Consider the following 57,671-nt stretch of genomic DNA (forward strand, 5'->3'; position numbering starts at 1 on the left):
ACCGGGATGGACGCACCGCTGGTGTACCAGTTGTCTTGCCAAAGGCACCGCTGGGTAGCTATGTGCGGAAGGGATAAGTGCTGAAAGCATCTAAGCATGAAGCCCCCCTCAAGATGAGATTTCCCATAGCGTTAAGCTAGTAAGATCCCTGAAAGATGATCAGGTTGATAGGTCAGAGGTGGAAGCACGGTGACGTGTGGAGCTGACTGATACTAATCGATCGAGGACTTAACCAAATAAAAAAGTGATTGATTTCGCTTTTGGCGAGCTCGTTCTTCCCTACTTCTTCTGCATTATCTAGTTTTGAGGGAATGAACCTCAATTGAATAGGTCCGGTGGCAATGGCGAGAAGGTCACACCCGTTCCCATACCGAACACGGAAGTTAAGCTTCTCAGCGCCGATGGTAGTTGGGGCGAAAGCTCCTGTGAGAGTAGGACGCTGCCGGGCCAAGCCCCAATGGGGATTATAAATTTGCCAAAACTAATATTGGCCCCTTGGTCAAGTGGTTAAGACACCGCCCTTTCACGGCGGTAACACGGGTTCGAATCCCGTAGGGGTCACCATCTTTGGAGGATTAGCTCAGCTGGGAGAGCATCTGCCTTACAAGCAGAGGGTCGGCGGTTCGATCCCGTCATCCTCCACCATATTATGCATACCGACCGAGCTGCGGCTTGAAATAGCTTACTGAGGTCGGGATGACGAAAACAAAGTGCGTGTTGTAATTTAATTTTTTAATCGAATAAAAAATGCCGGCTTAGCTCAATTGGTAGAGCACGGCCGAATAAACATCTTGATGAAGCTTCAGCATACCGACCGAGCTGCGGCTTGAAATAGCTTACTGAGGTCGGGATGACGAAAACAAAGTGCGTGTTGTAATTTAGTTTTTTAAACGAATAAAAACGCCGGCTTAGCTCAATTGGTAGAGCACGGCCGAATAAACATCTTGATGAAGCTTCAGCATACCGACCGAGCTGCGGCTTGAAATAGCTTACTGAGGTCGGGATGACGAAACAAAGTGCGTGTTGTAATTTAATTTTTTAATCGAATAAAAAATGCCGGCTTAGCTCAATTGGTAGAGCAACTGACTTGTAATCAGTAGGTTGGGGGTTCAAGTCCTCTAGCCGGCACCATTAATTTTTTTTGCCTTTTTTGAGCCATTAGCTCAGTTGGTAGAGCACGATTGAATGAACATCTTGAATAAGCTTCAGCATACCGACCGAGTTGCAGCTTGAAATAGCTTACTGAGGTCGGGATGACGGAAACTTCTTTGGGTGACTTCGAGTTGTACACGCCGAGCTGCTTCTTGATTTAGCTTACTGAGGCGGGGACATCTGACAAACGGTTTTCAAAGATTAGGGGACTGTTTAAATATGAGCCATTAGCTCAGTTGGTAGAGCATCTGACTTTTAATCAGAGGGTCGAAGGTTCGAGTCCTTCATGGCTCACCATTGTAACTATTGCGGAAGTAGTTCAGTGGTAGAACACCACCTTGCCAAGGTGGGGGTCGCGGGTTCGAATCCCGTCTTCCGCTCCATTAAATAAATATGCGCCCGTAGCTCAATTGGATAGAGCGTCTGACTACGGATCAGAAGGTTATGGGTTCGACTCCTGTCGGGCGCGCCACTTAAATTTAACAGTTTCGGGAAGTAGCTCAGCTTGGTAGAGCACTTGGTTTGGGACCAAGGGGTCGCAGGTTCGAATCCTGTCTTCCCGACCAGTCGAAAGTATATTTTTACATAATGGCGGCGTAGCTCAGCTGGCTAGAGCGTACGGTTCATACCCGTAAGGTCGGGGGTTCGATCCCCTCCGCCGCTATAAAAAATCCAACCTATGGAGTGTACCTTCACTAAGCTAGTAATTCGATGAATAAGGCTTATTACTGCTGCCGCTGGTATGGTTTCTATAGGTTTTATTTATATGGAGGAATACCCAAGTCTGGCTGAAGGGGTCGGTCTTGAAAACCGAGAGGCGGTGAAAGCCGCGCGGGGGTTCGAATCCCTCTTCCTCCGCCATATACATATATGTTCATGGTCTGGTAGTTCAGTTGGTTAGAATGCCTGCCTGTCACGCAGGAGGTCGCGGGTTCGAGTCCCGTCCAGACCGTTCATTCATTTAATTAGATAGATTTCATGGAGGGGTAGCGAAGTGGCTAAACGCGGCGGACTGTAAATCCGCTCCCTCAGGGTTCGGCGGTTCGAATCCGTCCCCCTCCACCATTTTTCATTTGATACTCTATTTCTTTATTGTGGCGGTTGTGGCGAAGTGGTTAACGCACCAGATTGTGGCTCTGGCATTCGTGGGTTCGATTCCCATCAATCGCCCCATTATGATATAATTTCTTTGAAGTTTGATTATTGGGCTATAGCCAAGCGGTAAGGCAACGGACTTTGACTCCGTGATTCGCTGGTTCGAATCCAGCTAGCCCAGCCACTTTTGAATGGCAGCATAGCCAAGTGGTAAGGCAGAGGTCTGCAAAACCTTTATCCCCGGTTCGAATCCGGGTGCTGCCTCCAGAATCATGTAAAAAATAAATGAACAATTTTTGTTAATAAATGTTGAAAAAGTTTATAAATTGTATTATAATGGGCCTATAGCTCAGCTGGTTAGAGCGCACGCCTGATAAGCGTGAGGTCGATGGTTCAAGTCCATTTAGGCCCATCATTTTATATAATTATTCCGCAGTAGCTCAGTGGTAGAGACGAGCAATACTTCAAGATTTAACTGCGAGTTGTACACGCCTAGCCGCTTCTTGAATTTGCTTTCTGAGGCGGGGACACAAATTATGCAAAGAGTATGTTGAATCTTTATTATTCCGCAGTAGCTCAGTGGTAGAGCTATCGGCTGTTAACCGATCGGTCGCAGGTTCGAATCCTGCCTGCGGAGCCATTTATTTTAATAATAAGTTTAGATAATTTATACATATATGATTTAGCTCCCTTTATGAAAGGGAGCTTTTTTATTATTATAGAATGTATATAGTAATTCAAGAAGGATTCAATGGAGATTTTTTGTATAGATGAACGCGGATATATATTTGGCAGGGGGTGATACGGATGCTTTCTCAATATTTTGAAATAGCGAAGAAAAAAATTGAATTAGTGGAAAAGACAGAGAAAGGGAAAATGCAAAAAGTGGCGGAGAAGGTGGCGGAAGTGATTCAAAAAGGTGGAATTATCCAGCTTTTTGGCTGCGGCCATTCGCATCTGTTAACAGAAGAAGTATTTTATCGGGCAGGCGGTCTTGTACCGATTAAGCCCATTTTCGTCGAACCTTTAATGCTCCATGAAGGAGCGTTACGTTCGTCACAGTTGGAACGTCAAAATGATTATGCCGCAGAGTTTTTACATAAACAGGATATTCGTCCGGAAGATCTTGTATTTGTTTTATCTACCTCTGGACGCAATCCTGTACCAGTGGATGTGGCTTTGTTTGCAAAGGAAAAGGGGGCTTTTGTGGTAGGGATTACTTCGCTGGAATACTCGAAAAGCCAGCCTTCTCGCCATAAGAGTGGACGGCATTTATATAATTCCGTAGATGTTGTGATTGATAATCATTCCTCAAAAGGGGATGCTGCGTTATCGTATGAAAAAGTAATGGAACCATTTGGGGCAACTTCCACAGTGACAGGTGCGGTCATCTTAAATGCCGTATTAGCGGAAGCCATTAAGATTATGGCGGATAACGGTTTCCAGCCGCCAGTTTTCTTGAGCGGCAATATTGATGGGGCTGATGACCATAATCATCAATTAATAGAAAAATATCGCGGGAGAATTCCGTTACTATCAAATGCATAAAAAAGGCAGGGACTTACCCTGCCTATTAAATATATTCGTTTTATACTGGAACAGCTGATAGTTTTTTGGCTGCTTCCGCTACTTTTTCCAAACCTTCTTTAATAATGCGCTCTGCTTGGTCTGGGTTAGCATTGTGACCTTCAATAATGATCTCATCAATAATTTCCATTCCAAAGAAGTTAACGACATTCTTTATATAATTAACTGCCATTTCCATTGGTGCTGTTTCTGGTGTGGAGTAAATGCCACCACGTGCACTTAAAATTACTGCTTTTTTGTCTTTCATTAAGCCGACTAATTGGCCATTTTCATCATATTTGAAGGTAAAGCCACTTTGGAAGATATAATCAATGAAAGTCTGTAATTTAGCAGGGATCGTTAAATTCCAAAGAGGGAAGGCAAAGACAACAATATCTGCCGCAGAGAATGCATCCATCGCTTTTTGCTTTGCAGCTAAAATTCGTTGTTCGATGTCTGTCAATGCTTCACCGGATTGTGTTTTTGCAAAAGCATTAAATAGATCTTGTCCGAAATAAGGCATATCTTCGGCAAAGACATCGAAAGTTGTTACGTTCACCCCTTCTAAATTCTCGATGAATGTTTCATACATTTTACTAGAAACAGCTTCAGATGCTGGACGATTATTACCTTTAACTACTAAAATATTTTTCATTATCATTCTCCTTTTTGGTTTTCTTAGAAGTAAATTATTTCGAATTAATAATATATGAATTTGTAATATACGTCAAACGAAAAATACTGTTTTTATTTTGGTAAAATTAGTTTAATTTGGTTAGCGAGGCATGGCTCTTCTCTCGAATGCGGTTGCTTTTGGGCATGTGTTCCAACGGAAATAAATAAGCTCTCCGATCTTTTCTATCGAAGAGCCTATCCAGAAGCCTTTCTGTTTTGTTTGATAAATCTGTGAACCTGGTTCCTTATTGTGATAAAGTACTCGATGCTTGCTTTCCTTCTCTTTTTTGTTTTTGGGTCATGAAGAAGAAGACCCCTAAGAGAACAAGGACTCCTCCGGCAATCTGCCAGTTCGTTAGCTGTTCGCCAAGTATGAGGAAAGCTAGAATCGTGGACCCTACTGGTTCTCCTAAAATACTCATCGAAATAGTAGTGGCGTTGACATAATTTAATAACCAATTGTTAATGACATGGCTAATGGTCGGAACAATGGCTAGTAGTAGGAAAATTCCCCATTCTCTTGCTGGATAATTGGTAAAGGGCACATTGGTTACTAGATTGTAGATGACAAGAACAATAGAAGCACTTAAAAATACACAAAAACTATAAATCCAGTGGGATAATTGTTTGACGATTGTTTGTCCTATAAATAAGTAACCAACAACGGCGATTACGCTAAAGAAGGAGAGGATGTCTCCTTTGATGGCTGTTTGGCTTAGCCCGAAGTCCCCCCAGCAGATCATCATGGCTCCAGCAATGGCAATTCCCATCGTGGCTAATGCTGTCGCATTGGTTCGTTCTTTAAAAAGAAAGAACCCGCCTATTAACGATATAATCGGCTGCAAGGCAAGGATGATGGTGGAGCTTGCCACCGTAGTAAATTTTAAAGAGCCGAACCAGAGCACGAAATGAAAAGCTAAAAACACACCTGAAAAAAATAAAAAGGCGCCATTTTTGGGATTGATTTTTCTCCATTCGTGCCGGTTTAGCCAAACCATCGGTGTTAATAATAAACTAGCAAATATCATGCGATACATACTTAGTATTGATGCCGGAGCATCTGACCATTTGACAAAAATGGCTGAAAAGGAAATGGCAACGATCGAAATCATGAGCGGTAAACTGATGGATCTTGGTGCTTTCATGGTAACTTCCTTTCTGTACTTCCGTGGGAACGGTAGATAAAGGTTTCTAAATCATTTTATGAACATACTATATCATATTTATCACCCTTTATTTTGGATTTTTTAATAAGAAGTTCATAGAATTGTTGAATAATGGTGAGTGTTGCGAACGATCTCCATGTTCAATATAGTGTATTGAGAAAATATATGTTTTGCATTCTTTAAATGATGTTTCCAGCCGGTCTACAGTTCAAAGACGACTTGAATTACTAGTAGAGAAAGCTTGATATATAAAGGGGGAAAGTAACGGCAGTTTTTTGATTAATTCCTCCACTCTATTTCTTTTGAAGAGTGGATAAGAATAAAAATATGGAGGACCTTAACAAACAACATGCCATTGTCGCTAAATTCATTTCAATTCTTTGTGGAAGTCTCTGAGTAAATAACATCATAAACGCAAAGACGGGATAGCTTAATGACTATCCCTTTCATTATTTATCGACTAAATATAAATTGATTGTCTAATTTATTGAGTTTCTTCGTCACTTTGGTACTCCCAAATATCATCTGGCTACCCTCATATTCATATATTCATAACTGCCATATCCTCTACCTAGATCGTCAAATCATTTTCTGATTTTATGTTAATCGCTTCTTGTAGAAACCGTTGGAGAATAACAGCAAAAACGGCGATAACCAACGAAGCAAAAATGATGATGAGTCCTATTAATCCAATAGGAGGATCAACTTTCTTCCCTATAAAATATAAGAGTGGCAAACCTAATCCATACAAACCACTGATTGTCATCGCACAGTACTTTATGTTCTTTAATGCCTTTACAGATAATTCCGAGAACGCTGTCTTCTCGTCAATGTACCGTAAAAGGTTAAAAGCTTGATAGAGAGCAAAGTAAAAAGGCACAGCTGCTCCATACATCACGATGAAAACAAGATATTTCATATAAGCTTTATCTGGATACAATTCTCCAACAAAATTCCCAAACTTAGGCACTAAAATGAGGCACAATGCAAGAATCGCCATTCCAATAAGAATAATTGCTAATTTTAAAAACAAAATGGATGTATTTTTCATTTATCATTCCTCTTTTTTATCTAGGAAATCTTTGATTGGCTTTTGAAGTACGTCCATAATGGCTGCAATGATACTTGTTGCCAAAATACCCATTAAACTTAATGAAATGGGACCTGCCACATCCTCACCTGTCACTTTTACAAGCACCGCTAAGCTTACAATTCCTAACAAAATGAGGAAAATGACTGTAAAAGCACATTTTTTTATAACCTTTAAAGAATTAATGGATAACTCGGAGAATGCATGATTCCTTTCGATATAAGTTAATAGTTTAAATGCTTGGTATAACGCAATAGAAAAGGTAATACAAAATCCATATGCACATACTAAAAAAGGGATGAGAAAATAGGCTGTATCTGGATGTGTCTTTGCATCTTTAATGGCCATTTCAGGTAACCAATAAATACACAAAGCTAATATCGCCACTCCAATCAGAAAAATAATGACCTTTAAAAAAGTGGTTGAACCATGTTTAACACTCATTTAAAAGCACCTCACTGATTTCATGATAAAGTGACTATAACATATGTTTTATCGTTTTACAATAAATTATTATTGTATTTAATTATATTATTATTGTTATCCTTTTTATTCAAAGTAAATAATTTTGTTTAAATTCCATTCTTTATCAGTGATGCCTTATCGAAATACATTGTGGCAGATGCAGGTTATGGCTAATGAAAATTTTCATCTTAGAAATTATGGTAGGTTTTATCAATCTCCTAACTAATATTTATCTGAATTGTGTTAATATTTAAAGTATATCTGTGGACAGGGAGGGAAGTTTTGTGTTTGTTCTTGGTATTGATGGGGGAGGGACAAAAACCATTGGTGTCCTGTGTGATCATAATGGGCGGGTGTACTCTCGTGCCGTCGTTGGACCGACCAATCCAAATAGCTTAGGGTATGAACGTGTAGAAACCGAAATTCAAAAACTACTAGATAGTATTAGAGAACAGACACCAGATCGCTTTGCGAAGGTGACCAGCTTTTTTGCAGGAATGTCGGGCGGTGACAGGGAAGAGGATAAAAGGAGAATGAGCGGACTTTTTCAACCATACTTGCCCGAAGGTTGTCAGGTTCAGGTGGATCATGATGCGGTGAATGCACTATATTCTGGAACATTGGGAAAACCGGGTGTGGTTCATATTAGCGGAACGGGATCCATAACATTTGGTATCAGTGCACAAAACACCCGTACAAGAGTGGGAGGCTGGGGGTTTTTATTAGGGGATCCGGGTAGCGGATACTCCATTGGCAATCGGGCTGTAAAAGCCATTTTTGATGAATATGATGGATTAGGAGAAAAGACGATCCTAACCTCCCTTATCCTTCATCATTTTCACTTGGGCCATGTACCGGGGTTAATTCCTATCATTTATGATATGAAAAAAGCAAGGGAAATCTTGGCTTCATTAAGTCGATTCGTGTTTCTGGCTGCCGAACAAGGGGATCATGTTGCTAAACAAATTCTACATAAAGCTGGCCAGGAGATGGCTGAGTCCATTCGTGCCCTTATTTTAAAATTATATCAAGATGAACCGAACCATGAAACCATTCCAGTTGTTCTGGCAGGCGGGATTTTTAATAAGGCGGATTGGTTTGTCCCAGTCATTGAAGATAATCTGCAATTTGATTACCTGCAAACGAAGTTGATTTTACCAGAATTGCCTCCTGTGGCCGGTTCTGTAATAGCGGCCCTGCAGCAGGCTGGTGTGAAAATTACTGATTCCTTCATCCATTCCTTTAAACAAGAGGCATGATTATGAATCTGGAAAAAGATAGCCACCTAATCAAGGGAAATGGCGGTGAATGATTGGATGAAAACGAAGGTTCTTGATTTTTTGCAAAAGGAAGTGGACCTAAAGCATATTCCAGGTGCGGTCATTCATATTTCCTATCAAAAGCAAGTGGTATTGCAAGAGGCGATTGGGCATAGAAGGGTGTTCCCCGAGAAGGAACCGATGGAATTAGATACGGTGTTCGATCTTGCTTCATTGACCAAGGTAGTGGCGACATTGCCCGTGACATTAAAGCTACTGGAAAATGGAGACATTCGTTTGGATGATCCGGTTTCTTATTTTATCCCATCGTTTGGTCAAAATGGCAAGGAATCGATCACGATTAGACATTTGCTTACCCACACTTCTGGTCTCCCTGCACATAAGCGATATTATTTAGAGAATTTGAATGCGGAGCAGATTTTTACAAAAATTTGTCAACAGGAGTTAGAAGCGTCGATTGGTCAAAAAGTGATCTATTCGGACTTAGGGTTGATTACCCTTTATAGAGTAATAGAAACGATAACAGGCGAGAAATTTGATAAATATGTAAAACAGGAAATTTTTGAACCGCTTGGCATGGTGGATACCGGATTTAATTCTATTTTTCCCAAACATCGTTTTGCGGCAACGGAATATTGTGAGAAATTACAAGATTACAAGTGTGGGATTGTCCATGATGAAAATACGGAGAGCATGGGCGGAGTCAGTGGGCATGCTGGACTTTTTTCTACGGTATCCGATTTGGCGAAATTTGCTTCGATGATAGAAAATAACGGTGTTTATCAAGGGAAAAGAATTTTATCGGAGCAGGCTCTGCGACTAGCGAGACAAAACTTCACCCCATTTGATCAAGAATACCGCGGCTTAGGGTGGATCTTGAAGAGTCCAGCCTATTCATCCTGTGGGGACTTTTTTTCACCTTTCTCATACGGACACACCGGCTTTACGGGAACAAGTATCTGGTTTGACCCGGAAATCGATCTTCATGTAATCTTGTTAACCAATCGGGTTCATTTTGGACGTCAAGACCATATATTACGAATTCGGCCGAGGCTACATAATTTGATTCGTGCGCATCTTTAAAGGAGTAAACCAGCCCATGTCATATGCGGATGTGCCCCTTCATATCAATCTTTTCAATTGAAGTATTTCGGTTACCGTGATAATATTGGGTAAATGTGGAAGGGGTGAAGAGATTGAACACGAAGAGTTTTCTATTCGCATCGATCACAGTTATCATTTGGGCATCTTCTTTCCCTGCCATTCGGATGGTTCTTCATGAAGGCTATTCACCTGGACATCTCGTCCTAACTAGGTATTTCATTGCATCAGTCATCTTTGCGATTTATGCGATGTGGCCAGGTGTTAAATTTCGGCTTCCCGAAAAAAAGGATCTTCTTCCAATTGCCGTTCTTGGGTGGACAGGGATTAGTCTTTATCATATAGGAGTAACATTTGGTGAAGAAACAGTGTCAGCTGGTACGGCTGGAATGATTGTTGGTGCTGCACCAATTTTTACATCATTGATTGCCGTATTTTTTTTAAAAGAGAGGATTAGCTTGTTTGGCTGGCTAGGATTGGCTTTAGGATTTGCCGGAATTGCGATCATTACCATGGCTGACTCAGCGGGACCGGTTTTTCAGATGAATAAAGGGGTTCTCTTCATCTTAATGGCTGCTTGTGCGACTGCAGTCATGTTCGCTTATCAGAAACCACTGTTAAAACGCTATTCTTCCATTGAATTGACTGCTTATTTCACTTGGGTGGGAACGATCCCGTTTTTCTTTTTTTCTCCTGGAATGATAGAGGGTCTTCAACAAGCGACACTGGAGGCACATTTAGCGACGATTTATATAGGTATCTTTCCAACCGTGATAGGATATGTCACTTGGGGACTCGCGCTTTCTTCTGGAAAAGCAAGCTCCGTTACAAGCATGCTATATATTGAACCGGTATTCGTCATTGTTCTGGCATGGATTTGGTTGAACGAGTGGCCGAGTATGGTTTCCCTTATTGGCGGTGCTATTGCCATCTCTGGGGTCTTGGTCATTCATATGCTAGGCTCCAAACAGTTTCGCCGGAGAAAACAAAACAGGCCCCATACTGGCACGATTAAATGTTAAAGGACGATGTCAATAATTAGGAAATGTTAGCGGAATAATAAGAGGAGAATTCTTCCGAGATCAGGTGAGGTAAGATGAAAAAATATTTATTATTCTTGCTGGCATTTTTTTATTTTGGATGGGGGCTATCTGTTTCACCAGTAGCTGCCAAGCAGAAAGTGCCCATTTTAGTTTATCATTCGATTGCTGAATATACAGGGACGGGGGAGAAGGAGTTATATGTAACCCCTGAACAATTTGAAAAGCAGATGAAGTATTTGCGGGACCATGGCTTTACTTTCTTAACTTTTGAACAATGGGATGATTTGAAAACCGTAAAAAAACCGGTTTTTATCACCTTTGATGACGGATATAAAAATAATTTGAAAGCCTTTGAGATTTTTCAAAAACTAAAGACACCCTCCTTTCAGCCTGTTGGCACCATTTTTGTCATATCTGATTTTATCGGCTGGCCCAATCGATTATCAGCTGAGGATTTGAAAAAACTGGCTGAATCAGGCTTTTTCTCCATCCAGTCCCATACGGCTACCCATCCGGATTTAACGAAACTAACAAAATTTACCCATGAATTGAAGGAATCCAAAGAAAAGATTGAACGGATAACCGGTAAACCGGTGGTAGCGTTGAGTTACCCATACGGAAGCTTCAACGACAAAGTCGTGGAGGAAACAAAAAAGTATTACCAATTCGGTATAACCACCACACCTGAGCTTTATTCGGAAAAAGGGATAAAAAATGAACGATACTATATTCCACGCCTTTACGTTAAATATTCCACAGCTCTCGATGAATTCGCTAAGCTAGTTGGAAACTAAGGGATGAAAATGGGGATATGCTGAACATTTTGCATGATTAAATGAAGGATTGTGGAAAGACAAGGTACGGAGATATTTAGTGAATGAATTCAAACGATTGGAGAGCACAAGAACTCAAATTAGGGAAAAATAAAAAAGCGAAGGATTCTCTCATTCATGAGACCTGCGCTTTTTTATTAACTGAAGAAAAAAATCATTTCGATCTTAAAAAAGTCTAGCTCCAGTCCTCTAGCGGCGAGACGCCTTCGCTCTCCGCCCTACGATAAGTCAACATCGAATCGCCTGTCGTCTCTTCGTGTTTCCTATATCTCAGTTGGAGATCACCACAAGGAAGGCTACGACAGCATCCACATCGCACGACCGAAAGCGTTAAGCTTTTGGGAGGAAGCCATACGACGCTGAGCAGGGGGCTTTCGCTTTTCTATATTACAGGGTCACTAGTTTTTTGGATTTAATGAATCGTTGGATTCGCTTCATTGCTTCCTGTAGTTGTTGCATGGAGGTGGCGTAACTGCAGCGTATGTATCCTTCTCCGCTTTCACCGAAGACATTGCCTGGCACGACCGCCACCTTTTCTTGCATGAGCAGCTCCTCTGCGAACTGTTCGGAACTAAGTCCGGTTGACTTGATGGAAGGGAACACGTAAAATGCCCCGCCTGGCATATGACAGTCCAAACCCATTTCGTTTAGTGTCTGCACCATATAATTGCGTCGTCTGCGGTAGCTGGCGCGCATGGCTTCTACTTCATGGTAGCCGTTTCGAAGCGCCTCAATGGCCCCGTGCTGCATCATGTGAGGGGCACACATGGTTGTGTATTGGAATATTTTCAGCATAACCGACACTAGTTCACTTGGTGCGGCAAGGAAACCGAGACGCCAGCCAGTCATAGCAAATCCCTTGGAGAAACCGTTGATTAAAATCGTCCGCTCATACATGCCGTCCACCGCCGCGAAGCTGGTGTATGGCTCATCTTCATATACAAGCTCGGAATAAATTTCGTCAGAAAGGACGATGAGGTCATGTTTTTCAATTACTGCTGCAATGGCCTCAAGTTCGGACTTGTTCAGCATACTGCCAGTAGGATTATTTGGTGAGCACAGTAAGATTGCTTTTGTCCGTTCTGTGATGGCCGCCTCTAATTGCTCAGGAGTCACTTTAAAACCATTATCTGGAGAAGTGGAGATGGCAACCGGCTTACCACCCGCAATGGACACCAATGGTGCGTACGAAACGAAGGTTGGCTCGACAATGAGCACCTCATCTCCTTGGTTTAAAATAGCCCGAAAGGCAAGATCGAGCGCCTGGCTGGCACCAATTGTCACGATGATTTGGTTAGTTGGGTCATAGTGAACGCCAAATCGTGTGCTTAAATACTTAGAAATTTCCTCACGTAGTTCAAGCAGCCCAGCGTTGGCCGTATAGGAAGTGTAACCTTGCTCCAGTGAAAGGATGGCCGCTTCCCGAGTGCCCCATGGTGTAATAAAATCGGGCTCTCCCACTCCAAGTGAGATGACGCCTTCCATGCTGGCAGCCAGATCAAAAAATTTTCGGATGCCAGATGGTTTTAAGTCTTTTACTACTTCTGAAAAATAATACGAATACTCGTGTTTCATGGGGATACCACCATTCTGCGATCTTTCTCGTCTCCGCCTTCAAAAATCACTCCATCATGCTTATATTTTTTCAACATAAAATGGGTGGTCGTTGACACGACACTTTCGATTGGCGACAATTTTTCAGAGACAAATTTGGCAATTTGGTGCATGGTTCTTCCTTCTACGGTGATGGAAAGGTCGTAGGCGCCAGACATTAAATATAGAGAGGATACCTCTGGAAAACGGGCGATCCGTTCAGCAACCTCATCGAATCCAACCCCGCGTTTAGGCGTGACCTTGACATCGATCATCGCTACCACATTTTCTTGTCCATCTACCTTGCTCCAATCAATTAATGTTGGATAGCTCATGATAATTTTTTCATCTTCTAGTTTTTTAATCGTTTTTTTAACCGTTTCTTCGCTTACCATGGCCATTAAAGCAATCGTTTCCACGGGCAGACGATGGTTTTCTTCTATAATCCTTAAAATTTCTAATTCTTCCTGTGTAAGTTTCATTTTTGCAGCTCCTTAGCTTTTCATAATACTCTGATTTTAATCCCAACAGGGAGGTTCTGTCCAATGGAATTGTACCCTTTTATGCAAATTTTATTATTTTAGAAAAATATTTGTTTGATTTTTTTGAAAACTAGTATTAATTAGTATTTTAGTATTACGTGTTTTGCGGGAAGGCCTTTTATTTCATGCATATAGGGTCTCTTTACCTCGTACTTTTTCCCTTTGAACCCGCTCATAAGAGAAGCGAGTCGTATTTTTAGGAGTCTAACAAGCCATATGTAACCATCCATTTGTACCGAATCAACCATGACCTTTTGCATAGTTTATTAAAAAAATAAGGCCGCCATTTTCCATATGGCGGTAAGTGTTATGAAATGATAGGACCTTTATTACGTTAGGATGAAAACATCTTTGAACCCGGATTTTTTGAGATGAGCCATTCGTTGTTCCGCGTTTTCTCGGTTAGAAAAGACTCCCGCTTGGGCACGATACCAGATATCATCTGAAATATTTGCGGTTTCAACTAATGCTTTGAAACCTTTTGCTTGTAAGGCAGTGACACGATTCTTTGCATTGTCAAAAGATTGAAAGGACCCGGCAATGATTTTATACGATTTGCCAGGGATAGGAATGGTCAGCACAGGGGAGTAGTTTTTTTTCTTTTGTAGTTGAAAGGCGATGGCAAGGCCATTGGCATGACCTTGGGCAACGTTTTGCCGCCAAGAGGGTTGTTTCATGAGTACCGCATCTTGACTGTTGCTGATAAAGCCGTTTTCCGTTAAAAGGGCTGGCATGGTTGTCTCACGGAGCACATGAAAGTTTGCTTTTTTCAGGCCGCGGTCTTTTAGGCGATTCATTTTGATGACTTCATCATGGATAATCTTTTGATAGTTTGCTGCTTTCGATGAGTTTGATAGGCCGGAGTAAATGTAATCCTCATATCCGCAAGCCGAACGATCAGCTGCATTCATATGAATGGATAAATACAAATCTGCTCCCCATGCGTTGGCTTCACTCGAACGTGCACTTAAACTCTTCGTTACATCGCTTGTCCGACTCAACTTCACCTCAACCTTTTCATAATCATTCAAAAGAATATCCCGAAGTCTCATCGCAATATCCAACGTAATATCCTTTTCACGAAGTCCATTCCCCTCGGCACCAGGATCTTTGCCCCCATGCCCTGGATCCAAATAAAGTTTCATACGATCATCTCCCTTTTTATAATTTCATACAAATGGTGTCAGGGACAAACCACTGATATTTGTACGCGTACAGTAGACAAATTTTCCAAGAGTAATGTAATGTCCACGTGGAGTGGACAAATCGAGGTGTTGTCTTTTTAGGTGTCCTGACACCTTTTATATAGGAATTAGAAGGGTAGATGGACAGGGGGGAGGGGGGAATTTTTTTATTGGAGGGGGGGAGTGAAACTAATCAAACGTTTGATTGGGAAGGTTGGATGATTTTAATTGAGATTTTTGTAGATAGGATTTAACCAAACGTTTGATTAGTTTATTTACGATTATGAAGTCAACCATATCAGGAATTTATAACTGAATCTCTTTTTGAAGATTTTCAAGGTTTTGGGCTGAGAAGCGAAGCATTCGTTTGTACAGGTCTAATATTGATTGTCCATAGGTGGTGCCTGGTACTGCCCATTTTCCGTTTAAATCGGTCCATGTTGGAGCAGAACCTCTTTCCACTAAGTGAAAGCGCGGGTCTACTAATGGATATTGATTTGGTAATGGGGTTGCGGTGGCATAGGCAAATAGATGCTGCAAATGGGCGATGACACCTTCTTCTGGTGTTTGAAAAGTAGCTCCTGAACGATCTGGCCCTGTTGCACCAATACCAGCATAGTTATTTTGACTAGGCTGAACGATTCCTGTAAAACGGAAAAAGTCTGTTTCATGAAGGGCTTGGGCAAAGGCAATGTCCCCTCTTATTCCATAATATTCTCCAATGGTGAAATACAGATTTCCCAGTTCAGGAGCATTAGGATTGACGGTTTTTACAAAGTCGTTCATTTGTTTAGGAGACAAAATGGTCGGGCCGAGAATCGGAAACCCTTGGGTACTCGGTGGTTGTGGCGAGTTACCTGAATTTTCACCGTTATTTTCATTTTGTCCGTTGCCAGCTCCTCCGGTGGAACCGCTGTTCGAGCCTGTACCAGAACTACCTCCATTGTCGCGAGGTGGGCTGGCAGGCGATGAACCTTTACTGTTTCCACTGCTACCTCCATCATCAACTACAATGAATGAATCAGTAAATCCAGCTTTTTTAACAAGTGTTAAATGCTTGTCTGCATTTTCGCGACTTGAAAATGCACCTACCTGTACACGATACCAGGTGGTTCCAGAAATCGTTGTTGTCACTACAAAAGCATCAAATCCCTTGGCTCGCAGTTGGGTAACTTGTTCGTCTGCGTTTTTTCTTGCCTTAAAGGACCCAGCCATAACTTTATAAAGTGTCCCAGGCTTTGGAGCAGGTGTTGGTACGGGGGTGGTTACCGTCTTTCTTTTTAATCCAAAAGCAATGGCCAATGCATTTGCATGCCCCCGGGCTACCTTTTGCCGCCAGGACGACTGTTTCATTAGTGCCGCGTCATGCGCATTGCTAATAAAGCCATTTTCGGTTAAAACGGCAGGCATTTTTGTTTCCCTTAGTACATGAAAATTGGCCTGTTTTTTGCCACGGTCCCTCAGTTCATTCACTTTCATGACCTCAGCATGGATGATATCTCGAACTCTCTTGGATTCGGAAGAGGCACCAGGATAAATATAGTCTTCATAGCCTTGGGCTGAGCTACCAGCAGAATTGATGTGAATAGAAAGATAAAAGTCGGCCCCAAATGCATTGGCCTCCTGTGTTCTTTGGCTTAAACTCTTGGTGGTATCCCCGGTACGACTCATGCGTATTTCCACATTTTGATACTCATTCAACAAAATATCACGAAGCTTCAGCGCAATATCCAGCGTAATATCCTTCTCATTCAGTCCATGGCCTTGAGCACCCGGATCCGAGCCGCCGTGCCCTGGATCTAAATAAAGCTTCATTTTATTTCCTCCATTCTTTTTTCCTTTCTATTTTATGCGAAGAATAGCATACGGTTTGGGCTGTGTGCCAGTGCCACCTTTTTAGAAAAAGAAAAAATGGCTTGGAAACCCAAGCCATTTTTTAATGTGGTAAAAATGCCAGCTGGATAAAGAACAGAACCGCAAAAACATAAACGAGTGGGTGAACTTCACGCCATTTTCCTTTGAAAATTTTTAAGAGCGGATAGCTGATGAAGCCAATAGCAATTCCAGTAGCAATACTAGATGTCAGTGGCATAGCAAGAATCGTCATAAAAGCCGGGAATGCTTCGTCGAGATCATTCCAGCGAATTTTGGCGATGCTGCCCATCATCAGACTGCCGACAATAATAAGTGCTGGCGCAGTAATCGCGGATAGACCAGAAACGGCGCTGACAAGTGGTCCGAAAAAGGCTGACAGTAAAAACAGAACGGCTATCGTAAGGGAAGTTAGTCCCGTCCGACCGCCGGCAGCCACGCCTGATGAAGATTCGATATAGGCCGTAGTGGGGCTTGTACCAAACATGGCTCCAACTGCTGTTCCAATGGAATCGGAAAGCAATGCTTGACGGACACGCGGCATTTTTCCATTTTTCATAAGTCCTGCTTGATTCGCAACCCCGATCATCGTTCCGGTGGTGTCAAAAATAGTGACCAGAATGAATGAGAATACAACCGCGTAAAGGCTATGCTGGATGACGTCGCCAAATGCGGTAATAGGATTGGTGATCATTAGTCCCTCTGGAAGAGAAGGTATGGCGACCCATCCTTCTTTAAATGACAGTTGGCCAGTAAAATAGGCAATGACCCCAGTGATAATCATTCCGAAGAATAACGCTCCATTCACTCTAAGTACCATTAAGATTAATGTAACGGCAAGTCCGATCAGAGTTAGAACGGCAGAAGGAGCATGTAGATCGCCAAGGCCAACGAGATTGGTCGGGTGAGCGGTAATAATTTTTGTTAACCGTAGTCCGATAAAAGCAATGAAAAGGCCGATCCCAGCCGTTATTCCATGCTTAAGATTATCTGGAATGGCATCAATTAATTTTTCTCGAAAAGGTGTGAGAGACAAGATCACAAACAGAATACCGGCAACAAAAACAGCGGCAAATGCGGTTTCATAGCTAATATTTTGACCGCCTCCAACAACGGAGTAGGCAAAGTAGGCGTTTAACCCCATTCCGGGTGCGATAGCAATCGGGTAGTTTGCAAAAAGTGCCATCCATAGTGTACCTAATACCGTTGCAATGATGGTTGCCATGAACACTTGCTCGAAAGGAACGCCGGCATCAGATAGAATAACGGGATTCACGACGACGATATAAACCATTGTAAAAAACGTGGTGATCCCAGCCAGTAATTCCGTCTTTACACGGGTTTGATTCTCAGCTAATTTAAACATCGTAAAAAACTCCTTTAAAACACGAACAATAAATTAAATACTTTACTATATTATTCGCCCTTTCAAAAAATATCAATAGTTTATTTTACCATCCCCTATTTTTTCTTCTTTTAACAGGGTGTCAGGCACTGTTCGTGGGCATTGTCCACGTAGGGAGGCTAGATTGTATTCATTTACGACTATTTGGACGTGGCTCATCATATTCATTGGTAATAGGAGCTTAATCGATAAAGGAGACCGTGATGAAAAGAAAGCATGTTCCGTTAAAGGGCGTTTTTATTGGGATTATTTTGGTGATCCTCGTGTTTTTACTCGTTAGGTGTGTTTTTGACACATCTGAACAAGAGGCATTGGAGGTAGTGGACGAGTTTTACCGTTATGAGCAAAAAGGAGATTTTGCTCAATCATGGCAGTTGTTTCATTCTTCTATGAAACAAAGATTCTCTAAGGGACATTATATCCAGGACCGGGCCCATGTTTTCATGAATCATTTTGGAGTCGAAACCTTTACCTATACAATTGGTGAGCCAGAAAAACTGGAAGAATGGAAAATCTCCAAAGATCAACCTGCTTTAACTAATGTCTATAAATTCCTTGTCACTCAAACTTATAAAGGAAAATATGGTAACTTTGACATCCAACAAGAAGTCTTCGTGGTTCAAGAAAAAGAAAAATGGAAGATTATGTGGGATTACAACCATTAGGAATGCAGTTTAATAAAAATAGGTAAAAAGAAACTATTATTCTGATTATGAAAAAGATATTAAAAAATAGGGAACTAAAAACTCCGATCCTTATCGGGGTTTTTTTTTTTATGTATAGCTTTTGGAAGGGGCCAAGCTACCGATCATTGAACAACCATTCACATGATGGATGATATCCACATGAGTGCCTGTCACCAATCTTACTTGTATCCGTAACTTTTGTTTTATATAGTAGAAATGTGTAAGGAAGATATTGACATCATGTGTCGATATTTTATGTAGAATAAAGTTGCTCCTTTCTCATTAGAGAGATTTATTGGTGATTTTTCTGGTGTTGTTTTGGTTATTATGGTATTGATTTTTATAAAAAGATTTGGCTTTTGGATATTGGAAGCGGTTATTTTGTAATGGCGGTTGAAAGGGGTTTACGCATTTGAGAATTAGTCATTTTTCCATTAGAAGACCGGTTTTTACGCTGGTGACCATGTTTTTAGTTTTGATTCTTGGAGCGGTATCGCTCTTGAATATTCCGATGAAACTCATTCCTGAAATCAGTCCGCCGGTCGGTGTGGTGGTGGCGTCCTATCCGGGGGCCGGGCCCAATGAGGTTGTTGAGAAGGTAACGAAGCCGCTTGAAGCCAACCTCTCGACTCTGCCAGGTCTTAAAACGATGACTTCAATTTCGCAGGAAGGGGCCTCCCTGATTTTATTGCAATTTTCTTGGACGACAGACATAGATGAAATTCAGGATGAAGTCATCCAGAGGCTGGATATGACTCCCCTCTCGGATGATATTGAAAACCCACGGTTCTTGAAGTTTGACCCGGCACAATTTCCGGTTATTCAGCTTTCGCTTCGGGCTTCTGATATTCAGGGAGCAGACAGTGCTACGGAAAACAAGGAAGGCGAAGCCTCTCTCCGTGAACTTGCTGAGCAGTTGAAGCTTGAGCTTATGAAGGTAGATGGGGTAGCTGCCGTGAACCTCTCAGGCACTTCGGTTAAGGAGGTACGGGTTGAACTGGATCAAGCGAAGCTCCAGACCTACCAGCTGACCCAGTCAGATATTGTAGATCTGATTAAAGCTAACAATATTTCCCTTCCTGGTGATACGATTTTAACGGAAGGAAAAGAGCTGACAACCAGAGTCATTAGCACAATTGATTCGATCGAGACCCTTAAAGGGCTGACAGTTGGTATACATCCACTGGATGGTTCGCCGCTTAAGCTCTCCGATGTGAGCCGAATTACACTTGTCCCAGCCGATGACCGGACGATCACTCGGACTAATCAGTCACCATCCGTGCTGCTCAGTGTTTTGCAACAGTCGGATGCTAATACGGCCCAAGTTTCAAAAGAGTTCATAAAACGGTTGAATGAACTTCTGGAAAAAGAAAAATATAAGGGAATCGAGTCCGATATCCTTTTTGACCAAGGGGATTATATACGGATGGCCGTTGGCAATATTGCCAATTCCTTAATTGTTGGTGGCGCCTTGGCAATGCTGGTTTTGTTCCTATTTTTAAGAAATATCAAAAGCCCGCTGATTATCGGAATTGCGATTCCATATTCCGTCATCGTCACATTTGTGCTCATGTATTTCTCCCATTTTACCTTAAATATTATGACCCTTGGCGGTTTAGCACTTGGGATTGGGATGCTTGTTGATAACGCCATTGTTGTTATTGAAAACATTAACCGCCACCTGACCCTTGGAAAGAACCCGAAGGAGGCGGCTCTAGATGGAACGAAAGAGGTGGGCGCTGCCATCACCGCTTCGACGTTGACCACAGTGGCTGTATTTCTTCCGGTTGTTTTTCTATCCGGGATTATCGGCCAATTGTTTACGGAGTTTGCCTTGACGATTTCCTTTAGTTTGGCGGCTTCGCTGTTTGTTGCCTTGACGGTTGTACCGATGCTAGCAAGCCGATTTTTAAGAAAGCCGATAAAAATCCGTTATGACCGCCGGCATAAAAATAGCTGGCCGAAAATTTTGGAGCGTTCTGTCCGTTGGTCACTAAAACATCGGGGGACTGTTTTGATCTTTGCTTTCATTTTCTTTGTACTCGGCTGTTTTGGTTTGACGACAGTAGGTACACAATTTTTACCCAATACAGATGAAGGTTTTTTCAGCATAAAGGTTAAGCTTGAAAATGGTGCGGCATTGTCTGAAACCGAAAAGGTCATTGCGGCGATGGAAAAAGAACTGCAAGGGGAGAAAGATGTTGAAACCTATGTCAGTTTGATCGGAACGACCCAGGAACAATCTTTCCGAGGTACTACTCAAGGGAATGTGGCTGAGCTTTATGTGAAAATGAAAGACCTAAATAAGCGCGAACGATCCACTTTTCAGTTTGTGGATGATGTAAAGGCAGAAATGGAAAAAGCAGCACGTGGTTCGAACCCAACAGCAAAGCTTTCCTTTAATCTGCAATCCACTTCAGGTTCAAGCCCTAATACACTTACGTTTCAGGTGAAAGATACGAATGAGACTCGCTTGAAGAAGTCTGTTGATCAAATCTTTCAAGCTTTAAAAGACATGGATCAAGTGAATGAAGTGTCAACAGATGTGATGAAGCAAGTCGATGAGATACAAGTAACAGTAGATCGTGAAAAGGCACTAGCACATGGTTTTGTTCCTGCCCAACTTGCGAAGGTGGTGGGCGATATCACCCGTGGTGTTCAAGCGACACAAATGGTGACGAAAGATGGGGATGTTCAAGGTGTTTTTGTTGAATATGACCGGAACGTGACTAGTAACTTAGACCAATTAAAGGGTCTTCTTTTGAAAAAACCGGATGGTACCTATGTCACGCTTTCGGAAGTGACGACGATTGAACGAAAAAGCGGGCCGGTGGACATCCACCGGATCAACCAGCAGCCAGCCGTTCAATTTACGGTAAAGTATAAATCGACGACCAATTTGGGGGCGATTTCGAAGGAAGTAGATAAAGAAATTGCCAAGCTGAATCTGCCTGAGGAAACAGATGTTGTTTTCAGCGGGGAACGCGAGCTGCTTGAATCATCAATAGATGATTTGATTTTGGCGTTCGTCCTTGCCGTTGTATTCGTTTATCTCGTAATGGCTGCTCAGTTTGAATCATTGAAATACCCGTTTGTCATTATGTTTACGGTGCCATTAATGGTCATCGGTATGGCCGCTGCCCTAACGGTGACAAGAACACCGATTGGGCTGACTGCTATCATTGGAGCGATTGTTCTGGCCGGGATTGTCGTCAACAATGCCATCGTGATCGTTGACTTTATTAATCAGAAAAAAGCCGCTGGCATGGATAAAATGGAGGCCATCGTTGTATCGGTCAAAGAACGGGCCCGTCCTATTTTAATGACTGCCTTGACAACAATCCTCGGACTAATCCCTCTTGCCCTCGGGATTGGAGAAGGTACCGAAATTAACCAGCCAATGGGCATCACCGTCATAGGAGGACTTATCAGCAGCACCTTCCTCACCCTCTTTGTCATCCCTGTCGTCTACAGCCTCTTCGACAAGGAGAGAAAAAAAACTCAAGGGAGGAGAAAAAGGTAATGAAGGTGTCAGGTATCCATTTCTATTTTCTGAAATGGGTGTCTGACACCTATTTTTTTGGTGTAGAAGGTTTTATGGTAAAGGTCGTTTTGTATTTGGATAAGATAGAAAATGGCTAACATTGAGAACTCTAGGCAAGTACTCTAGCGGCGGGAAGCCTTCGATTTGACTTTCGTCTCATCTTGTTTCCTTTTTCTCAGTTGGATACCACACCAAGGGAGCTATCCAATTTGGAAGGAGGTTATACGCCACCTAACAGGGTGCAGACACTATTAACGGATGTCGTTGATGGAGAAGGGAGGAGGTCTTATGGTACAACTTCGTTTGCTTGAGACAACAGATTTGCATGTTCATCTGGCTAACTATGATTACTATCAAACAAAAGAAGACCACACGGTTGGTTTGGTGAAAACGGCCACGCTTATTCAACAAGCCCGTAGCCAGGTGAAAAATTCCTTGTTGTTTGATAACGGTGATTTTATCCAAGGCAACCCTCTTGGTGATTACCTCGCGAGGGTGAGGGGCATAAACGAAGGTGACATCCATCCGGTTATTCGCGCGTTTCATACACTTCAATATGATGCTATTACAATCGGAAACCATGAATTTAATTATGGTTTAGATTTTTTAACTAAAGTGCTTAGCCAGGCAGAGATGCCTATTGTAAATGCGAACATTTATGATGCCAAAACTGAAAAACCGTATTTTGAGCCTTATGTTATTTTGAACAAAAAGGTCTTGGATGAAAATGGTCAAATAGACACTTTAAAGGTGGGCATCATAGGATTTGTACCGCCCCAAATCATGGAGTGGGATAAGGGAACCCTAGAAGGAAAAGTCATTGTCCATTCTATCGTTGAAACGGCGAAAAAATATATTCCAGAGATGAAAAACAAAGGGGCAGATGTCATTGTTGCCCTGGCCCATACAGGAATTAGTGCGGATCCCTATATACCGAACATGGAAAATGCCGCTTACTATTTATCGCAAGTGGAGGGAATAGATGCGGTGCTAGCTGGTCATTCCCATCATCTTTTTCCAGGTCCTGAATTTAGGGGTGTACCTAATATTGACTTGGAAAAAGGAACGATTCATGGAAAGCCGGTAGTGATGGCGGGTTCGTTCGGCAGTCATCTAGGTGTGATTGACCTAACACTTCAGAAAAAGAACAACAAATGGGAGATCGTTGATAGCCTTAGTTTGGTACGGCCTATTGCTGATGCTCATGGCCATTCTCTCATTGAAGCAAATGAGGCCGTAATGGCAGATATTTTCCCTGAACATCAAGCAACGATAGAATACGTCAACAGGCCAATCGGAGAAACAACTGCCCCGATTTTTAGCTACTTTGCGCTTGTGCAGGATGACTCAGCTGTTCAGATTGTCAACGATGCACAAACGGAGTATCTCTCGGAAAAATTAAAGGATTTTTCCTTCCATCCATTTGCTGGGATTCCAATACTTTCTGCTGCGGCTCCCTTTAAAGCAGGAGGACGAGGAGGCCCCGATTTTTACACAGATATCCCCGCCGGAACATTGGCGATCAAAAATATCGCCGATCTATATTTGTATCCGAATACATTGCAGGCTGTATTGGTGAATGGGAGACAGTTGAAGGAATGGCTGGAAATGAGTGCAGGACAGTTCAATCGAATAGATCCGGGAAAAAGTGGGGAGCAGCCTTTGATTAATCCCTATTTCCCATCATTTAATTTTGACATCATTGATGGAGTGGAGTATCAAATTGATGTCACCCAACCGGCAAAATATGATGTGAATGGGTGTTTGGAGAATCCTGATTCAAACCGGATCGTGAATCTGAAGTATAGGGGGAACCCGGTTAGGGATGACCAAATGTATATTGTTGCAACCCACAACTACCGGGCATCTAGCACAACCTATCCTGGGGTCCGTGAAGGTAAAGTCATTTTCACGTCACCGGATGAAAATCGACAAATTCTCACAGATTACATTCGAAAAAATAAAATCATCAACCCAACCGCTGACGGAAACTGGTCTATTGCTCCATTTCACGGGGTAGCGAAACCCATTTTCTACACCTCTCCAAGAGCCAAAACATATGCGGCCCAATATAAAAACATCCAATACATTGGTGCTGAAAAAAACTTTGCCAAATACATGATCCATATTGGCTTTTCATAAAGTGTCAGGCACCATTTGTCTTTTTGGATGGACAAATGGTGGGGAGAAAGGCTTACATTGTTATTAGTAGATTTCCTATTTTTGGTTGGATTCTGAGGTAATAAAATTATTTACGCTCGGCATGAATTGGGGTATGATTTCAAGTGTGAAAAATTGTGTTTACTCTTGCGAAAGGCAGTGACCCATTTGAAGTTTTTGAGAAATTATCGTTTTACGCTTATTTTATTATCTGCTATTTTACTTGGAGGGGTGGCAGGTATTTATTTTGGACCGAAGGCTGCTGTGGTTAAGCCATTCGGTGATCTATTCTTAAACTTAATGTTTATGATGATCGTGCCACTAGTATTTTTCAGCATTGCTTCAGCCATTGCCAACATGAATGGCATGAAGCGTCTTGGAAAAATCATGGGCAGCATTCTACTTGTTTTCCTTTTAACTGCATCTGTTTCTGCGATTCTCGGATTTGCAGGCACATCGATTATTCACCCAATTGAACCTTCTGATATCGATGCAATTAAGCAGGTGATGAGTGGGGCAGAAGTAGCGGAGGAAACCGAGCAGCCTTCATTCCTTACCCAGTTGGTTAATACCTTTACTGTGTCGGATTTTAATTTGTTGCTCTCAAGAAGCAATATGTTGCAGTTGATTGTCTTTGCGCTGTTCTTTGGAATTTCGACAGCACTGGTCGGGGAGAAAGCAAAGCCAGTTGCGGACTTTTTATCAGCTGCAACAGGGGTCATGATGAAAATGGTCAGCCTCATCATGTATTATGCTCCAATTGGTTTGGGATGTTATTTTGCGGCAGTCATTGGTGAACTTGGACCGCAAATTCTCGAAGGCTATGCTCGTTCGTTCGTACTCTATCTCATTTTGACTGTCATCTATTATTTTGGATTTTTTACTTTATATGCTTTTATCGCCGGCGGCAAAGCTGGTGTGCAAGTTTTTTGGAAAAATGCGATCACACCATCAGTCACAGCCATTGCCACTTGCTCTAGCGCCGCTTGTATTCCTGTAAACCTGGCGGCGGTGAGAAAAATGGGGGTTCCAAAGGATATCGCAGAGACGATTATCCCGCTTGGAGCCAACACGCATAAGGATGGTTCGGTTTTCGGTGGTGTTTTGAAAATTGTTTTCCTTTTTGCTTTGTTTGGTAAAGATCTAACAAGTGTTTCGAATATTTTAAGTATCCTTGCTGTTGCCTTTTTAGTTGGTGCTGTCATGGGGGCGATTCCAGGTGGTGGGATGATTGGCGAAATGCTGATTATCAGTGTATATGGCTTCCCACCTGAAGCTCTGCCAATTATTGCCGTTATTAGTACGATCATCGATGCACCAGCCACCCTGTTGAATTCTACTGGAAATACCGTGTGTGCGATGCTCGTTACTCGTCTTGTCGAAGGGAAAAAATGGCTTGAACAAGCTCTAAAAATAAAAGACAGAGAAGAAACAGCCTAACACCGGTCGAGATGAATCAAAAAAACCTTCTCCAAAGCGAGAAGGTTTTTTTATGCGGAATTTTTGTTTTTAAATTACATAAAGTTGACATGTGGATAGAGAGAGCATGGACGAAAGAGGGGGTGTTTTACCCCCTCTTTTTGGGTGATTTGCGTTTTTCCACTGCGACTCTTCCGGAGAAAAAGACAGCACCGCCACCCATGTCTGCGATTCGGTCGGGGGTGAGGCTGTTAACTAGAAAGTTGGTGCTCGAACAAGCCATATCCGCCCATAATCCTTGTGTGACCACGACGCCTGGAAGAACACTGTCACCTACAGCCGCCTTTAGTTCGCATTCCCCTCGGTCGTTCCAAACCCGGACAAAGTCGCCGTCCTTAATCCCTAACTTTTCCGCATCCACTTGATTCATAAAAAGCCGAGGTTCCCGTTCCATGCCAATATGCTTCTCGTTATTTGAAAACGTCGAATTTAAGAAGTTATGATTTGGTCCAGGAACAAATTGGAATGGGAATTGGCCACCATCGTCTGGTAATGGCACATATGTCGGTAGTGGAGGGTATCCGTCTTTCTGCATCCTCTCAGAATATAACTCAATCTTTCCACTTGGGGTTGGTAGTTTTTCAGAGAGCAGTGGCTTCACCTTTGCCTTTACAAAATGTCGCTCCTTTAAAACATCATAGTTGATTCCTTCTAGATATGGATTTTGGGGATGGTCCAATGCCTCGGCTATCATTTCCACCTCTGACTGTGCAAAGGCTTCATCCTCAAACCCCATTCCAGCAGCAAGTAAGCGGAAAACCTCCACATTTGACTTGGCTTGGCCATATGGTTCAATAACTGGCTGCTGAAGCTGTACATAATGATGCCAGTATGATGTATAAAAATCGGTATTCTCAAATGACGAAGTCGCAGGTAGGACAATATCTGCATACTTCGCTGTTTCTGATAAAAACAAATCATGAACCACGGTAAACAAATCTTCCCGTGCCAGACCTTCACGGACCTTGCCACTTGAAGGCGCCACAACCGCTGGATTTGAACCATACACGTACAGTGATTTCACCGGTGGAGTAAGTTTCAATAAGGCGTCGCCGAGCTGGTTCATGTTTACCACACGGGTGTTTTTGTTTTTCAATAAATCTGATCGTTGCAAGCGGGCAGAGTTATGAGCGAGCCACCCTGAATTTCCTTTGATGGCGCCCCCGCCCTTTACTAGCCACTGACCGGTTAAGGCAGGGAGGCAGGATACGGTCCGGACAAACATGCCGCCATTATCATGATGCTGAGGACCGTTACCAATCCGAATAAACGCCGGCTCTATGGAACCATACATCCGGGCTAGTTGATAAATGTCATCCACCGGTACACCTGTTATTTCCGAAACACTTGTTGGGTCATATTGTACTACATGGTCGCGAAGTTTCTCCCAACCAATCGTATATTTTTTTAAAAAGTCAATATCAACCAAATTTTCAGTAAATAAAATATGCATCATCCCGAGCGCAAGGGCACTGTCTGTCCCTGGCAAAATAGGAATAAACCAATCTGCCAATCTACCAGTCTGGTTTTTATGAACATCGATGACGACAATTTTAGCCCCGTTTTCTTTTCGAGCTTTTTGCGCCAAGGCCAATTGATGCATGTTCGTGCTGGCTGCATTGATCCCCCAAAAAATAATCAGTTTCGAATGAACCGTATCCTCCGGGTCCATGCCAAAACTTCCGCCCATCGTATATTTGTAGCCTACCGATCCTGCAGAGGAACAAATTGATCGCTCTAGTCTTGTTGCGCCAAGACGGTTCCAAAATCGGCGGTCCATCCCTTCCGCAGTCAACCGTCCCATATTTCCGTAAAAACTGTAAGGGAGAATGCTCTCAGGACCTTCTGTTGCCATCAACTTCTTCCAGTGGGAGGTAATCGTATCGATTGCTTCTTCCCAACTAATGCGGGAAAACTGCCCAGTTCCCTTGGGTCCAACCCGTTTTAACGGGTATTTTAACCGATTTTGGTCATAGATCCGTTCCGTCATATTTCGAACTTTATTGCAAATATAACCTCGAGTTACTGGATGATCCGGGTCACCTTCCACTTTCACAATCTTGCCGTCCTGTTTATGCAAAAGCAAACCGCATTGGTCAGGGCAATCAAGCGGGCAGACAGCACGAAAAGGGGAGGCAGGCTGATTTTTAGAGGCAGACATAGGCATCCTCCTTTTTTCCATTTATAAGATTTATACTATCGTATTTTCTTATCACTTGTCATCTTCCGGCATAAAAAACCCCCGCCCTATAATCAAAGGGTGGGGGTAGGAAGGTTAATTTGTAGCTTGAAAGAAATTCTTTAAACCTTTCAGTAAGCCCGAACTAATTTTATTTTGATAGCTATTGCTTGTTAAGTTTGCTCTTTCTCCACTGTTTGTAATAAAGCCAATTTCCACTAAAACGGCTGGTGCTTCATTTCCACGAATGACGCGGAAGCTTTCGTCTTTTATGCCACGGTCAACCGTTCCTGTTGCTTCAATCAATGCTTTTTGAAGATAGGTAGCAAGCAGTTTGCTCTCTGTAGGCATTACACCATCTTTAGAATTATGATAAGTTTCTATCCCTTTAGCACTGGTTGCACCGGCGGAATTCACGTGAATACTGATAAAGGCATCAGGTTTAATGGAATTGGAAAAAGCCACACGTTGATCTAAAGAAATAAACTCGTCTTTATTTCTGGTCATATATACTTTGTAGCCTTGGTTTTTTAGAAGCTCTGCAAATTTCAGTCCCACTTGTAGGTTGATGTCTTTTTCTTTCACACTGCCTACACTAGCACCGCCATCATAGCCACCATGTCCAGGGTCTATGACAATGGTTTTCTCGTCCTTTCCTTTCGTAACAGGGCCACGAACAAGTGCACCACTTGAATCAAAGAGATAATCCATATTGTTGATGGTGATCCATCCAGTCTGCATGACACCTGCTGAATTTAAATAATACTTGACACCTTTTACCTCGATCCATCCGGTTTGCATTACCCCAGATGAATTAAAGTAGTACCATTTTCCATTTAATTTGAGCCAGCCAGTACTCATGGCACCACTGGAACTTAGGTAATATTTTTTATTATTTTCCACAAACCAGCCGGTCTGCATGACTCCATCCTTGTTTAAATAGTACCATTTTCCATTCACTAGGACCCAGCCGGTTTTCATTGTGTAGTCATTGCCAAAGTAATACCACTTGTTATTTTGTAAGAGCCAGCCTTTTTGAAGTTCACCATTAGACTTTGCAAAATATTTTTTACCATTTATCGTAAAATAGCCATTGGTAAAAGGAGTGCCATCTGATTGAATATAGAAAGCTTTTCCATTAATCTCTATAAGGCCGGTTGATAAAACACCGTCATTATTAAAGTAGTATGTTTTTCCTTGGATTTTATATATGCCAGTAACCCTTGTTCCGTTCGCATCCAAGAAGTATTTTTTTCCACCATAGGTCAACCAGCCTGTTTTTACAAGTCCATTACTGTCAGAAAAATACCATTTTCCGTTCATGTTGACCCATCCATTGGCTAGAGTGCCATCTGCATGGAATAGATATTTTTTGTTTTGGTAATTAAATACACCTTTGGCAGCTGCGCCATCGTTTTTAAAATAATATTTTTTTTGATTATGTACATACCATTGATTGGCTAGCATGACTCCTGACTGATTAAAATAGTAGAAATCATGGCCGATTTTTTGCAGTCCGTAACTGATTTCCCCACTGGATTTAAAATAATACCAGTTGTTATTAAGCTTCAGCCAACCCGTTTTCATGGCTCCGCTCGAAAGGAGGTAATACCGTTTGCCAGCGTCAGTGAGCCAACCGGTTTTCATCACACCATTTGGCTGCAGATAGTACCAGGTGCCACGGTCAAGGATCCATCCAGTTTTCATAGCCCCGTTTGGTGCAAAGTAATACCATGTTCCATGGATGTTTAGCCAACCCGTTTTCATGGCTCCGCTTGAAAGGAGGTAATACCGTTTGCCAGCATCATTGAGCCAACCGGTTTTCATCGCACCGTTTGGCTGCAGATAGTACCAGGTGCCATGGTCAAGGATCCATCCAGTCTTCATGGCCCCGTTTGCTTCAAAGTAATACCATGTTCCACGGTCGTTCAGCCAACCGGTTTTCATCGCTCCATTAGCCTGGAAATAATACCGTTTGCCTTCGATGGTTGCCCATCCAGTTACCATGATTCCTTTGTCATTTAAGTAATACCGTTTATCCCCGTCCTGTAACCATCCTTTAACGGGTATTTGGTTCTGAAGATAATACCATTTTCCATTTTCAAGTTTCCATCCAGTACTGGAAGCTAAAGATGGATGGGGAACAAGAGTCAGACCTATGATGATCAATCCGATCATTGTTAAAAAATAAACCCACTTTTTCAAAACTAAAACCCTTCCTCAATTATTTAATTTTCTAAAAAATTTTCAAACTAGTTGATAAACGTATGACACCCCTCCTTTTGGGCTTTAAATACAATTACCCCTTATTTTGTTAATTTTATATTAAACTGTATTTCTATCATTGTGAAGTACAATTCGACAATATTCTTCCTTATTTTAGTAATTTTTTTGGAATAGAATAGTAGTAATTGATGAAATTCGTCGAAATTTGTAAGTTTCCCGGGGAATAAAGGAGAAAAGAGGGATGGGCTCGACATATTTCGGAGGGGAGAGGAGGCCGGCTGTAGATAAATTTAACAAATCATTTGAAAAAGGCTGCTTAGAAGCATGATTATATGATGGAACAGCCCAATATTAATATATTTTTAGGAATGAAGGAAGAGGAGGAAGACGAATCAATCCCCTTCATCACTACCGGAATCGCTGCCCACACTTCCAGCATTATTCTCAGAATCGTGGGCATTGTCATTTTGTTGATCTCGATAATCGAAATCATTCCCATTCGATTGGTGTGTCGGCTTACTAACCGTAGGAAAAATGAGAAATGCCAATATAATAAGTATCGTTCCAAAGAACTCCTGTGCACCGAAAATCAGATAAATTCCTGAAATGAGCAAAACAATGCCAACTACTCTTTGAATGATTCGTAACATGTATACCATCTCCCCTCGCTGATTCAAACACCATGCTGATATTTAATAAATATTTGCACCTGGCCTCATTTATACATGAAGATCATTTTCCTTCACAAATGTCTGTTCATTGCCTCATGGGCCAAACATTTAAAATTTCTATATCGTTGTAGCTCCATTTCTTCTCACTCATCAATAGGATCAAAAGGAAAATAAAAAATGAATACCGTATATTTATATAATTAATAGTTGCAACAGTGGTTCACCAGTATCAATTAACTGATTATTTTTTTAAAATGTAAAATATTATTATGGTGAACATTGGTTTTCCCAACTATATATATTTTCATAAACTTTACAATTAATTAATATTTTCAGATTATAATATAAAATATCATACTGGTTTGGAGGAATGATCATGAACGTTGCCATTTATTGTGGTTCACAAACAGGGAAAAATCCGATTTATGTGGAAAAGGCAAAAGAACTTGGAGCACAGTTAGCAAGCGCATCTATTGGCATTGTTTATGGTGGCTCTAATGTAGGACTGATGGGAGCAATAGCAGATGCCGCACTGGACCATAATGGAAAAGTAATTGGTATTATGCCGGAACATCTACAAAAAAGAGAAATTGCTCATTTACATTTAACAGAAATTCATTTCGTTGATTCCATGCATACTCGAAAAAAGAAAATGATTGATCTTTCCGACGCCTTTATTGCATTACCAGGTGGTTGTGGCACACTGGATGAATATTTTGAAGTGTTTACATGGGCACAAATTGGTCTACATAATAACCCAGTTATTCTTTACAATATCAATGGTTTTTATGATGCATTAATTCAACATTTTAACAAAATGATTGAAGAAGGCTTTATTCGTGAGGAGCAAAAGGACATTTTACAAGTCGCCACATCAACAGATGATATATTAGAAAAATTAAAAATTGTTCAAGCTACTAGAGATCAATAGTCGATTTTATATGAAATATTAGAAAAATGTCAAAAACAAAGTTGACTAATAGGAAAAGTAAGATTAATATGATCTTAGTTTTATAAGTTCATTAGTTGATTTGACAAATCCAAGACTACAATTTTTCTCTTTTAAAGAGACTAATTGTAGTCTTTTCTATTTTAGGAGGAGAAAAAATGAAAGATTTCAGTTATATTTCCCATTTGGAGTGCCCGAAATGTGGCGAAACATATGAGGAAAATAAAGTACAGCAATTATGTAAATGTGGTTCGCCATTACTTGCTCGCTATGATTTAGAAAAAGTAAAAGCGAATGTAACAAAAGAGGAAATCTCTAAAAGACGAAATTCTTTATGGCGCTACCATGAATTACTACCGGTACATAGTAAAGAGAATGTTGTCACACTAGGTGAAGGAATGACACCATTTGAAAAATTCCATCGGCTTGGAGCTAAATATGGAATCAATAATTTATATATAAAAGATGAAGGAATCATTCCAACAGGATCTTTTAAAACACGTGGAGCCAGTGTCGGTATATCAAAAGCGAAGGAACTTGGTGTCAAGCAATTAGCTATGCCTACTAATGGTAACGCAGGTGCTGCTTGGGCCTTATATGCTTCTAAAGCCGGCATTAAAGCGACGATTGTTATGCCTTTAGATGCCCCTCAAATTACACGTAAAGAAGTATTTGTTGCTGGCGGCGACTTGCATTTAATTAATGGTTTAATTAGTGATGCGGGGAAAGTAGTAGCGAGTCTCGTACAAAATCAAGGTGTGTATGATGCTTCTACATTAAAAGAACCTTATCGGATTGAAGGTAAGAAAACAATGGGCTACGAAATTGTCGAGCAGTTCAGATGGAAAGTTCCTGATGTCATACTTTACCCAACAGGTGGGGGCGTAGGAATTATTGGAATCTATAAAGCCATTCTTGAGATGCAAGAACTAGGCTGGATAGAAAAAGGTAAATTCCCACGTTTAGTGGCAGTTCAAGCGGAAGGTTGTGCCCCAATTGTAGATGCATGGAAAAAGGGCGAAAAAGAATCGAAGTTCTTCGAAAACTCAACAACTTGTGCCTTCGGTATTAATGTTCCGAAAGCATTAGGAGATTTCTTAGTATTAGAAGGTGTTTATGCGACAGAAGGCTGTGCAATTGCTATTTCAGAAGAGGATTTATTGGCGGCTCAAAAACAAGTGGCATCTTTAGAAGGTAACTTCATCTGTCCGGAGGGGGCAGCTACATTCGCTGCTGCAAGAATTCTTCGCGAGCAAGGATGGATTAAAGAAGATGAGCATGTTGTATGTTTGAATACAGGTTTAGGATTAAAATACCCAGAAACTGTTGAAATCGAAGGAGTTCAAACACTTCAGCCTGGACAAGAATTGTACGTGAAAAACTAGAATAATAAAAAATCCGTACTTCTTTTAAGAGGTACGGATTTTTTTTGAGATTTTTATTCAGTTAATCAATTGTTTCATTTTTTGTTTGAAGATAAGGAATGAGAAAAAGTGTAGCTCCAGCGCCCTAGCGGTGAGACACCTTCGTTCTCCGCCCTACGATAAGTCCACATCGAATCATCTTTGGTTCTTCGTGTTTCCTTTATCTCAGTTGGAAAGCTCCAAAAGGAAAGCTTCGGCAGCATAATCCTCGCACGACCGAAAGCGATAGCTTTTGGGAGGAGGATATACGCCGTTGACCAGGGGGCTTACGCTTTTCCGATTAGAAGAGAGAATATTTTTGACTTCGAGAACTGTCTAGCTCCAGCGCCCTAGCGTCTAGTGCCCTTCGGTCTCCTCCCTACGATAAGTCAACATCGAATCGCCTTTCGGCTCCTCGTGTTTCCTTTATCTCAGTCGGAGAACCTCCAGGTCATACGACGCTAAGCAGGGCGCTTTCGCTTTTCCGATTAGAAGAGAGAATATTTTTGACTTCGAGAACTGTCTAGCTCCAGCGCCCTAGCGTCTAGTGCCCTTCGTTCTCCGCCCTACGATAAGTCCACATCGAATCGCTATCGCTCTTCGTGTTTCCTTTATCTCAGTCGGAGAACCTCCAGGTCATACGACGCTAAGCAGGGCGCTTTCGCTTTTCTATATAAACAATAACAAGCTTAGTGCCATTACGGCCATGCCGCCGATTAAGCCATAAATGGAAAGGTGGGCTTCGTCATATTTTTTGGCGGCTGGTAAGAGTTCATCAAGGGAAATAAAGACCATAATCCCCGCTACAGCAGCAAAGACGATACCGAACATTATTTCATTTAAAAACGGCATTAAGAAAAGGTAGGCAGCGAAGGCTCCAATTGGTTCTGAAAGCCCTGATAAAAAAGATAATTTGAATGCCTTTTTCTTATCCCCGGTCGCAAAATATACAGGTACTGATACCGCTATCCCTTCTGGAATGTTGTGAATGGCGATTGCCACAGCAATGGCGATGCCAAGCTTCGGATCCTGAAGGGCAGATGTAAAGGTCGCTATTCCTTCTGGAAAGTTATGAATTGCTATCGCGAGGGCCGTAAATGTTCCCATTTTTAGTAACTCCGGCTGTATGGTCCCGGCTCCGTATCCACTCTCAGTCATATCCTCAACTGTTCTCAGTTCATGTGGATTACTTTGTTTTGGAATATATTTATCTATTGCGGCAATTAGGAGCATACCACCGAAAAAGCCGCCGACTGTCATCCAATTCCCTGGAACAGTTCCCAACGCATCGACTAGTGCGACCTTAGCTTTGACAAAAATTTCAATCATTGACACGTAAATCATAACCCCTGCAGAAAATCCGAGGGTTACGGATAAAAACTTTTTATTGGTATGGGTTGTAAAAAATGCTAGCAAGCTTCCAATCCCTGTTGCAAGTCCTGCCAACAATGTGAGTCCAAAGGCCATTAACAGATTTTCAGACACGTTTATTTCCTCCTTATAAGATGTATTATCTTCAATCCACACTTACATTCATCAAAAAATCTATATAAAAATCTATATATAGTAGTTCTATTATATATGCATAAATACAGAAAAGTTGCCTATGGGAAAAATTTTAATACTAGGACAACAAAAATACAATTATTTTATTTTGAAAATTTTTGTCAGGCACTGCTCGTGGACAGAACTCCCATTTTGTCCATCTCTGGTGGACAGCTATAACGATGGTAGGATTCCGTGAGAATAAAAAAGGATGCAGTTTTTGACTGCATCCTAGTATATTTTCCTTTTTTGTATTAGGCACCATATACTGTTTTTTTATTCGTTACCGTCTTTTTTCTGATTTTTTTGGTGTTCTTGTAGGGCTATAAGGATATCTTGAATGTCGACTTTTCCGTCTTTATTTAGGTCGGCAGGGTTATATTCACGTGCGTTAGCTGGTTCGGTTCCTTGGGGTGTTGTTTGTGTGTCTGTTTTTTCTAAAACCTGCATTGGATCAATAGAACCTGTTCCAGCCACTGCTGCTTTTGTCGTTTTCAATTTGCCGGTAAAAGTGAACACCAATAGAATCAGAATGAGTAGTCCGGCAACCACGTCCACAATGTAAAAGGTCGTTGAATAGTCAGACCATAGGATTTTGCTTTCACCTATCTTTTTCTCGGAATTACTAATATAATCCTTGACTTCAGAGTGGTTTGGATAAATTCGTTCAACCGCTTCAAATTTTTCTAATGCATGCTTATAATAACCACCCCAATATAATTGTAAACCCTCTTGATATAATCGATCGGTATCGCTTTTTGTGTTTTTGGCGCCGGCTTGGTTAACAAACTCTTTTACCGTATTTACTGGTACGGCAAAATTAAATCCTTGAACTTCTTGACCGTTCACTGTGTTGCCTCTAAAGGTTAATAAACCAATAATCTCGCCATTTTCATTAATAACAGGCCCACCGCTGTTGCCGTGGGTCGACGCGGCATTTATTTGAAGAACAGGGCTACCTTGCTCTGTCTTTTTCTCAGTGGCGGTTATTTGTCCAGCATTCATCGTAGAGACGAGAGAGGAGTCAGGGGATAAAAGATCTGAATCTGCAGCCGCAGGATATCCGCTGACCCAGATGTTATCTTGGTTTTCAACCTCATCGGAATTACCGAGAGGAATGGTAGGTAAATTCTTTCCTTCAATTTTTAAGACCGCAACATCTTTGCCTTCATTGATAGGGGCCCCGAAACTCTTTATTTCACCATCGAGGATATCGCCGCCGGGTAAAATGACTTTCGTGGCTTTTTCAATTCCCGTCCATTTCGTAAATGCAACCATATAATCATAGGCAATATTAAAATCAACCTGGAAGTAGTCTGCTATGGTGGAAACCAAATGTTCAAAAGCAAGGTCGGCTATCTCTTGATCTTCCATTTCGGCCAGCTCTGTCACATGGGCATTGGTGACAATATATCCATTTGAGCTAATGATTGCTCCTGAACCGGAACCACCTATAAGCGTTTGATAATTTAATTCATTTAATATAGCTTCAACTTCTGGATTATAATCATTAAACTGCCACCCAACCACGGCATAATCGATAATCCTAACAACCGCTGGTTTCGTATACTCATTTAACTTCTGTGCCTGAGACACTTTCCCTGCCTCCGGTTTCATGCCAATCAAGATAAAAGAAGTAACAATTACTCCAATGAACAATAAACAAAGGGGTATCGTAAACAGGGCCCTCTTCTTCAATCAATTCACCTCTTACATAAATTTGTAACTGCCTATGCAATATATTCCCAGCGACTTCAAAAGGAAGGTTGTCTTGTAAAAATAGGTTTCAGTCACTGTGTTTGAGGACCATTTTAAGAATTTGTCCACGTAGGGTGGACAGTAGAGAAGGAGGGGAAGGGGATGATGTATGGCTGGGTTAGGGGTGTTGCTTTTTCTTTGAAGGATTATTTGTTATCATGGTTATGGTTAAGGTTGAGGGTTTTTTGTCTATCAACCTGGTATTGGTAAATAATCGGTATCATGTTTGTACTATATTTTGGAGGTTCCTATGGAAAATCAATTAAAGGTTATGACTGTGTTTGGGACAAGGCCGGAGGCGATTAAGATGGCTCCGCTTGTTAAAGAATTGGAAAAATACCCTGATCAAATAAAATCCATCGTAACGGTTACCGCTCAGCATCGCCAAATGCTTGATCAGGTTCTAAATATTTTTGAAATCAATCCGGATTACGATTTAAATATTATGAAAGAACGTCAGTCATTGGTCGGGGTAACTACCCGTGCCCTTGAGGGACTCGATCACGTGCTGGCTGAGGAAAAGCCGGATATTGTTCTTGTTCACGGTGACACCACCACAACCTTTGTTGCTAGCTTGGCAGCATTTTATCACCAAATTCCGATTGGACATGTGGAGGCAGGTCTTCGAACACATAACAAATATTCACCATATCCTGAGGAAATGAACCGTCAGCTGACTGGTGTGTTGTCTGACCTGCATTTTGCCCCAACGGTTCAGTCGAAACAAAACTTGCTGGTGGAAAATAAAAAAGAGGAAGGTATTTTTATTACCGGAAATACGGCGATTGATGCACTGAAAACAACCGTCAAAGCCAATTACTCTCACCCTGTGTTAGATAAACTTGGTAATGACCGATTAGTATTAATGACGGCTCACCGTCGTGAAAATACTGGAAAACCAATGGAAAACATGTTTCGTGCCATTCGCCGAGTAGTGGAAAAACATACAGATGTTCAGGTGGTGTATCCTGTTCATATGAATCCGGTAGTTCGGGAAATTGCTAATCGGGTACTTGGGAATAACTCCCGAATCCATCTAATTGAACCATTAGATGTCATTGACTTTCACAACTTTGCATCAAGGGCATACTTAATTTTGACGGACTCTGGCGGTGTTCAAGAAGAAGCTCCATCACTTGGTGTTCCGGTCCTTGTGTTGCGTGATACGACAGAGCGTCCGGAAGGAATAGCCGCAGGTACTTTGAAACTCGCTGGTACCGATGAAGAAACGATCTTTGGTTTGGCTGATGAGCTATTATCTAGCAAAGAGGCGCACGACCAAATGGCCAAAGCCTCTAACCCATATGGAGATGGACATGCATCTGAGCGAATTGTCCAAGCCATCCTTTATCACTTCGGACGCCTGGACGAAAGACCGGCAGACTTCCGATAATATTCGAGATTATATCTGGCTCCTGCGGTGGACATTTCGTCTCATTGGTCTGTGGGCTGGACAGTCGCATTGTATTTGTTTCCCTCTTGTCTTGTTGGGCAAGAGGGTTTTTTATAATTAGAGGGAAGAGGTTTTAGGAAGTGGATTAGCGTTCATTTCCTACGGCCGGTCTCCCGACAGATAGTGGGATTCCCTATTACTCCTCATAAATAAGTCTCAAGTCGTAGAATCCTTTCCGTTTGTGGTCTGTGGTGAGAAGGAGATTTTCTGTGTATTGTGGAAATAGAAGGTGGGAGATTTTCTTTGCCCAGCTGCTTAATTTTTATTAGAAAAGTCCATACTTACTGATGTTGCTGCGTGTTCGTTTTGAACAAAAATGAAACAATTCGCAGGTTTTATTCGTATAAATATTAAGGACATTAAGTCAGGAGTCGATGATCATGAACCCTATTCTTTCTTTTATTATTCGATCGTTTGCTGCTGTGCCTGTCACGATTTTCACAGGTCTTATCAGCTTTCTTTTTTTTAATGTGAACTTCCTGCCATCCGTTGGACTAGCTCTTGCTTGTGGAGGCATCACTTATTTGGTCCTTGGTGTGGTCATGACTTCTATTTTTTTAAAAAAACACCAGTTATCAAGAAAAGAATATCGATATATTAAGAAAAATTTAGCGGAAGCCAAAAAGAAAATCAGCCGCTTAAATAAATCTCTCTTTTCCATTCGCGATCTTTCATCGGTCAAACAGAGAATAGATATTTTAAGGATTGTGAAAAAAATACAAAAAATGGCACAGAAAGAACCAAAACGCTTCTACCAGGCAGAGCAGTTTTATTTTTCTCATTTGGATTCCGTTGTGGAATTGACTGAAAAATATAGTTTCTTAGCTTCCCAGCCGAAAAAAAGTCTGGAAATCAATCAATCACTCATTGAAACACGACAAACGTTAAATGAACTGACCAAAGTGCTAGAAGAGGACCTTTACCATGTTGTATCAGATGATGTGGATCACTTAAATTTTGAAATTGATGTAGCCAAACATTCGATAAAAAAACAAAAGGAACTGAAATTTCCTGAAGAAAATAGGTGGTTAAAATGACAGAAAACAATCCAATCCCAAACAATCAAAAGGCAAACCTTTTAGATGATATTCTCGCCAACCCGTTCGGTGATCCAGTAGAGCCAACAAAAAGTCCGGCCACTCAGACTGGTGGTGAGGCAAGACCTGTCAAATTAATCGATGTTATTCCGGAAGAGCACCGTGCAAAGGCATTACAGTTGGCTGAACAAATTGATCCGACGAATCATCAGGCGATGATCCAATATGGAACACAGGCGCAAACGAAGCTGCTTTCCTTTTCCCACAAAATGCTTGAACATGTCCAGAAAAAGGACGTTGGTGAAATTGGTGAAATCATCAGTGATTTAATGAAGCGATTAAATGAAGTAAATCCGGATGAATTAAAGAGCAACAAACCTTCCTTTTTCGGAAGAATGTTTGGAAGAATCTCGAATTCGCTCCAGGAGGTTTTATCTAAATACCAGAAAACCGGAGCACAGATAGACCGGATTACTGTGAAGCTTGAACGAAGCAAAAATGTATTGTTATCAGATATCAAGCTACTTGAACAGCTTTATGAAACGAATAAAGAGTATTTCCATGCACTCAATGTTTACATTGCAGCTGGGGAAATCAAGCTCGAGGAATTACACGAAAAGATTATCCCACAGCTAAAAAAAGAAGCAGAGGCTTCCAATGACCAGATGAAATTCCAAGAAGTTAATGACATGATCCAGTTTGCTGACCGTCTGGAAAAGCGCCTTCACGATTTAAAACTGAGCCGAGAAATCACGATTCAAAGTGCGCCGCAAATTCGTCTCATTCAAAATACGAATCAGGCGCTAGTGGAAAAAATTCAGTCATCCATTGTGACGGCTATTCCATTGTGGAAAAATCAAGTGGCGATTGCGTTGACATTAATCCGCCAGCGCCATGCAGTGGAAGCACAAAAACAGGTCTCTAAAACAACGAATGAGTTGCTGTTAAAAAATGCCGAAATGCTGAAAACAAACACTATTGAAACCGCAAAAGAAAATGAGCGGGGACTTGTCGACATTGAAACGCTCAAGAAAACGCAAGAAAACCTAATCTCTACCTTGGAGGAAACACTGTGTATCCAAGAAGAAGGCCGCCACAAACGCCAGATCGCTGAACAAGAACTAGCAAACATGGAAAACGATCTTCGCCTTAAATTACTTGAAATCAAAGGGGAATAAAGAGCATCTCTCTGTCGCATGAGAGGTGCAAACACTTAAAAAACGCATTGGAATTCATGTTGAATTTCAATGCGTTATTTGATTCCTTGATATCTTTTTCTATTTTGAAAGTTAATTATTTACGAGAAGGGTGTTGTAGTATTCTTCGAGCGTGCTACCTGATTCCATGATTTCTTTGGCGATGGTTTTTCCGACGTAGCGGAGGTGCCAAGGTTCGTATTTGTAGCCAGTAATGGATTCTTTTCCTTTTGGGTAGCGGATAATGAATCCGAATTTGGCGGCGTTTGCTTCGAGCCATTTGGCTTCTTTTGTTCCGCTGAAGCAGTCTTTTACTGCACATGTTGCATCTAAGCCGGATACGTCAATGGCCAATCCGGTTTCATGCTCGCTCATTCGTGGTAAAGCGCTATAAGTTCTTGCTGCCTCATATCCATCTTGATTAACATAATACTGAAACAATGCGGATTGGTCAGTATAGGAGCGATAGGCTGAAACCCCTTGAAGAATCACTCCTTGCCGCTTGGCTTCGGCGAATAGTTTTTCAATGGCAGCGGCCGCCTCGGCACGCATTTTTCTATTCGATGATTTTTTATCAAACAGAAACGGGATATCAGGTTCTACTAAATCATCTGGCATATAACTTTCCGGTAATTTATGTTGTTTATTTACTAAAACAGGAATACTTTCTGGATCATCAATGACTAGGATCTCATCCTCATTTCTTGTTGAGAGATTGGTCCCTTGTACTCCTGATGAACCGGAGGATTGACTCTCTTTGTTTTCTTTTTCAGGGCTAAAAAGAATTTTCCCAATACCCATCGACAAGGAAAATAGTAGTAAGACAAAGAATAAAATAATGGATCTCTTTTTAACCATACCTAACTTCCTTCTAAAAAAATTTATTTCTATTGACCAGTTTGGTCAGGATAAGGAAAGTTAAAACATGGTTAAATAGATTTTGTTTTCGACTGCGAAAAGGCATCAAGTAATGAACAAAACCCCCTAGCCTGGAACTTGAAAAGGCTTTATCTTTTTGGAATAGCCTGATAAAATTACGCACAACACATAAATCGTACGAAACGGCAAAACCATTGAAAAATGGTGACGCAAAACTATAGGGGCTAATGTTTTTCAAAAACGAAGCCAGCCAGTTACCGAACACGATACTCCTGCGATTTATGTCTATCATTTAATGGGAGGTTTTACATGTGTTAAGAATGTTTTTAATGGGGAAGTATTATTATCATGTGTTCCAGCATCGCCATAATGAGCTTCTACAGAAGGATTGTCTTTGTGAGGAACTGAGAGTGAAGTTAAAGATTAAATCGATCTATCATATTAGTAAAGCCATTGAGCTTGGAGCTAGATTGCAATTTTCATAAAAGGGACCAAGAAACATAGTTGATTTTTAACAAAATAAAAGAAAATCGCGTCGGTGAATTTTTCCCGGCGCTTATTTATTGATTGAGTAAGTTTATCTATTTTCAATTATCTAGTGGTCACTATTTAAGGCATGAAGTGTAGGATACTAGGGCTTTTTGGTTTTATTAATGGGACATTGTCTTGCTGCCGTCGTCCTTCCCATCATTTGTGACCTTGATCATTCCAACCGCGCCTTTATTGGCATGATTGAATTGGTGTGTCACAATTGGATAGCTCCCTTCTTTCGTTACAGTGAATTCGACGACCGCTCCACCGCTTGCTGGTAGCATCACGGTTTGCAATCCTTCCATATGGTTTGCTGGGTTTCCATCAACATATACATGATCAAACACGGTTCCGACGACATGGAAGCTTGATACTTCATTCGGACCAACATTGTTCACATACAATCGGATCCGGTCTCCAACTTTCGCAAGCAGCGGCTGGTCAACTAAAGAACCAACTGCTCCGTTCGTATTGAGATCCCCGTTTTTTAGTGCCTTCGTGGAAAAGACAACATACTTAGGAACCCCGTTTGTAAAATCCTCTATATCATTGTATTTATACCACTCATTTTGGATAATCACATATTCACGGTCAATTTCGTTATCAGTCGGATATCCATTCTTTGGCTTCACAATAATCGTTCCGTGCATCCCGTTAGCAATATGAGATAATACTGGCTTTGTCCCGCAATGATACATAAAAACACCAGGTTTATTTGCTGGATATTTAAAGGTTCCTTCTTCATTTGGCTTTACGTCAGTAAAATCAACAGAGGGAGCGGCGTGGACGGCATGGAAGTCCATGCTATGTGGAATGGCCGGATCCATATTTTTTAGCTTAAAATTTATCGTATCTCCTTCGTTCACGACAACAACAGGACCGGGAGCTTCTCCATTAAACGTCCAGGCTTTATACCAATCCCCTTTAGAGATTTCAATATCTGTTATTTGCGCAGTCATTTCTATATTCACTTCATTTGCTCCCACTCGTTCTATTTTCAATGGTGTCGGTTCTTGGTTTAAGTTTTTATGGGGCTCGAAAACTTGAACGTCTGCCTTTTTAGTTGTTTTCGCTTGAACCTTTTCTTTAACGGAAAGATCTGTTTTACTACATGCACCTAACACCATAACAGAAGAAATGACAACTGCCGCCATTTTTGCAAATTTCCCCATTTCAATATCCCTCCAACTAATTGATTATACTTTCATTGTATTTTCTGTAAAAAATGCACCTGTGACCCTAATCACTTAAAATGAGAGACTCATTGAACATTTTGTGAAATATTGAGCAAACTCCTATTTTTATAGTAAGTATGGTGATAAAATGGATATTTTGTAGATAAAAAGGAAGTTTCAATTATTGAAAAAGGGATACAGGGAAATTGTTGATAGGCAATAATAATAAACAGTGGAAGAAATGTGGAAAAATCTAATTTTCATGTGGATAAATCCGTGGTTAATGTGGATAAAAATGAATTGTTTGTTAATAATTTAATTGCTTTACACTGATAATGTGGATAATTTTGTGGATATTCCGTGTAGAATGTTAATAACTATGCCATATCTGTGGAAAAGTACTGTGGATTTTTACTTCGTTAAAATTGTGGAAAAAAAGATCTTTGAATCACTCGACGTTTTTTTTTATATGAATGTATTTTTTCAACCTCGAGAATGGTCTAGCTCTAGCCCCTAGCGGCGAGACGCCTTCGGTCTCCGCCCTACGATAAGTCAACATCGATTCGACTCTCGTCTCCTCGTGTTTCCTATATCTCAGTTGGAGAGCACCACAAGGAAGACTCCGGCAGCATAGCATCGCACGACCGAAAGCGATAGCTTTTGGGAGGAGGTCATACGCTGCTAAGCAGGGCGCTTTCGCTTTTCTGATAAGATAAGAAAATCTATTGTAGACTTCGAGAATGGTCTAGCTTCAGCGCCCTAGCGTCTAATATCCTTCGCTCACCGCCCTACGATAAGTCAACAACGAATCGCCTTTGGCTCTTCGTGTTTCCTATATCTCAGTTGAAGAGTCTCCACAAGGAAGGCTTCGGCAGCATACACATCGCACGACCGAAAGCGATAGCTTTTGGGAGGAGGCTATACGCCGCTGAGCAGGGGGCTTTCGCTTTTCTTAGGAGATAAGAAAAATCTTTTTGACTTCGAGAACTGTCTAGCTCCAGCGCCCTAGCAGCTAGTGTCCTTCACTCTTCGCCCTACGATAAGTCAACATCGAATCGCTATCGCTCTTCGTGTTTCCTATATCTCAGTTGAAGAGTCTCCACAAGGAAGGCTACGGCAGCATCCACATCGCACGACCGAAAGCGATAGCTTTTGGGAGGAGGCCATACGCTGCTAAGCAGGGCGCTTTCGCTTTTCGGGTAACCGCCTATTTTTCGCCTACTTTTGCTTGGATAACCTTCCTTCTTTTTGATTGGTGAATAAGTTGGTACTAGTTCGTAGATGAAAATCATTCAAATGGATGGCGGTTGATATAAGCATTTGACCTTCTATTCGCTTTTCATCCGCATATAGTCCGATGATTTTGTTGCCACTAGTTCACCAAGGGGGATCCGTTGTGAAAATCTTAGTAATCGGCACAGGGTATGTCGGAACGACTACTAGTCTCATTTTTTGTGAAAAAGGTCATCAGGTAACTGGGCTCGACTTGGATGACCGTAAAATTCAAGCACTCACATCAGGAAAATTGCATTTTTATGAGCCAGGTCTTGAAGAGCTGCTTACCAAGCATATTACAAATAGAAATATTTCTTTTACGACCGATACAGAAACGGCGATAAAAGAAAATGATGTTATTTTTATTTGTGTTGGAACGCCAATGGGCAAGGAGGGAAGTGCCGACCTTACCTTTGTAAAAAATGTGGCTGAATCGATCGGCCGTTATATGAATCGTTACAAAGTGGTCGTCACGAAAAGTACGGTGCCTGTCGGGACAGCGGAAAAAGTGACAAATTGGATTATCAAGAATCAACCTACGCCCATATCATTTGATGTGGTTTCAAATCCCGAGTTTCTTCGCGAAGGTTCCGCTCTTTATGATGCTCTTTACCCGGATCGGATTGTCATTGGTACCACAAGTGAAAAAGCCAGAACGATTATGGAAGAATTATATAAAGATTTCCAATGTCCGGTTGTACAAACCAATCCGAAGGCATCCGAAATGATCAAGTACGCGGCCAATTCCTTTCTAGCAATGAAAATTTCTTATATCAACGAGCTAGCTCGCCTTTGTGATGAGCTTGGGATTAATGTGAATGATGTGTCCAAGGGAATCGGCCTGGACCATCGAATCGGTCCACTATTTTTACGCGCTGGAATGGGCTATGGTGGTTCCTGTTTTCCAAAGGATGTGAATGCCCTGCTACAAACGGCAAAGGAAAACGGGCATCTATTATCCATTCTCGACAGTGTGGTAAAGGTAAATGCCAGTCAGCCGCTTTATTTTATGCAGAAAATCAAACAAGCATTAGGGGGGGATTTGCAAGGGAAAACGATCGCAGTCCTCGGGCTATCCTTCAAAGCAAACACCGACGACACAAGAGAATCTCCAAGTCTTATAATCATTGAAAAATTATTAGATGACCAAGTAACGGTTCGGGCTCATGATCCAGTGGTCCATTTAGACAACAGCCCTCTTTCTAAAGTTGTACAACAATTTGAGACAGTGGAAGAAACTGTGTCAGGCACCGATGCAGTCATTCTTTGCACCGACTGGGACGACTACAAGTCACTCAATTGGGGAGAACTCAAGCCGTTAATGAAGCAGCCTTACATTTTTGACGGGCGGAATATGCTAGATAAAAGGAAAGTGGAGAGTTTAGGATTTCATTATATAGGGATTGCGAACCATTGATAGACTTTGAACAAATTCGATATCAATACGCTTTTTGGAAATGTATTATCGAAAGTTAGGTTTCTATGTATTAATGAAAAATCGCCACAAAACCGGGGGATGAATGCATATTAGTAGAATGGGAAGCTGCTAGGGGGAGGACTCCCTGCAGCTTTTTTTACGTAAGAGAGTATATTTTTGACTACGAAAAAGATCTAGTGCAAGTGTCCTAGTGTGTGACGCTTTCGCTCATTGCCCGATGATTGGTCAATATTGAGGGGACTCTTCGTGTTTACTTTGGTAGAAAATAGATTGACCATTTTTAAGTATTTTACTAGAATTGGTATAACAATTAAAATTTTCCATTTTGATTTTAGGTTTTTTATGTTTTTTTTAGATATTTACTAGGAGGATTGTACTAAATGAGCCTTAAGTCATTAAAAAGGAACAAAAAAAGAAAAATATCTACATATGCTTTGGCAGCTGCACTTATTCTATCAAACTTTAGTTTTGTTCCATCTGCTTCCGCTGAATTACCGAAAAAAGATTATAGACCACTGATTGAACAATATAAAAAGAAACTGCAGGAGAAAAGCGGAGAAAAACAAAAGCTAGGGAAGTTGTTGAAAGAGAAATACAAAGGAAGCGAAAAAGTCCGCGTCATTGTTGAATTGGAAGGGAAAACTCCAGTTGAGCTTGCTACCGAGCAAGGAAAGCTATACAAAGAATTGCCTGAAACGAAAATCGCATCGATAACTGCCAATCTTGAAAAACAGCAAAAAAACATAAAAGAAAAAATCAAATCAAAAGGGGTTCAGTTTACATATAAGAAGCATTTTTCCACAGCTTTTAATGGTTTTAGTGGGGAATTGTCCATCGATGACATTTCCAAGCTAGAGGAGATAAATGGTGTTAAACATATCTATTTAGCTAATGAATATAAACGCCCAGAAATAAAACCTAATATGGTCAAAAGTAAATCGCTAATTCAAACAAGTCAAACATGGGTAGATGCAGGTTTGCGTGGGGAAGGAATGGTTGTATCGGTGATTGATACAGGGATTGATCCTACTCATCCGGATTTTGTATTAACGGATAAAAGCAAAGCTGAACTGACTAAAAAAGAAGTCGAGGAAATCGTTAAACAGGAAGGTTTAAAGGGGAAGTTTTATACCGAAAAGGTGCCTTATGGGTATAACTATTTTGACCAAAATGACACGATTATAGACAAGGGAACTGATACGGGGGCACATGGTATGCATGTGGCTGGAATCGTTGCGGCGAACGGTGATGAAACTGACGGGGGAATAAAAGGTGTGGCACCCGAAGCACAGGTGCTGGCAATGAAAGTATTTAGCAATGATCCACTATTCCCATCTACATGGTCGGATGTGTGCTTAGCAGCGATTGATGATTCCATTAAGTTGGGTGCGGACGTTTTGAATATGAGTCTAGGTGAGATTGCCTCCTTTTACAATGAACAAAGTGCAGAGGAAGTGGCAATTCAACGGGCAGCAGAAAATGGGATTGTTAGTACAATGGCTGCCGGTAATTCTGGAACGATATCGTATGGTTGGGACAAGCCTTTTTATAAAAATCCCGATATCGGTGTTGTTGAAGCACCTGGAATCTATAAAGATGGTATTTCAGTCGCGGCAGCAAATAATATTTTTTCACAATATGAACACTCCATTACGATCAATGGTTTTACAGCAGTGGGATATGGGATCGATGATTGGACTTCGGTTATTTCAAAAGGGAAATCTCTGCAGATGGTTAGTCTAAAAGGTGCTTATGGCATGCCAGAAGATTATGAAGCGGTCGACGTTATTGGCAAGGTTGTCCTTGTAAAACGAGGCGGTGGCCTTTCTTTAGCAGATAAGGCATTCATTGCTGAAGAAATGGGGGCAGCAGGGATCATCGTCTATGATGACGGTAGTTCGGTATTCTATAAAAATCAAGGTGGTTTCGGAATTCCGTTTATGATGGTGTCGAAGAAAGACGGTGAATCACTAGAGAAAGCCATGACACTGGGGAATACGTCAATTCATGTCAAACAGATCGGCAAAAAAGATGCTCCGGAATCAGGGAAAATGACAGAATTTAGTTCTTGGGGAACAACTCCAAGTCTTGGGCTAAAGCCAGAAATCACGGCTCCTGGTGGAGGGATTTTGTCTACGCTCAATCACGGAGAATATGGGGAATACAGCGGAACCTCCATGGCTTCCCCTCATGTGGCAGGAGGCGGGGCACTTGTTCAACAGTATTTGCAGAAGGATAAGCGGTTTACGGGACTATCAGCTAGTGAACGCTCCCATCTTGCAAAAACACTACTCATGAATACAGCAAAAATCATTGAGAATACAAATGGTCAACCATATTCCCCTCGTTTACAAGGTGCGGGAATGATGCAAACGTATAATGCCGTCAAAACCCCAGTATATGTTGTAAATAAAACAACAGGAGAAGCAAAAGTAGAGCTGAAAGATTTTGCAAAGAAAAACTTTGAAATGACATTAGTCGCGAAAAATATTTCTGACAAGGATGTATCCTACAAAGTAAATACAAAGGTGTTAACTGACACCCTTCAAAAAAATTCGAAGGGTGAAGATTACAATGCGTTAATTGCCGGTGCTTTAGTTGGTGCGAAGGTCAATGGCCCTAAAACTATTACTGTTCCAGCAGGAAAATCCAAAGAGTTTACTATTAAGGTAGATATTAGCTCAGCAAAGGTTCCCGCCATCGATACAGCGGGAAAACAGACAACTGTACAAATTAAGGAAGATATGTTTGTTGAAGGGTTTATTACGTTGGAAGATGTGGATAAAACAGAAAAAGGGAAAATGGAGCTAAGCCCTGATCTCACCATTCCATTCGTAGGCTTCTATGGACGATGGGACCGGCCATCTATTTTAGATGGTATGAAAGACCTTGGTGAATCTCGATATTTTGACCTTCAAGGAATGTTTGATGAAGAAGATGAGGAAGGAACTGTAGTGGAAGTTCCCGTACATGATATGCTGTCAGATGACTGGTTTATTGCCCCAGTTCCTGAAAAAGGATTTTATGCTATTTCACCAAATGGGGACATGACTTATGAGGATATCAATATTCTTCCTTCTTTTATGAGAAACGCGGCAGAAGCACAATTCAATATTTTAGATAAAGACAAGAAGCTACTGCGCCGTGTTCAAATGGAAAAGAACGTCGTTAAAAGCTATTATAGCGAAGGTTTAGGGGTGCCGTACTCCTATAATCCTGGCCGTACTTGGGATGGGAAAGTGAAGGGTCAGATCGTTAAGGATGGTCTTTATTATTATCAAGTAAAATCGGTCATAGATTATGATGGAGCCAGTTATCAAACAAAAGAGATTCCTATTATGATTGATACAACCCCACCATCAGTAAAGGTTAGCTACAATCCAAAAACATCCGTTGTCAGCTGGAGTGCGGATGAGAAGGGTTCTGGTATTCAGAGTTATGCTATTTTTGTTGATGATGAAATGGTAGATGAAGTCGACGCGGATGTGAACAGTTATAAATTAACAGATGTACCAAAGGGCTCTTTCATCAATATCATTGCAGTAGATTATGCTTTAAACTTTGGTGCAGCTTCCGCTGTGAATGGCAAAGTGGAGGACCAAGAACCTGTCATTATGCTTCTTGAGCCGGAACCATATGGGGTCTATCAATCTAAAAAAGTGAAGGTAAGCGGGGTGGTTTTAGAGGATTTTGACCTCAAATCGGTAACCGTAAATGGCAAAGTTGTAAACTTTAAACAAGCCGAACAAAGAACATACTCGTTTGATACAACGGTTACTTTTGATAAGGACGGCTTATACGACATTATTGTACAAGCGGATGACAAGGCTAGAAACAAGGCTTCCTTGGCGAGAAAGGTATTCATCGATACAACCCCGCCGAACATAAGAGTAGATTTCCCAAGTATTGTTCCGGAAAGTATGGAAGAACTTACACTGAAATTGAATGTAACAGATAACTTTAATTATTTATCCTTATTTGTAAATGATTCGCATGAATTTGAAAAAGCAATTGTCGGACCGGTCGATTTGGCCGTACCAGCAAATGAAACGATTACAGTAAAGGTTCCACTAGATGTAGGAGAAAATGTTATTTCCCTTCAGTTAAAAGACCTAGGCGGGAATATCACAACGAAAAAACTGACGGTTAACCGTGGAAATTTCACAGGATGGAAATTTATTAATGGATCCTGGTACTATTACAAAAATAATGTCAAGCAGACCGGTTGGGTGTTTGACAAGTCATGGTATTACCTTGATAAGGACGGAAAAATGAAAACTGGCTGGATAAAAGACGGGAAGCATTGGTACTATTTAAAAAATTCTGGTGCCATGGTAACGGGTTGGTATAAAGTAGGGAACATTTGGTATTATTTTCAACAATCCGGTACGATGAAAACTGGCTGGGTCCATGTTAATGGCAAGTGGTACTATCTTAAATCTTCCGGTGCAATGGCAACCGGCTGGGTAAAAGACGGCAAACGTTGGTACTATCTGGATCAATCTGGTGCGATGAAGATGGGATGGCTGCGAGACAATCGTGGCAAGTGGTACTACTTGAATAAAAGCGGTGATATGGCCGTAGGTTGGAAGTTAATTAGCGGCAAATGGTACTACTTCTATCAATCTGGCGAAATGGCTGCAAACACAAGAGTGGATGGCTATAAGCTAGGTCCTGATGGTGCATGGATTAAGTAAATAGCCCTATCAAAAAGGCGGACAAAATGACTTTGTTCGTCTTTTTTTTTCTGACAAAATCCAACTTTATTATTGAAAAATTTCTATGACATGAGAGAATAAAAGAGTCTATATGATAAATTTACCAAATTATAAAGAAGATGGTGATGCTTTTTACGGATGGTTTTTAGTCAAATGATGAAACAATAGTAGATTGATAGAGATTAGTGGGGGGGAAAGTATTGAAGAAAAAAAGATTGGCTGCATTTGCATTGGCGACGATGTTGTTATCATCAACAACAATCGGTGCCGAAGCGGCAGGCACTTATTCATGGAAATACCAGGGGAAAAAATGGTATTATTTGAATTCCTCAGGTGAACCAGTAACTGGCTGGGTCTTTTATAATAATAAATGGTATTATCTTGGGAAAAATGGTGTCATGCAGACGGGCTGGCTCAAAGACCGTAGTATTTGGTATTATTTAGATTCTAGCGGGGCGATGATAACGGGTTGGAGATATATAGGAAAGAAATGGTACTATTTCAACGGTAGCGGTGCGATGAAAACCGGCTGGGTCTATGATAAAGGTAAATGGTATTACTTGGATTCTAGCGGTGCCATGAAAACTGGGTGGGTGTATGATAAAAGCCACTGGTACTATATGGAGAAAAGTGGTGCGATGAAAACCGGCTGGCTAGAGGAAAAGAAAGTAAAGTATTATTTGCTTCCAAGTGGTGAAATGGTCACCGGTCAAAAGATGATTGATGGCAAGCCGTATACTTTCTCTGCATCCGGTGCTATGACAACTACCCCCAAAGGCTGGTTCCAAGATGGAGCTAAGATTGCATATATTAATGCAGATGGTTCCATGCATAAAGGTTGGCTCATTAAGGACAATAAGAAGTATTATTTCGGATCCGATGGTTTAATGCGGAAGGGCTGGCTGACCATTGGTGAAAACAAATATTATCTTGGAGAGGATGGAGCGGCTTTTACCGGCTGGAAGCTCATCCAAAACAAATGGTATTACTTTTATGATGATGGATTGATGGCCACTGGCTGGTTGTATTACAACAAGAAGTGGTATTTCTTAAATTCTAATGGTGTCAAGCAAACGGGCTGGTTAAAAGATAAAAATGACTGGTACTATTTAAACAGCAACGGTGAGATGGTGACTGGTTGGTTAAAGTTGGGGGAAGATTGGTATTATTTAACCTCTAGTGGAAAAAGGGTGACAGGTGAACAAGTCATTGACGGAAAAAAATATTACTTTTTCCCTAATGGAGTATTAAATACTGGCCCAATTGTGAAAACAACCAACTATTCCATTTCTCTAAAACAAATGGTGGATATCCAAATGAAATATTCCCCGCAAACCGATAAATATAGGAACCAAAATGGTTTCGTCAAAAAAAAGGAAATTCAATTAGACCCGAACCATCCGGGTATAGGCAAGATGACAACACAAAATGGGGTCAATATTCTAGAAAGTCCCAATTTATCGGCACATGTATATGGTTTTATGAACAAATATTATAAAGACAGCAATGGGGAATTAAAGGAACAGCTAGTTCAAATCGTCTCAGAATCAGGCGATTTTTATGAAATAAAATATCCGGTAACTTGGCGAAATGCTAAAGCAGGGGATGTTCAATATTATGCCAATCCGAACAACTTTAAGTCATCAAGTACGGAATATTACCAATACCTAGTTTTATCTGGAAGCGCCGGTACAGATGCAAAAGAATTGAATGCCAAAGTTCTTAAGGGTAAAGGGACTCTTGAGGATCAAGCAGAGGCCTTCATCCAGGCAAGTAAAGATTTTAATATTAACGAAATTTATCTTATTAATCATGCCTTTCTTGAAACAGGTAAAGGTACATCGAAGCTGGCCCAAGGAATTGTTGTGAATGGGAAAAAGGTTTATAATATGTACGGCATTGGAGCCAACGATTCTTGTCCAAATGAATGTGGAGCTCAATATGCTTATGAACAGGGCTGGGATACACCGGCAAAGGCGATCTATGGAGGAGCTAAGTACATAGCTAAACAATACATTAATAATCCGAATAGAAAGCAAGATACTTTATACAAAATGCGCTGGGATCCTGAAGCAGGCCTTAATAGCCATCATCAATATGCCACCGATATTCAATGGGCAGTAAAACAAGCCAAAAATATTAAACAAATATACGATACCATTGAATCTCGTAGTAATTTGCATTTTGATGTTCCGATATTAAAACAATAGATTTATAGAAAGACTGTGCTTGATGCACAGTCTTTTTTTATAATTGTGCTTTTGCTTTTCTGATTGTGAAAGGTTTTTCTACTTTTGAAGGACGTCTTCGTAATGCCCAGAGTAAGGGTAGGTTTATTGAGTGATTGATTGACATTTTCTTCTTGCCCTCGCCGAATTTCATTATTCATAAGTTGGACATCGAACAGCAACATTAAAATTATAACAATACTCATTATTTGTTAGATATTTCTATCAGGCGATTGAGCCTAATTGATATGTTTGAATCTTCGTGTTTCCGGGAGACCACCACAAGGAAAGCTCCGGCAGCATCAACATCGCACGACTGAAAGCGGTAGCTTTTGGGAGGAAGCCATACGCCGCTGACCAGGGCGCTTTCGCTTTTCTAATAATTTTTATTTACAGGATTTACAGGAGTTTTGGGGTGGGTTACAATGATAATATGTTCAATTTTTGAATACATCGGAGGAATTGTGCAATGGAACAGCACGTGTTTCAATTATTAGAGGCGATTAACAAAAATGCCAAATTAAATCAAAAGAAAATGGCTGAATTGTGTGGGATTTCGATTGGAAAGGTCAATTATTTAATTAATGATTTAATGGAAGACGGCTACCTTTTCAATGAAAAAAGTGGCCGAAATATGAGATATTTTTTAACCGAAAAAGGTATTGAATTTCTGCAAAAGGGTATTGAAGAATTTCACCAAAAAAAGGTTAATATCCACCAAGAACAAATAACTGAAATTAAACAAGCGGTTATTTTGGCTGCAGGCCAGAGAAAAGATTTTAGCAAACCGGCTGGTTTAATGACATTTGATGGAATTCCGCTGCTAAAACGAAACATTGAAATCCTTCAGGAAAATGGAATTAATCATATTGTCATCGTAACGGGATATAAGCAAGAAGCCTTTCGTGAAATACCAGAATTGAGTCAGTTTCAATTTGTTCATAATCCGAAATATAAATGGACCGGATCGATGGCGTCATTGGCACTTGCCCATGAGTTTATTTCAGAGGATTTCCTCTTGATTGAGGATGATATTTTAATTGAGGAACGAGCTATCAAGGAGCTCTTGTCTTACCCGCAGCGCGACACCATTCTAATTACGAATGAAAGCGGTTCAGGTGATGAAGCGTTCGTGGAAATCCGAAATGGCTATGTATACAAAGTTTCGAAGGACATCCATCAATTTAACCATGTTGATGGAGAAATGGTAGGGATCAGCAAGTTATCCTATGAAGTGTTTTCGAAAATGGTTACGGAGTTTAAAGAATACAATAAAAATCCGTATATGAATTATGAATACATGCTCCTAGATGTAGCAAGGCATTACAATATTGGCTATTTAAAAATGCACAACCTTGTTTGGGGAGAAATTGACAGCCAGCAACATTATGAAACAATTACCAATAAAACTTATCAAATTTTAAAACGGAAGGAAGCAGAATATCGTGAAAACCAGATCAAAGGTTATTTGATTGAAGCGCTTGATGTCGGTTATGAAGACATTCAGGAAATTCAACCATTTGGTGGGATGACAAATAAGAACTTTAAAGTAACCATCAAAAACAAAGAATATGTCTTAAGAATTCCAGGAAATGGTACAGAGAAGATGATTAACCGTAAAGAGGAGAAAATCAACTCAGCCATCGCAAGCGAACTAGGTATTGACACCGAACTCATCTATTTTAATGAAGAAACAGGTGTCAAGGTTTCTGAGCTTATTCCAAATGCAGAAACCTTAAATCCAAAAACGGCCAAACGCCAAGATTACATGGTGCTGACAACAGCGGTATTAAGAAAACTTCACCATTCGGGCGTACAAATGGCTAATGAATTCAATGTTTTTGAAAAAATAACTGAGTATGAGGAGCTAATGAAGGCAGCGGGGGGAACACCTTATCCACACTTTGATGAAGTAAGAGCCCAAGTCATGGCCTTAAAGGAAATCTATCAAAGTATGAAGATCGAGTTGGCACCTTGTCACAATGACTTAGTTCCTGAGAATCTGGTGAAAAGCGGTCAAGACAAAATGTACTTGATTGATTGGGAATATGCCGGAATGAATGACCCGATGTGGGATGTAGCCGCTCATTCGCTCGAATGTGATTTCACTCAAGAGGATGAGGAACTGTTTTTATCGCTATATTTGCAAACAGATGACATCCCTCTCGAAATCCAGCAAAGGGTGATTATGAATAAAATTTTCCAAGACTTTCTTTGGAGTATATGGACGATTATTAAAGAAGCAAAAGGCGACGACTTCGGTACCTATGGAATGGACCGCTTTAACCGAGCAAGAAAGAATGTCAATCATGAATGGATAAGGGGAATGATGTATGAAATCAAAAAATAAAGGATTGTTTTATGGTTTATTTTCCGGATTTACTTGGGCGCTTGACACGGTTTTAATAGGAATGGTATTATCCCGTGCCTTATTTATGTCAACGGAACAGGTCATTTTTCTTGCTCCGTTAGTCAGTACCTTCCTACACGATATGCTTTCAAGCTTTTGGATGATGATTTATTTGGCGATCCGTGGAGAGTTTAAAGTCCCTTTTCAAAAACTATTTACTAGAAGTGGACGTTGGGTAATGTTGGGCGGTCTATTAGGCGGGCCAATCGGCATGACGGGGTATGTCCTTGCGGTAAAATATTTGGGAGCTTCCCTCTCAGCTTCCATTTCTGCCGTTTATCCGGCAGTAGGAGCTTTTTTCGCTTTCATTCTATTAAAGGATCGCTTAACGATAAAAAACTGGATTGGATTATTCATAAGTATATTATTTATTTTCTTGCTAGGATTTGCAGGTGGAGAGACGTCTCCAAATGTTGTTCTAGGCTTCACATTTATTTTACTGGCGATCTTCGGCTGGGGAATGGAGTGTGTTATTTTAGCCTATGGTATGAAGGATGATGAAATCTCACCTGAACAGGCATTGCAGATTCGTCAGCTTGTTTCTGCTGTTACGTATGCGGTGATAATTATGCCAATTTTTAAAGGGTTTCCACTAGTGGGAACGGTACTTCAAAGTAGTGAAATATTCTTAATTGCCGTGATTGCCCTTTCAGGAACTGCTTCCTATGTATATTACTATAAAGCGATTAATACGCTCGGGCCGACTCGAGCGATGGCTTTAAATATTTCCTATTCCGCCTGGGCCATTTTGTTAAGCTTTCTCATTCTTGGCACAGATATTACCGTTAAGCTAGTATTTTATAGCATTATGATTTTAGCTGGTTCCATTATAACCGTAGCAACTCCGGAAGAATTAAAGTGGATGAATATCTTTGGCCGTAGGAAAACGGCATAAAGCTTCACATTCTTTTAGGAGTCCTTTGTCATGAAAGTCATTTTGCTTCCGCCAATGGAAAGCCGTGCTGAAAGAATGATAGCAGTAAACGAAAGGAATACAGGAGAGCAGATAAAATGAGAGCCATTTTATTAGCAGCAGGGATGGGAACGAGACTGCGTCCTATTACCTTAACCATCCCGAAACCATTAGTTGAAATAAATGGGAAATCAATGCTTGAAAAACAGATCGAATTTTTACAGGAAGTAGGGGTTCAAGAAATTATCGTCGTCACCGGGTATTTAGCTGAAAAATTTGAGTACCTAAAAGAAAAATATGGAGTCAAGCTTGTTCATAATGACAAGTATGATGTCTATAACAATATTTACACCATGTATTTGGTAAAGGACTTCCTTCCAGATTCCTATGTTATTGATACGGATGTATATTTACATCGGAATTTTCTATTAAAGCATCCGACGAGCTCCGTGTATTTTAGTGCGAAAAAGCCGAATTTTAAAGGAGAGTGGATGATCCGTCACGACAAAAATAACAGAGTGACAAGAATTGAAGTTGGCGACGGTAACGATGAATTCATTCTTTTTGGTGTTTCGTACTGGTCCCTGAAAGATGGGGAATATATCGTCAAAAAACTGGAAGAAATGATTGAAAGTGGATCCTTTAAAGAGTTCTGGTGGGATGAAATTGTCAAAAACAATCTTGATCAGCTCGATGTATATTTACAAGAAATCCAACCGGATGACAGCTATGAAATTGATTCTTTAGAGGACCTTGAAAAAGTCAATAAGTTATTGGCTGTGAGTAGATAAAACGGGTCAGTGTACCCGTTTTTTTTCAAAATGGAGGGTAGAAAAAATGGAACCATCATTTATTCAATTATTAAAAGATGCCGTGACCAGTGAAGCTGCACTAAAAATTGCTTATGAAGCAGTAAGTAATACTAAGCCATTAGGGAGTATGAAAAAAAAAACTATCCTTTGGTATTGAACGGAAAAAAATATGTTATCCGAATCCCTGGGAATGGAACGAGCGAGATGATTAACCGAAAAGAAGAGAAAATCAATTCTCTTCTGGCCAGCGAGTATGGTTTTTACGCAGACATTTTATATTTTGATGAAGAGACGGGGACAAAGATTGCCGAAATGATTCCAGGAGCTGTCACGCTAACCGAAGAAATGGTGCAAAAGCCAACATTTATGAAATTAACTGCAGGGATTTTAAAGCGTTTACACCAATCGGATATGCCGATGGAAAACCGTTTTGATGTTTTTGAAAAAATGGACCAGTATGAAATGCTCATGTATGAAGCGAATGGCCAGCCATTTGATGGGATGGATGAAGTAAAAGCCCAAGTTATGGCGTTAAAAAAATTCTATCAGAAAATGGATATTCCACTTGAGCCATGTCATATCGATCCGGCCCCGCAAAATATCGTCATGAGTGAAGGAAAACTTTATTTATTGGATTGGGAATACAGTGGATTAAATGATCCAGCTTGGGATATTGCTTCCCATATCTTAGAATCGTCCCTATCTCCTGAAGAGGAAAAAATATTTTTAGTTCATTATTTTGATGGTGAGCCGATTACGGTTGAAATTCAACAAAGGCTGATCTTAAATAAAATTTTTCAAGATTATCTTTGGACAATGTGGACGATTTATAAGGAAGCCAAGGGAGACGACTTTGGAACTTATGGTATGGAACGGTTTAATCGAGCACGTAAAAATTTAAATGATCCGATAATTAACGAACTTCTATTTGAAATGAAGAGATA

Annotated in this window: 39 protein-coding genes, 16 tRNA genes, 2 rRNA genes and 1 riboswitch (1 of these 58 running past the window's edge); of the genes, 41 read left to right on the forward strand and 16 right to left on the reverse strand. The window is 41.0% G+C overall.

Features of this window, described 5'->3' with window-relative positions; all coding sequences use genetic code 11:
• The 19 genes from GZA11_RS04395 to GZA11_RS04485 form a co-directional block, all read left to right on the forward strand.
• A 23S ribosomal RNA gene (locus GZA11_RS04395) occupies positions 1-236 on the forward strand; the annotation flags it as partial.
• 95 nt (positions 237-331) lie between these two features.
• A 5S ribosomal RNA gene (gene rrf, locus GZA11_RS04400) occupies positions 332-448 on the forward strand.
• Positions 449-489: 41 nt separating this feature from the next.
• Positions 490-564 (forward strand) — tRNA-Glu (locus GZA11_RS04405).
• A 5-nt stretch (positions 565-569) separates the two neighbouring features.
• A tRNA-Val gene (locus tag GZA11_RS04410) sits at positions 570-645 on the forward strand.
• Positions 646-1,055: 410 nt separating this feature from the next.
• Positions 1,056-1,131 (forward strand) — tRNA-Thr (locus GZA11_RS04415).
• A 242-nt stretch (positions 1,132-1,373) separates the two neighbouring features.
• A tRNA-Lys gene (locus tag GZA11_RS04420) sits at positions 1,374-1,449 on the forward strand.
• Positions 1,450-1,460: 11 nt separating this feature from the next.
• Positions 1,461-1,535, forward strand: a tRNA-Gly gene (locus GZA11_RS04425).
• A 12-nt stretch (positions 1,536-1,547) separates the two neighbouring features.
• Positions 1,548-1,624 (forward strand) — tRNA-Arg (locus GZA11_RS04430).
• 17 nt (positions 1,625-1,641) lie between these two features.
• Positions 1,642-1,718, forward strand: a tRNA-Pro gene (locus tag GZA11_RS04435).
• 24 nt (positions 1,719-1,742) lie between these two features.
• Positions 1,743-1,816 (forward strand) — tRNA-Met (locus GZA11_RS04440).
• A gap of 104 nt (positions 1,817-1,920) precedes the next feature.
• Positions 1,921-2,013: transfer RNA gene (locus GZA11_RS04445), tRNA-Ser, on the forward strand.
• Between the two features lie 17 nt (positions 2,014-2,030).
• Positions 2,031-2,104 (forward strand) — tRNA-Asp (locus GZA11_RS04450).
• A 28-nt stretch (positions 2,105-2,132) separates the two neighbouring features.
• Positions 2,133-2,217 (forward strand) — tRNA-Tyr (locus tag GZA11_RS04455).
• A gap of 32 nt (positions 2,218-2,249) precedes the next feature.
• Positions 2,250-2,325, forward strand: a tRNA-His gene (locus GZA11_RS04460).
• Between the two features lie 31 nt (positions 2,326-2,356).
• Positions 2,357-2,431 (forward strand) — tRNA-Gln (locus tag GZA11_RS04465).
• A 9-nt stretch (positions 2,432-2,440) separates the two neighbouring features.
• Positions 2,441-2,514: transfer RNA gene (locus tag GZA11_RS04470), tRNA-Cys, on the forward strand.
• 71 nt (positions 2,515-2,585) lie between these two features.
• Positions 2,586-2,659 (forward strand) — tRNA-Ile (locus GZA11_RS04475).
• Positions 2,660-2,812: 153 nt separating this feature from the next.
• A tRNA-Asn gene (locus tag GZA11_RS04480) sits at positions 2,813-2,887 on the forward strand.
• Between the two features lie 167 nt (positions 2,888-3,054).
• Positions 3,055-3,795, forward strand: a complete 741-nt coding sequence (locus GZA11_RS04485) for an SIS domain-containing protein (protein WP_038537462.1) — start codon at positions 3,055-3,057, stop codon at positions 3,793-3,795.
• Positions 3,796-3,835: 40 nt separating this feature from the next.
• On the opposite strand, the gene GZA11_RS04490 is transcribed toward GZA11_RS04485, so the two are convergent.
• The 4 genes from GZA11_RS04490 to GZA11_RS04505 form a co-directional block, all read right to left on the reverse strand.
• Positions 3,836-4,468 carry an FMN-dependent NADH-azoreductase gene (locus GZA11_RS04490; RefSeq protein WP_038537461.1) on the reverse strand — a complete coding sequence of 211 codons (633 nt, stop codon included), beginning with the start codon at positions 4,466-4,468 and terminating at the stop codon, positions 3,836-3,838.
• 265 nt (positions 4,469-4,733) lie between these two features.
• Positions 4,734-5,633, reverse strand: coding sequence for a DMT family transporter (locus tag GZA11_RS04495; RefSeq protein ID WP_163183056.1), 900 nt, complete (start codon positions 5,631-5,633; stop codon positions 4,734-4,736).
• A 592-nt stretch (positions 5,634-6,225) separates the two neighbouring features.
• Positions 6,226-6,705, reverse strand: coding sequence for a DUF2975 domain-containing protein (locus tag GZA11_RS04500; RefSeq protein ID WP_163183058.1), 480 nt, complete (start codon positions 6,703-6,705; stop codon positions 6,226-6,228).
• Between the two features lie 3 nt (positions 6,706-6,708).
• Positions 6,709-7,188 carry a DUF2975 domain-containing protein gene (locus GZA11_RS04505; RefSeq protein WP_163183060.1) on the reverse strand — a complete coding sequence of 160 codons (480 nt, stop codon included), beginning with the start codon at positions 7,186-7,188 and terminating at the stop codon, positions 6,709-6,711.
• Between the two features lie 305 nt (positions 7,189-7,493).
• Between GZA11_RS04505 and GZA11_RS04510 the strand changes: the two genes are divergently transcribed.
• From GZA11_RS04510 to GZA11_RS04525, 4 genes are all read left to right on the forward strand, one after another.
• The gene (locus tag GZA11_RS04510; RefSeq protein ID WP_163183061.1) at positions 7,494-8,468 is read left to right on the forward strand and encodes an N-acetylglucosamine kinase; all 975 of its coding nucleotides are present in this window, start codon (positions 7,494-7,496) and stop codon (positions 8,466-8,468) included.
• A 57-nt stretch (positions 8,469-8,525) separates the two neighbouring features.
• Complete coding sequence (locus GZA11_RS04515; protein ID WP_163183062.1) at positions 8,526-9,572, forward strand: serine hydrolase domain-containing protein; 1,047 nt, start codon at positions 8,526-8,528, stop codon at positions 9,570-9,572.
• Positions 9,573-9,685: 113 nt separating this feature from the next.
• Entirely contained in the window at positions 9,686-10,612 is a 927-nt protein-coding gene (locus GZA11_RS04520) for a DMT family transporter (protein ID WP_163183063.1), read from the forward strand.
• Between the two features lie 74 nt (positions 10,613-10,686).
• Positions 10,687-11,427 (forward strand): polysaccharide deacetylase family protein, encoded by a 741-nt coding sequence (locus GZA11_RS04525; RefSeq protein WP_163183064.1) that lies wholly within the window; start codon positions 10,687-10,689, stop codon positions 11,425-11,427.
• A 426-nt stretch (positions 11,428-11,853) separates the two neighbouring features.
• Here the strand turns inward: GZA11_RS04525 and GZA11_RS04530 are convergent, their stop codons facing one another.
• From GZA11_RS04530 to GZA11_RS04550, 5 genes are all read right to left on the reverse strand, one after another.
• Positions 11,854-13,041 carry an aminotransferase gene (locus GZA11_RS04530; protein ID WP_163183065.1) on the reverse strand — a complete coding sequence of 396 codons (1,188 nt, stop codon included), beginning with the start codon at positions 13,039-13,041 and terminating at the stop codon, positions 11,854-11,856.
• Positions 13,038-13,541, reverse strand: coding sequence for an Lrp/AsnC family transcriptional regulator (locus GZA11_RS04535; RefSeq protein WP_038537447.1), 504 nt, complete (start codon positions 13,539-13,541; stop codon positions 13,038-13,040). Before GZA11_RS04535 ends, GZA11_RS04530 begins: the two co-directional genes overlap by 4 nt.
• Positions 13,542-13,930: 389 nt before the next feature.
• The gene (locus GZA11_RS04540) at positions 13,931-14,746 is read right to left on the reverse strand and encodes an N-acetylmuramoyl-L-alanine amidase (protein WP_163183066.1); all 816 of its coding nucleotides are present in this window, start codon (positions 14,744-14,746) and stop codon (positions 13,931-13,933) included.
• A 345-nt stretch (positions 14,747-15,091) separates the two neighbouring features.
• Positions 15,092-16,600, reverse strand: a complete 1,509-nt coding sequence (locus tag GZA11_RS04545) for an N-acetylmuramoyl-L-alanine amidase (protein ID WP_163183067.1) — start codon at positions 16,598-16,600, stop codon at positions 15,092-15,094.
• A 121-nt stretch (positions 16,601-16,721) separates the two neighbouring features.
• Entirely contained in the window at positions 16,722-18,023 is a 1,302-nt protein-coding gene (locus tag GZA11_RS04550) for an NCS2 family permease (protein ID WP_163183068.1), read from the reverse strand.
• A gap of 242 nt (positions 18,024-18,265) precedes the next feature.
• Between GZA11_RS04550 and GZA11_RS04555 the strand changes: the two genes are divergently transcribed.
• From GZA11_RS04555 to GZA11_RS04570, 4 genes are all read left to right on the forward strand, one after another.
• On the forward strand, positions 18,266-18,727 hold the full coding sequence (locus GZA11_RS04555) for a hypothetical protein (RefSeq protein ID WP_051968219.1): 462 nt from the start codon (positions 18,266-18,268) through the stop codon (positions 18,725-18,727).
• A gap of 433 nt (positions 18,728-19,160) precedes the next feature.
• Positions 19,161-22,271 carry an efflux RND transporter permease subunit gene (locus GZA11_RS04560; RefSeq protein WP_163183069.1) on the forward strand — a complete coding sequence of 1,037 codons (3,111 nt, stop codon included), beginning with the start codon at positions 19,161-19,163 and terminating at the stop codon, positions 22,269-22,271.
• Positions 22,272-22,580: 309 nt separating this feature from the next.
• Positions 22,581-24,434 (forward strand): bifunctional 2',3'-cyclic-nucleotide 2'-phosphodiesterase/3'-nucleotidase, encoded by a 1,854-nt coding sequence (locus GZA11_RS04565; RefSeq protein ID WP_163183070.1) that lies wholly within the window; start codon positions 22,581-22,583, stop codon positions 24,432-24,434.
• A gap of 186 nt (positions 24,435-24,620) precedes the next feature.
• Positions 24,621-25,892 (forward strand): dicarboxylate/amino acid:cation symporter, encoded by a 1,272-nt coding sequence (locus GZA11_RS04570; RefSeq protein ID WP_163183071.1) that lies wholly within the window; start codon positions 24,621-24,623, stop codon positions 25,890-25,892.
• A 127-nt stretch (positions 25,893-26,019) separates the two neighbouring features.
• On the opposite strand, the gene GZA11_RS04575 is transcribed toward GZA11_RS04570, so the two are convergent.
• The 3 genes from GZA11_RS04575 to GZA11_RS04585 form a co-directional block, all read right to left on the reverse strand.
• On the reverse strand, positions 26,020-28,092 hold the full coding sequence (locus GZA11_RS04575; protein WP_163183072.1) for a molybdopterin-containing oxidoreductase family protein: 2,073 nt from the start codon (positions 28,090-28,092) through the stop codon (positions 26,020-26,022).
• Positions 28,093-28,206: 114 nt separating this feature from the next.
• A complete protein-coding gene (locus tag GZA11_RS04580) occupies positions 28,207-30,315 on the reverse strand; it encodes an N-acetylmuramoyl-L-alanine amidase (protein WP_163183073.1) in 2,109 nt (702 codons plus the stop codon).
• Positions 30,316-30,728: 413 nt separating this feature from the next.
• Positions 30,729-30,986 carry a hypothetical protein gene (locus GZA11_RS04585; RefSeq protein WP_163183074.1) on the reverse strand — a complete coding sequence of 86 codons (258 nt, stop codon included), beginning with the start codon at positions 30,984-30,986 and terminating at the stop codon, positions 30,729-30,731.
• A gap of 397 nt (positions 30,987-31,383) precedes the next feature.
• On the opposite strand from GZA11_RS04585, the gene GZA11_RS04590 reads away from it, so the two are divergent.
• Both GZA11_RS04590 and GZA11_RS04595 read left to right on the forward strand, forming a co-directional pair.
• The gene (locus GZA11_RS04590; RefSeq protein WP_204317743.1) at positions 31,384-31,938 is read left to right on the forward strand and encodes an LOG family protein; all 555 of its coding nucleotides are present in this window, start codon (positions 31,384-31,386) and stop codon (positions 31,936-31,938) included.
• Between the two features lie 176 nt (positions 31,939-32,114).
• Positions 32,115-33,341: a threonine synthase gene (locus tag GZA11_RS04595; RefSeq protein ID WP_163183075.1), complete on the forward strand. Its 1,227-nt coding sequence runs from the start codon at positions 32,115-32,117 to the stop codon at positions 33,339-33,341.
• A gap of 687 nt (positions 33,342-34,028) precedes the next feature.
• On the opposite strand, the gene zupT is transcribed toward GZA11_RS04595, so the two are convergent.
• Both zupT and GZA11_RS04605 read right to left on the reverse strand, forming a co-directional pair.
• Complete coding sequence (gene zupT / locus GZA11_RS04600) at positions 34,029-34,844, reverse strand: zinc transporter ZupT (RefSeq protein ID WP_038537428.1); 816 nt, start codon at positions 34,842-34,844, stop codon at positions 34,029-34,031.
• 336 nt (positions 34,845-35,180) lie between these two features.
• A complete protein-coding gene (locus GZA11_RS04605) occupies positions 35,181-36,602 on the reverse strand; it encodes a trypsin-like peptidase domain-containing protein (RefSeq protein ID WP_235924853.1) in 1,422 nt (473 codons plus the stop codon).
• Positions 36,603-36,912: 310 nt separating this feature from the next.
• Here GZA11_RS04605 and wecB point away from each other — a divergent pair, with 310 nt between their 5' ends.
• From wecB to GZA11_RS04620, 3 genes are all read left to right on the forward strand, one after another.
• Positions 36,913-38,055, forward strand: a complete 1,143-nt coding sequence (gene wecB / locus GZA11_RS04610) for a non-hydrolyzing UDP-N-acetylglucosamine 2-epimerase (RefSeq protein ID WP_038537425.1) — start codon at positions 36,913-36,915, stop codon at positions 38,053-38,055.
• A 440-nt stretch (positions 38,056-38,495) separates the two neighbouring features.
• On the forward strand, positions 38,496-39,152 hold the full coding sequence (locus tag GZA11_RS04615; RefSeq protein ID WP_163183076.1) for a 5-bromo-4-chloroindolyl phosphate hydrolysis family protein: 657 nt from the start codon (positions 38,496-38,498) through the stop codon (positions 39,150-39,152).
• Entirely contained in the window at positions 39,149-40,330 is a 1,182-nt protein-coding gene (locus GZA11_RS04620; protein WP_163183077.1) for a toxic anion resistance protein, read from the forward strand. The genes GZA11_RS04615 and GZA11_RS04620 overlap by 4 nt, the downstream gene beginning before the upstream one ends.
• Positions 40,331-40,441: 111 nt before the next feature.
• Here the strand turns inward: GZA11_RS04620 and GZA11_RS04625 are convergent, their stop codons facing one another.
• Positions 40,442-41,206: a M15 family metallopeptidase gene (locus GZA11_RS04625; RefSeq protein WP_163183078.1), complete on the reverse strand. Its 765-nt coding sequence runs from the start codon at positions 41,204-41,206 to the stop codon at positions 40,442-40,444.
• A 195-nt stretch (positions 41,207-41,401) separates the two neighbouring features.
• A riboswitch (cyclic di-GMP riboswitch) is annotated at positions 41,402-41,489 on the forward strand.
• 49 nt (positions 41,490-41,538) lie between these two features.
• Between GZA11_RS04625 and GZA11_RS04630 the strand changes: the two genes are divergently transcribed.
• Entirely contained in the window at positions 41,539-41,712 is a 174-nt protein-coding gene (locus GZA11_RS04630; RefSeq protein WP_158332806.1) for a hypothetical protein, read from the forward strand.
• 165 nt (positions 41,713-41,877) lie between these two features.
• Here the strand turns inward: GZA11_RS04630 and GZA11_RS04635 are convergent, their stop codons facing one another.
• Positions 41,878-42,885 carry a multicopper oxidase domain-containing protein gene (locus GZA11_RS04635; protein WP_374718116.1) on the reverse strand — a complete coding sequence of 336 codons (1,008 nt, stop codon included), beginning with the start codon at positions 42,883-42,885 and terminating at the stop codon, positions 41,878-41,880.
• A 1,444-nt stretch (positions 42,886-44,329) separates the two neighbouring features.
• Between GZA11_RS04635 and GZA11_RS04640 the strand changes: the two genes are divergently transcribed.
• From GZA11_RS04640 to GZA11_RS04670, 8 genes are all read left to right on the forward strand, one after another.
• Positions 44,330-45,625, forward strand: coding sequence for a UDP-glucose dehydrogenase family protein (locus tag GZA11_RS04640; protein WP_200878230.1), 1,296 nt, complete (start codon positions 44,330-44,332; stop codon positions 45,623-45,625).
• 401 nt (positions 45,626-46,026) lie between these two features.
• Positions 46,027-50,343: a S8 family serine peptidase gene (locus GZA11_RS16970; protein ID WP_163183079.1), complete on the forward strand. Its 4,317-nt coding sequence runs from the start codon at positions 46,027-46,029 to the stop codon at positions 50,341-50,343.
• A gap of 221 nt (positions 50,344-50,564) precedes the next feature.
• Positions 50,565-52,574, forward strand: coding sequence for a glucosaminidase domain-containing protein (locus tag GZA11_RS04650; protein WP_163183080.1), 2,010 nt, complete (start codon positions 50,565-50,567; stop codon positions 52,572-52,574).
• A 487-nt stretch (positions 52,575-53,061) separates the two neighbouring features.
• A complete protein-coding gene (locus GZA11_RS04655; RefSeq protein ID WP_163183081.1) occupies positions 53,062-54,942 on the forward strand; it encodes a phosphotransferase in 1,881 nt (626 codons plus the stop codon).
• The gene (locus GZA11_RS04660; protein ID WP_038537415.1) at positions 54,926-55,897 is read left to right on the forward strand and encodes a DMT family transporter; all 972 of its coding nucleotides are present in this window, start codon (positions 54,926-54,928) and stop codon (positions 55,895-55,897) included. Before GZA11_RS04655 ends, GZA11_RS04660 begins: the two co-directional genes overlap by 17 nt.
• Before the next feature lie 116 nt (positions 55,898-56,013).
• Positions 56,014-56,706, forward strand: a complete 693-nt coding sequence (locus tag GZA11_RS04665; RefSeq protein ID WP_163183082.1) for a sugar phosphate nucleotidyltransferase — start codon at positions 56,014-56,016, stop codon at positions 56,704-56,706.
• Positions 56,707-56,752: 46 nt separating this feature from the next.
• Positions 56,753-56,884, forward strand: a complete 132-nt coding sequence (locus GZA11_RS16870) for a hypothetical protein (RefSeq protein ID WP_268926752.1) — start codon at positions 56,753-56,755, stop codon at positions 56,882-56,884.
• Positions 56,881-57,671, forward strand: partial view of a phosphotransferase gene (locus tag GZA11_RS04670; protein WP_268926754.1) — the 5' portion only. 1 nt of this gene lie beyond the right edge of the window; only the first 791 of its 792 coding nucleotides appear in the window; it begins with the start codon at positions 56,881-56,883; its stop codon straddles the right edge of the window (only 2 of its three bases are visible, at positions 57,670-57,671). Before GZA11_RS16870 ends, GZA11_RS04670 begins: the two co-directional genes overlap by 4 nt.

The sequence above is a fragment of the Neobacillus sedimentimangrovi genome (assembly GCF_010614825.1).
GTDB lineage: Bacteria > Bacillota > Bacilli > Bacillales > Cytobacillaceae > Neobacillus > Neobacillus thermocopriae.

What these genes read in the sequence shown, in the direction of transcription:
- GZA11_RS04485 (WP_038537462.1), top strand. Translation starts at nt 3,055, where the DNA reads ATGCTTTCTCAATATTTTGAAATAGCGAAGAAAAAAATTGAATTAGTG.
- GZA11_RS04490 (WP_038537461.1), bottom strand. Translation starts at nt 4,468, where the DNA reads ATGAAAAATATTTTAGTAGTTAAAGGTAATAATCGTCCAGCATCTGAA.
- GZA11_RS04495 (WP_163183056.1), bottom strand. Translation starts at nt 5,633, where the DNA reads ATGAAAGCACCAAGATCCATCAGTTTACCGCTCATGATTTCGATCGTT.
- GZA11_RS04500 (WP_163183058.1), bottom strand. Translation starts at nt 6,705, where the DNA reads ATGAAAAATACATCCATTTTGTTTTTAAAATTAGCAATTATTCTTATT.
- GZA11_RS04505 (WP_163183060.1), bottom strand. Translation starts at nt 7,188, where the DNA reads ATGAGTGTTAAACATGGTTCAACCACTTTTTTAAAGGTCATTATTTTT.
- GZA11_RS04515 (WP_163183062.1), top strand. Translation starts at nt 8,526, where the DNA reads ATGAAAACGAAGGTTCTTGATTTTTTGCAAAAGGAAGTGGACCTAAAG.
- GZA11_RS04525 (WP_163183064.1), top strand. Translation starts at nt 10,687, where the DNA reads ATGAAAAAATATTTATTATTCTTGCTGGCATTTTTTTATTTTGGATGG.
- GZA11_RS04530 (WP_163183065.1), bottom strand. Translation starts at nt 13,041, where the DNA reads ATGAAACACGAGTATTCGTATTATTTTTCAGAAGTAGTAAAAGACTTA.
- GZA11_RS04535 (WP_038537447.1), bottom strand. Translation starts at nt 13,541, where the DNA reads ATGAAACTTACACAGGAAGAATTAGAAATTTTAAGGATTATAGAAGAA.
- GZA11_RS04540 (WP_163183066.1), bottom strand. Translation starts at nt 14,746, where the DNA reads ATGAAACTTTATTTGGATCCAGGGCATGGGGGCAAAGATCCTGGTGCC.
- GZA11_RS04545 (WP_163183067.1), bottom strand. Translation starts at nt 16,600, where the DNA reads ATGAAGCTTTATTTAGATCCAGGGCACGGCGGCTCGGATCCGGGTGCT.
- GZA11_RS04550 (WP_163183068.1), bottom strand. Translation starts at nt 18,023, where the DNA reads ATGTTTAAATTAGCTGAGAATCAAACCCGTGTAAAGACGGAATTACTG.
- GZA11_RS04555 (WP_051968219.1), top strand. Translation starts at nt 18,266, where the DNA reads ATGAAAAGAAAGCATGTTCCGTTAAAGGGCGTTTTTATTGGGATTATT.
- GZA11_RS04565 (WP_163183070.1), top strand. Translation starts at nt 22,581, where the DNA reads ATGGTACAACTTCGTTTGCTTGAGACAACAGATTTGCATGTTCATCTG.
- GZA11_RS04575 (WP_163183072.1), bottom strand. Translation starts at nt 28,092, where the DNA reads ATGTCTGCCTCTAAAAATCAGCCTGCCTCCCCTTTTCGTGCTGTCTGC.
- GZA11_RS04585 (WP_163183074.1), bottom strand. Translation starts at nt 30,986, where the DNA reads ATGTTACGAATCATTCAAAGAGTAGTTGGCATTGTTTTGCTCATTTCA.
- GZA11_RS04590 (WP_204317743.1), top strand. Translation starts at nt 31,384, where the DNA reads ATGAACGTTGCCATTTATTGTGGTTCACAAACAGGGAAAAATCCGATT.
- GZA11_RS04595 (WP_163183075.1), top strand. Translation starts at nt 32,115, where the DNA reads ATGAAAGATTTCAGTTATATTTCCCATTTGGAGTGCCCGAAATGTGGC.
- wecB (WP_038537425.1), top strand. Translation starts at nt 36,913, where the DNA reads ATGGAAAATCAATTAAAGGTTATGACTGTGTTTGGGACAAGGCCGGAG.
- GZA11_RS04615 (WP_163183076.1), top strand. Translation starts at nt 38,496, where the DNA reads ATGAACCCTATTCTTTCTTTTATTATTCGATCGTTTGCTGCTGTGCCT.
- GZA11_RS04620 (WP_163183077.1), top strand. Translation starts at nt 39,149, where the DNA reads ATGACAGAAAACAATCCAATCCCAAACAATCAAAAGGCAAACCTTTTA.
- GZA11_RS04625 (WP_163183078.1), bottom strand. Translation starts at nt 41,206, where the DNA reads ATGGTTAAAAAGAGATCCATTATTTTATTCTTTGTCTTACTACTATTT.
- GZA11_RS04635 (WP_374718116.1), bottom strand. Translation starts at nt 42,885, where the DNA reads ATGGTGTTAGGTGCATGTAGTAAAACAGATCTTTCCGTTAAAGAAAAG.
- GZA11_RS16970 (WP_163183079.1), top strand. Translation starts at nt 46,027, where the DNA reads ATGAGCCTTAAGTCATTAAAAAGGAACAAAAAAAGAAAAATATCTACA.
- GZA11_RS04655 (WP_163183081.1), top strand. Translation starts at nt 53,062, where the DNA reads ATGGAACAGCACGTGTTTCAATTATTAGAGGCGATTAACAAAAATGCC.
- GZA11_RS04660 (WP_038537415.1), top strand. Translation starts at nt 54,926, where the DNA reads ATGAAATCAAAAAATAAAGGATTGTTTTATGGTTTATTTTCCGGATTT.
- GZA11_RS04665 (WP_163183082.1), top strand. Translation starts at nt 56,014, where the DNA reads ATGAGAGCCATTTTATTAGCAGCAGGGATGGGAACGAGACTGCGTCCT.
- GZA11_RS16870 (WP_268926752.1), top strand. Translation starts at nt 56,753, where the DNA reads ATGGAACCATCATTTATTCAATTATTAAAAGATGCCGTGACCAGTGAA.